This is a genomic window from Modestobacter sp. DSM 44400, assembly GCF_900107175.1.
GTDB lineage: Bacteria > Actinomycetota > Actinomycetes > Mycobacteriales > Geodermatophilaceae > Modestobacter.
This window is the reverse complement of the sequence record NZ_FNOZ01000021.1, coordinates 1-56,555: the sequence shown is the minus strand read 5'-3', so window position 1 is coordinate 56,555 and position 56,555 is coordinate 1. Positions and strand designations below refer to the sequence as shown.

Sequence of the window (56,555 nt, the reverse complement as noted above, 5' to 3'; positions counted from 1 at the left end):
GCGCGCAGTCCCGGAACCGGCAGTCCGCGGCGACGGCGGTGACGTCGGCGTACGCGGTGTCCAGGTCCTCCCCGCCGGTCAGCGCCAGCTCGCGCATGCCGGGGGTGTCCACCAGCAGGCCGCCGTCGGGCAGCAGGTGCAGTTGCCGGGCGGTCGTGGTGTGCCGGCCCCGGCCGTCGTCCCGGATCTCCGCGGTGTCGGCGACCGGCCGCCCGGCCAGGGCGTTGGCGAGGCTGGACTTGCCCACACCTGAGGGCCCCACCATCGCCGCGGTGCACCCCGGGGGCAGCAGCGCCGCCACCCGGTCCAGGCCGCTCCCGGTCAGCGCGCTGACCGCCAGCACGTCGACGCCGATGGCGTCCTCGGCCACCTGCGCGAGGGCGGCCGGTACGTCCGGGCAGAGGTCGACCTTGGTCAGGACGACGACGGGCGTGGCCCCGCTGGCCCAGGCGACGGCCAGGTAGCGCTCCACGCGACGCAACCGCGCCTCGCCGACGAGGGAGTCCACGACGAACACCACGTCGACGTTGGCCGCGACCACCTGCGCGGCCGACCCTCGACCGGCGACGGTGCGCACGAACGCCGTGCGGCGGGGCAGCACGGCGACCGCCAGCTCGCCGCGGAGGGCGACCCAGTCGCCGACCGCCGGCTCCCCCAGCCCGGTTCCGTCGTGCAACGTGCTGCCCGGCCGCACCCACCGTTCACCCGCCGCGGTCAGCACGGTGAGCCGTCCACGGTCCACCCGGGCGACGCGGGCCAGCTCGCAGCCGACGGGCACGTCCCCGACCTCCGCGGCACCCCGGCCGAGGAACGATAGTTCTGTCACACCCGTCATGTTGGCGTGCAGGTGAGGCGGTTGTCCTCTGATTTGTCAGCTCCTCGTCGGCGCGCGTTCACCCAGAGCACAGGGAAGCGAGTTCTACTTGTAGCCATGTACGAGACCGGCCTGAAGGCCGCGCCGTCATCCCGCCGGACGCAGGAACCGGTCGTCATCGGCCACCGCGGAGCGCCGAGCTACCGACCCGAACACACCGTCGCCAGCTACGAGCTGGCCATCGACCTGGGCGCCGACCGGATCGAGCCGGACGTCGTCGTCACCCGGGACGGCGTGCTGGTCGCCCGGCACGAGAACGAGCTGTCGCTGAGCACCGACGTCGCCTCGCAGCCGGAGTTCGCCGCCCGCCGGCGCACCCAGGAGGTCGACGGCCACGAGGTCACCGGCTGGTTCGCCGAGGACTTCACCCTCGCCGAGCTGCGCACCCTGGGTGCGGTGGAGCGGATGCCGGCGGTCCGACCGTTCAACACCGCCTACGACGGCCGCTACGGCATCCTCACCCTCGCCGAGGTGGTGGACATCGCCCGGCGTCGTTCCACGGCCGCCCGCCCGATCCGGGTACAGGCCGAGCTCAAACACCCCGGCTGGTTCGCCGCCCAGGGGCTGCCGATGACCGAGCTCCTCTCCACCGAGCTCCGCCGGCTGGGGGCCACGGACGCCGAGGGATCGGTGGTGGTGATGGCCTTCGAGCCGCTGGCCCTGCGGAGGCTGAGGGCGGACTTCGGGCCGCACGGGACGCGGCTGGTGCAGCTGATCCAGGAGGAGGGCGTGCAGGACGCCCTGGTGACCCCTCCGGGGCTGCGCGAGATCTCGACCTACGCCGACGGGATCGCGCCGCACAAGGGCCGTATCCTGCTCCACGGCGCGGACGGCGCCCTGGTCGGCGTCTCCGACCTCGTGGGCCAGGCGCACCGGGCCGGTCTCACCGTCGAGCCGTTCACGCTCCGGCCGGAGAACGTCTTCCTCCCCCGCCACCTGCGCCGCGGAGCCGACCCGAGCGGGCTGGGCGACGCGCAAGCGGAGGCCAGTCTGCTGTTCGCACTCGGTGTCGACAGCGTCATCACCGACGCGCCGGAGACCGCCGCCCGCGCCCGCGCCGAGCTGTCCGCCGGTGACCCCGCGATCCTGACGGATCGCATCGCGGCCAGGAGCCGTCCCGGCCTGAGCTGAGCCGTTGCATGGGATGCGGACGGGAGCCTTCAGCCCCGCGTCCACGTCCCACAGTCGTCCTCGGGACGACGTTTTCGGTCACGTCCCGAGTCCGGCGCCGTTCGGCCGCGGTGCGATCCGGAGGATCGCGATCCAACTCAGTCGATCAGGTCCCGCAGGACGACGTTCTCGTCCCGCCCGGGGCCGACGCCGATCACGCTGACCCGAGCACCGGCGAGCTCTTCCAGGCGGCGCACGTAGGCCTGCGCGTTGGCCGGGAGCTCCTCGAAGCGCCGGCAGGCGGTGATGTCCTCGAACCAGCCCGGCAACTCCTCGTAGACCGGCGTCGCGTGGTGGAAGTCCGTCTGGGTCATCGGCATCTCGTCGTGCCGCACGCCGTCGACGTCGTAGGCCACGCAGATGGGCACGGTCTCCAGGCCGGACAGCACGTCGAGCTTGGTGAGGAAGTAGTCGGTGATCCCGTTGACCCGGCTGGCGTAGCGGGCGACCACGGAGTCGAACCAGCCGCAGCGGCGGTCCCGGCCGGTGGTCACGCCGACCTCGCCGCCCTGCTTGCGCAGGTACTCGCCCCACTGGTCGTGCAGTTCGGTGGGGAACGGACCTGAGCCGACGCGGGTCGTATAGGCCTTGAGAATGCCGACCACCCGCTCGATCCGGGTGGGGCCGATACCGGCGCCGACGGCCGCGCCACCCGCGGTCGGGTTGGACGACGTCACGAACGGATAGGTGCCGTGGTCGACGTCGAGCAGGGTGCCCTGAGAGCCCTCCAGCAGCACCCACTCCCCGGCGTCCAGGGCGTTGCCCAGCAGCAGCCGGGTGTCGACGATCCTGTGCTTCAACTGGTCGGCGTACGCCGAGTACTCGGCGACCACCTCGTCGACGTCGATGGCCTTGCGGTTGTAGACCTTGACCAGGACCTGGTTCTTCTCCTCAAGCGTGCCCTCGAGCTTCTGGCGCAGGATCGAGAGGTCCAGCAGGTCCTGGGCGCGGATGCCGACCCGGGCGACCTTGTCGCCGTACGCCGGGCCGATGCCACGACCGGTCGTGCCGATCTTGCGCTTGCCCAGGAACCGCTCGGAGACCCGGTCCAGCGCCCGGTGGTGCGGCATGATCAGGTGCGCGTCGGAGGAGATCACCAGCCGCGAGGTGTCCACCCCGCGCTCCTCCAGCCCGGCCAGCTCGCCGATGAGCACCTCGGGGTCGACGACGACGCCGTTGCCGATCACCGGGGTGCAGCCGGGGGTGAGGATCCCCGACGGGATCAGGTGCAGGGCGTACCGCTCGCCGTCCGGGGTGATCACGGTGTGCCCGGCGTTGTTGCCACCCTGGTAACGGACGACGTAGGGCACGCGTCCGCCGAGCAGGTCCGTGGCCTTGCCCTTGCCCTCGTCGCCCCACTGGGCACCGATCAGCACGACTGCGGGCATCGGGGATTCTCCTCGTCGGCGTTCCTCGTCGTCTCGCACCGGCCAGGGTCGGTCCGGCCAGGTGGGAGGGTATCGGCATGCCCGCACAGCGGTTCGACCTGCGCGGGCTGGCGCCTGGTCAGGGTCCCTCCCGCCGCCACGTCGCCTCGGTGGTCGACGTGGCCGAGGATCTCGTCGTCCAGGGGCCGGTGCAGGCCCTGGCGGCCGTCCTCGCCCGGCTGTGGCGCACCGAACGGCTGCCCGCGGTCCCGGTCGGCTGGGAGCCTGCGGACGACGCTGCCTCCCGCGGGCTCGCCCGCGCCCTGGCGCTGGGGACGGGCCCGGAGCGGGAGCTGCCGTTGGTCCGCGACGACCACGGCGGAGTGCTGCTGTCGGCGGGCAGGTTGGAGGCCGGCGGCGGGCCGGCCGCTGGGGTCCGCCGGGCGCTGGGCCGGCGGTTCGGCGCGCAGGCACACCACGACGACGCCCGGGTCGCCGACGGCCTGATCACCCGGATCGACGTCCACCCGGACTGGACGGCGGCGGACTCGATCCGGGCCGCGGTTGTCACCCAGCCGCTTCGCCCGGTGCGCCGTAGCACCGGCCGGGCGCTGCAGGTCGCCTGCGACGCCGCCCGGGTGGTGCGCGACGGGGTTCCCCTGGACCGCGACGTCACCCGCTGGACGTGGTACGCCGACGACCGGGTCCGCTGGCGGCTTCGGCCCTGACCCGGGGCCGTCCCGGCCGCTGGGCGGTCGGGACGGCACGCGTCAGGTGAAGACGCTCACCCCGCCGGGCCCGACGAGCAGGCCGACGACGATCAGCACTATTCCCCAGAGCAGTTGTCCCCGGACGATCCCCAGGATCCCTGCGATGACGAGCACGACAGCGATGATCCACAGCAACGTGGCCATGACCCCGCCTCTCCTCTCGGGGCGACGCCCCGACGGCGTCGACCGAGGGCGAACGCTAACCCTGGACCGGGTACCCCGCACCTCGAAACGATCAACGACAGCGCAGGTCAGGCCGCCAGCGAGGGGACGCAGTCGCGCAGCAGTTCGGTGAGCCGTTCCTCCTCGGCCACCTCGCCGATCGCCCCGGCGACCTTGGCCAGCACCGTCACGCAGCGCAGGAACCCCTGGTTCGGGGTGTGTGACCACGGCACCGCGCCGAAGCCCTTCCAGCCGTTGCGGCGCAGGGCGTCCAGGCCGCGGTGGTAGCCGGTGCGGGCGTAGGCGTAGGCCTCGATCGTGCGGCCGCCCTGCAGCGCGGTCTCGGCGAGCGCGGCCCAGGCCGCACTGGACGTCGGGTGCGCCGCGGCGACCTCCGCCGGGTCGGTGCCCGCAGCCAGCGCCCCGTCGGCTCCCGGATCGCCCGGCAGCAGCGTGGCCGGCGGCTCGCCCAGCAGGTTGGAGTGGGAGTGGGTCACGCGGTTCTCCTCAAAGCTTCGATGGCACGGCGTAGCCGTTCCGTTCCGACACCGGAGCGGGTATGTCAGCCCGCCTGCGACTGACCGGCGGACAGCAGGTCCTCGCAGGCCCGCACGACCCGGTCGGCCATGCCGGTCTCGGCCAGCTTCATGTACGTGCGCGGGTCGTAGGTCTTCTTGACCCCGACCTCACCGTCGACCTTGAGCACGCCGTCGTAGTTGCTGAACATGTGCCCGGCGATCTGCCGGGTGAAGGCGTACTGGGTGTCGGTGTCGACGTTCATCTTCACCACGCCGTAGGACAGTGCCTGGCGGATGTCCTCCAGATCCGAGCCGGACCCGCCGTGGAAGACCAGGTTGAAGGGCTTGGCGCCCTCGCCCAGGCCGAACTCCTCGGCGACGACGGCCTGGCCGCGCTGCAGCACGTCGGGGCGCAGCTTCACGTTGCCCGGCTTGTAGACACCGTGCACGTTGCCGAAGGTGGCGGCGAGCAGGTACACGCCCTTCTCACCCAGGCCGATCGCCTGCGCGGTACGGATGAAGTCGCCGTCGGCGGTATACAGCTTCTCGTTGATCTCGTGGGCGACGCCGTCCTCCTCGCCGCCGACGACACCGATCTCGACCTCCAGGACGATCTTGGCGGCCGCGCACTTCTCGATGAGCTCCTGGGCGATCTCCAGGTTCTCGGTCAGCTCGACCGCCGAGCCGTCCCACATGTGCGACTGGAACAGCGGCGCCTGACCGGCGTCCACCCGGTCCTTCGAGATGGCGATCAGCGGCCGGACGTAGGTGTCCAGCTTGTCCTTGGGGCAGTGGTCGGTGTGCAGCGCGACCTGCACCGGGTAGCGCTCGGCGACCACGTGGGCGAACTCGGCCAGCGCCACGGCACCGGCGACCATGTCCTTGACCCGGGTCCCCGAGCCGAACTCCGCGCCACCGGTGGAGAACTGGATGATCCCGTCGCTGCCGGCGTCGGCGAAGCCGCGCAGGGCCGCGTTGATCGTCTCCGACGACGTGCAGTTGATGGCCGGGTAGGCGAAGCCGCCCTCCTTCGCCCGGCTGATCATGTCGGCGTAGACCTCGGGGGTCGCGATGGGCATGCGGTGCACTCCTGGCGTCGGGGACAGCTGCTGTGCTGGGGTCAGTATCGCGTCGTCCCCCGGGCGACGGAGTGCCAGGGGCGCACTTTCCGCGCTCTGGCACTCCGGTCAGCCTCGGTCCAGGCGCACGTCGAGCCCGAGCGCCCCGGCCAGGACGACGGCCTGCGCCCCGTCGATGACCGCGCCGGCGAGCCGGGTGTTCAGCGGGTCCACCGCCGACAGATCCGAGCCACGCAGGTCGGCGCCGCTGAGGTCGGCGCTGTGCAGGTGGGCCCCGGACAGGTCCAGGAACTGCCACGTCGCCTCCGCGCAGCGCGTGCCGGCGAGGTCGGCCTCCCGCATCCGCACGCCGGTGAACGACGTCCGCGAGAGATCGGCACCGGGGAGCCCGACGAAGGACCAGTCACCACCCCGCACGGTGAACAATCCGAAGGTGCAGCGGTCGAACATGCTGCCGGCCACCTTGCAGTCGACGAAGGTGGCGTCGAAGAACGAGCAGCCGGTGAACGTGCAGTTCAGGAACGCGGCGTCGGTGTGAGTGGAGAGATTGAAGCGACAGTCCCGGAAGGTGCACTCGTCGAAGACGGCGCCGGTGTCGACCACCTCGGTGAGGTCGACGTCGATGAACGCCACGCGGGCGTGGTGCTGGCCGGAGACGTCCTCGGCGTACCAGTCCTGCGAGCGGATCTCGGTCTCCGTCAGCGGCGGCGCCTCGCCGTGCTTGCGGTCGGCCATGCGGCGGCCCTCAGCCCTGTTCGGTACGGCTGACCGCCCGGGCGGCGACCGCCACCGGGTCGTAGACCGGAGAGAACGGCGGGGCGTAGGACAGGTCGGTCCCGGCCACGTCCTCGGCGGTCATGCTGGCCCAGATGGCCGTGGCCAGCACGTCGATCCGCTTGCCCGACCCCGGGCCGCCGACGATCTGCGCGCCGAGCAGCCGCCCGGAGCCGCGCTCGCTGATCAGCTTGACGGCGATCTCCTCGGCGCCGGGGAAGTAGCCGGCCCGCGTGGTCGCCTCGATGGTGTCGGTGCGGTAGCCGAACCCGGCCTGTTCCGCCTGGGTGGTGCACAATCCGGTGCGGGCGATCTCCAGGTTCCCGACCTTGGTCACCGCCGTCCCCAGCACGCCGGGGAAGCGGGCCGGCCGGCCGCCGATGACCGACCCCGCGACCCGGCCCTGCTTGTTGGCATGGGTGCCGAGCGCGACGTGGGCGGGCTCGCCGGTGATCCGGGAGAAGGTCTGCGCGCAGTCACCGGCGGCGAACACCTCCGGGTGGTCGCGGCAGCGCTGGCTGTGGTCGACCTCGATCGCCCCGGTCGTGCCCAGCGCCAGCCCTGCCTCGGCGGCCAGCGTCACCTCCGGGCCCATGCCCAGCCCGAGGACGACGAGGTCGGCGTCGTAGCTGCCGACGTCGGTGCGTACCCCGCAGGCCCGGCCGGCGCTGTCGACCAGCACCTCGCGGACCGCCTGGTCGGTGTGCACGGCCATGCCCATAGCGCGCAGCCCGGCGCAGACGCGCTTCCCCATGTCGGCGTCCAGCAGTTGCATCGGCAGCGGGTCGGCCAGCACCACGGTGACCTCCAGCCCTCGTCGCTGCAGCGCCTCGGCCATCTCCAGACCGATGTAGCCGCCGCCGAGCACCAGGCCCCTGCGTGCGCCCGCGTCGATCGCCGTCCGGACCGCCGCACCGTCATCCAGCCGGTGCACGCCGAACACGCCAGGCGCGTCCAGCCCCGGAACGGGCGGCCGGGCCGGCCGTCCGCCGGTGCCGACCACCAGGGCGTCGTAGGAGTACCGGGTGCCCGACCCGGTGACCACGGAGCCTGCGTCGAGATCGATCCCCGCCACCCGGGTACCGGTGTGCACGGTGATGTCCTGCGCGGCGAACTCCGCGGGAGTGCGGGCGATCAGCTCGGCGCGGCCGGCCACCTGCCCGCCGACCCAGTACGGGATGCCGCAGGCGGAGAAGGAGACGTCGCCGCCCTGCTCCAGGACGACGACCTCCAGCTCCGGAGCGGACCGGAGGCGGCGCGCCTGGGCGGCGGCGGACATGCCCGCAGCGTCACCACCGATGACGACCAGTCGTTCGCGGGGCCCGCTCATGTCGCGAGTCTCCCTGCCGCGTGGCCGTTCACGCCCCGGTGAGCGCCCCGAGCGCGCCGAGGTCGGCGCGGTGCGCGCGGCGGAACAGCTTCCCCGGGTTGAGCAGGCCGGCCGGGTCGAGTGCGTCCTTGATCGCCTGGTGGACCGACAGCGACACCGGGCCGATCTCCCGCTCCAGCCACTCCGCCTTCAGCGTGCCGACGCCGTGCTCGCCGGTGATGGTGCCGCCGAGGGAGAGCCCGAGCTCGAGGATGGCGTCGAAGGCGGCGAAGGCGCGGGTCCGCTGGTCGGGGTCGGTGCCGTCGAAGACGATGGTCGGGTGCATGTTGCCGTCGCCGGCGTGCCCGACGACGCCGATGACGAGGTCCGCCTGCGCGGAGATCGCGACGCAGCCGTCGATGAACGTGGCCACCTGGGACCGCGGGACGGCGACGTCGTCCAGGAGCAGACTGCTGGCGATGCGCTCGAGGGCTGGCAGGGCCATCCGCCGGGCGGTCATCAGCATGTCGCCCTCGGCCGGGTCGTCGGTGGAGTGGACGAAGTCGGCGCCGGCCTCCTCGCACAGTCGGGTCAGGGCGGCGATCTCCTCGACGGCCGACGCGCCACCACTGTCGGACTGGGCGAGCAGCAGCGCCGCCGCGTCCCGGTCGAGGTCGCTCTTCAGCATGTCGTCGACGGCACGGATGCAGGTGCGGTCCATCACCTCGAGCATGCTCGGCACCAACCCGCTGGTCACCACGCTCTCGACGACCTGTCCGGTCTGCGCAGTGGTCGGAAAGCTCGCCACGAGGGTGATCGGCGACGCGGGGGCGGGCCGGAGCGCCAGCGTCGCCTCGGTGATGACGCCCAGGGTGCCCTCGGACCCGACGAACAGCCGGGCCAGGTCGTACCCGGCGACGCCCTTGACCGTGCGCCGGCCGGTGCGCAGCACCCGCCCGTCGGCGAGCACAACCTCGAGGCCGAGCACGTAGTCGGTGGTGACGCCGTACTTGACGCAGCACAGGCCGCCGGAGTTCACGGCCAGGTTGCCGCCGATGGTGCACCAGTCGTAGCTGGCCGGGTCCGGGGGGTAGAACAGCCCGTGCCCCCGGACGGCGTCCCGCAGCGTCTTGTTCACCACGCCCGGCTGGACGACGGCGAGCCGGTCGGCGGGGTCGACCTCCAGGACGGCGTCCATCCGGGTCAGCACCAGGGTGATGCAGCCGTCGACGGCGTTGGCCGCGCCCACCAGGCCGGAGCCGGCGCCGCGCGGCACCACGGGCACCCCGTGCCGGGAGGCCACCTGCATCACCGCGACCACCTCCTCGGTGCTGCGCGGCAGCACCACGGCCGCCGGCAGGCCGGCCTCGGCCAGCATCGCCTGATCGCGGGCGTAGGCGAGGGTCACGTCGGGATCGGTGAGCACGTTGCCCGTGCCCAGGGCGTCCTGGAGCTCGCGGACCCACGTCGTCGTGGAGGTCGTCACACCACGACGGTACGTGGGCGGGACGACGTCCCGGGAGGCGTCGCGTCCGGCCGGGGCGCGGCCGCTCCCCGCAGCGCGCATTCCTGTGAGCGGCTTCCTCGACCCGACGCACCTGATCAACACCTTCGGGTTGATCGGCATCATGGTGATCATCTTCGCCGAGACCGGCCTGCTCGTCGGCTTCTTTCTCCCCGGGGACTCGCCCGCTGTTCACCGCCGGCCTGCTCGTGGCCGGTCGCCGGTGGCGCCGCTGTGGGTGGTGCTGCTGCTCCCGCTGGCCGCGGTCCTCGGCAACCTTGTGGGCTACTGGATCGGCCACCGCGCCGGCCCTGCGGTGTTCAACAGGCCGAACTCACGGCTGTTCAAGGCCGAGTACGTGGAGCGCTCGGCCGCCTTCTTCGGGCGCAACGGGGCGCGCGCCATCCTGCTCGCCCGGTTCGTGCCGATCGTGCGGACGTTCGCCGTCACGGCCGGCGCCTCGCGGATGGACTTCCGCCGGTACGCGCTCTACCCGGTGATCGGCGGCATCGCTTGGGCCGCCGGGTGACCGCGCTGGGCTACCGGCTCGGGCAGATCCAAGTGGTCCGCGACCACGTGGAGCTGTCATTCTGGGGGCATCGTGGCCGTCTCGCTGATCCCGGTGGCCCTGGAGTTCCTGCGCTCCGGGCACGCGGGGCGGGCCGCCTGAGCGCGCCGGAGGCGTTTTCGCCGCGCTCAGTCCAGGTCGAGGTCAGCCAGGTCGAAGGCCGCCCGGTACTCGAAGCCGGCGGCCTCGACCGCGGCGCGGCCACCCCGGTCGACGATGACTGCGATGGCCACCACCTCCGCGCCGGCCTCCTGCAGCGCCTCGGCCGCGGTCAGCGGGCTGCCGCCGGTGGTGGAGACGTCCTCGACCACGAGCACCGCCCGGCCGGCGACGTCCGGGCCCTCGATGCGCCGCTGCAGACCGTGCGCCTTGCCCTGCTTGCGCACCACGCAGGCATCCAGGAAGCCGGCGCCGTCCGCGGCGGCGTGCAGCATGGCGGTGGCGACCGGGTCGGCGCCGAGGGTGAGGCCGCCGACGACGTCGTAGCGCAGGTCGCCGGTGAGCTGGCGCATCACCCTGCCGACCAGCTGCGCACCCTCGTGGTGCAGCGTCAGCCGGCGCATGTCGATGTACCAGTCGGCCTCGCGGCCGGAGGACAGCGTGACCTTCCCGTGGACCACGGCGAGCTCGGTGATGAGCTCACGCAGCCGGTCGCGGTCGGGGTGCGCGGGAGAGGCCGTCATGGCCCCGACCCTACTGAGGACGACGGCCGCGCTCCCGGCGTGCGGGTCAGCCGGCAGCGGGCGGGGCGAGCACCTGGTCGATGAGGTAGACCGTGGCGTTCGCGGTCGGTACGTCGCCGCAGACCACCGTGGCCGGCCCAGCGCCGGCCAGCGTCTGGTCCGCCGCGACCGTCAGGTCGGTACTGGAGCCGGCGATCGTCACCGTGTCGCCGTTGAGCGTCGTGTGCTCGCCCACCAGCTGATCGGGCGCGAGCCGGCCGTTGATCACGTGGTGGGTGAGCACGGTGGTCAGGCGCGGGGTGTCGCCCAGCAGCGCACTCAGCGCGCCGGGCTCGATCGCCTGGAACGCCGTGTCGACCGGCGCGAGCACGGTGATGTCCTGCCGGGTGTTCAGCACGTCGACCAGGTTGGCCGCGAGCACGGCCTCGGTCAGCGCGGTGGTGAGCGGGTCCTGGCTGACCGCGGTGCCCACCGGGACGGTGGCCATCGCCGCCAGGCTGCCCGGCCCGTCGGCGGGCAGGCCGGCGCAGCCGGGACCGAACGGGGCGGCGGGGGCGGCCGCCGACGTCGACCCCGCGGCGCCGGCCGGCGACCCGGCGGACGCCGACGCCGAGGCCGACGAGGCGGCACCCGAGTTCCCGTCGTCGGACCCGCAGGCGCTGGTGGCGGCCACCAGCCCGGTCAGGACGGCGGCGACGATGGCGCGGGACAGCCGGGCGGTCGTCACGGTGGTCTCTCCTGGTGTTCGTCGGCGGCGGCGGCCGGGGAGAGGCGCCGCGATCTGGCTGACGAGCATCGCATCCCGGGGCCCCGGGGTCGGCCGCGCGCCGGTCGGGCGGTCCTGCCGCGCTCCGGGGAGGTGCCAGTCTGGGCACGCGACCGGGCGTGCGAGGACACGCCCGACCGGGGCACCGCCGAGCGCGGGGCTGACGACCGTTAGCGAGGAGGAGGAGCCGTGACCGACACATCTTCGCGGCAGGACCGGGCCGGGCCTGGAATGCCCGTGTCGGTGCGCGTGGCGACCGGGCTGCTCGGGGTGCTGGCCGCGCTGCTGCTGCTCAGTGCGGCGCTGACCTGGTTCGGCCGGGAGGGCGTCGTCGACCGCTTCGTCCTCGCGCAGCCGGAGCTCACCCGCGAGGAGGTCACCCGCTTCGTCGTCGGCGGCCTGCTACGGGACCTCGTCATCGGGGTCGTGGGCGCCACGGCCGCGCTGTGGCTGGCCCGCCGACGGGCCTGGGCGCGCTGGACCGGCGTGGCGGTCGCCGCCTTCCTGGGACTGCTGACCTTCATGTCGGCCATCGGGGCCGGCGGCACGTCGGCGTTGTCGTTGCTGCTGCTCGTGCTGTGCGTGGCGGCGGTCACCAGCCTGCTGGCGAAGACCACCGCCGCCTGGGCACCGATGCGCGGCCGCGGCTGACCGGCCGGGTGCTTTCGGACGCCGGCCGGGGACGGCCGCACAGCGACGCTCGGCGTCATGTCCGACCCGCGCATGCTCGTGCGGCCGCCCGTTGAATCTGCCGTTCCAGCGGGGCCGGAAGTGTCAGAGGTGCCGGCTACGTTCGGACACATGATCGAGGGCGAGGGTGGCAGCCGGTTCATCTCGGCCGATGACCTGTCCTTCGACTGGTACGTGCCGCCATCGGAGACCGAGCTCGTGGCCGACATCTGGTCCGCCGACGCGCGCATGTCCCGGCAGGTCGCCGCGCGGGCCGTGGCGATCGACGCGCTGGCCCGGCGGCGACGCGCCACGGGTGACCGGCCGGCGGGCAGCCGGGGCGGTGCCGGTCGTGACTCGGTGGCGCTGTGGCGGCACGGGCTGGCCGACGTGTCGGAGACCTTCGTGCCGGAGCTGGCGCTGATCCGCGGCTGCAGTGAGCGTGAGGCGGAGCGGATCGCGGTCTGGGCGCTGGTCCTGGTCCGACACCTGCCGGCGAGCCTGGAGGCGCTGCACGAGGGGCGGTTGACCGAAGGCACGGCCGCGGTGCTCATCGACCTGCTGGGCCCGGTCTCCCGGGAGGTCGCCGACGAGGTACAGCGCCGGGTCCTGCCCGACGTGCAGACGCGGACCGCGCCGCAGCTGCGGGCGAAGGTCCACCGTCTCCTGGCGCAGTTGGACGCCGAGGCGCTGGAGGAGCGACGCCGGGAGGCGGCCCGGCGGGCCGACGTCAGGCACCACACGACCGGCGACGGGATGAGCCAGCTGGTCATCGACCTGCCCACCCCACGGGCGGCCGCGTGCACCGACGCGTGTGACCAGTACGCCCAGATGCTGCGGGCCGACGGCGACCAGCGGCCGATCGGGGTGCTGCGGGCGGCGGCGGCAGCCGACCTGATCCTGCGGCCCTGGGAGGAGCGGCCACCCGTGACGGCGCACGCGCAGCTGTCTGGGCTGGGCGAGGGCTCGTCCAAGCCGGCCGCCGAGGTGTCCGGGCACGTGGTCACGGCGCAGCAGTGCCCTGAGCTGCTGGTCGAGCTGGATGCCGTGGGGCTGCGGGCACCCGAGGGTGGCAGCCTGCAGGTCGCGGTCAGTGATCCGGTGACCGGTCGGCTGGTGACGGTGGTGAACCAGCGCGAGCTGCGACGAGGTGCCTTCGGCCGCCGGACGCGCCGTCGCGGGCTGCCGGTCGACTCCCCGGATGACCTGAGCGGTGCGGTCGTGGGGCCGCCGGGACGGACGGCGGCGTACCGGCCCACCGCCGGGCAGCGCCGATTCGTGCAGGTGCGCGACCGGACGTGCCGCTGGCCGGGCTGCCGGAGGCGCGCGGAGTGGTGCGACCTCGACCATGCCGTGGCCCACGCCGATGGTGGGGCGACCGGGTGCGAGAACCTGTGCTGCCGGTGCCGGCGGCACCACCGGATCAAGACGTTCGGTCCCGGGTGGGCGTTCGGGCTCGATGCCGACGGGCGGTTGCGGTGCGCACGCCGAGCGGTGTGATGCGGGTGACCTGGCCGCCGGGCTGGTACTGGGACGGCGAGCCGATGCCGTCCGAGGTGGAGGAGCAGGCGCTGCCGGATCCGCTGCGCGCGGACGCGGAGTGCGTTCAGTCGTAAGGGTTGGTCAGGACCGTGTGTGCCTGCAGGACGGTGAAGGTGACCGGGGGTCCGTCGGTGGTCGTGGTGCCCGGAACGTCGACGATCGCGCCACCGTCGACGGAGTAGGTCGTGCGCCAGGTGGTGGTCAGGGGCCCGCCACACCGTCGGGGTCGACGGGACAGGCCCGGTCACCGGGCCCAGGTGCCGTAGGCCCTGGAAGGGTGAATCTTTGCGTCAGAGGCGTCGCAGGGTTTCGCGTTTGATCCGCAGCCGTGTCTGGGACACCGCGGAGGTGCGTAGGTGTTGTTGGCGCTGTCTCATGGCCTGCCCGAGGGTCTCCAGTTCGGTCTCGCCGAGGGCTTTGGCTTGGGGAAACATCTCCTGCTCTTCCTCGCTGGCGTGGTGCTCTACCGTTGCCGCCAGCATCTTGACCTCGGTGTGGAAGTCCTCGCTGGTGGGGTCGGTGCGAAACACGACGGCGAGTTGGTCATCGATCTGGCGGTGTTCGGCGTGGGCGATCGCGTACAGCGGGCTGACGTCGCGGATTGCCGGGTAGAACAGATCGTTCTCGATCTGGACATGGACGTCGAGCACGCTCAGCAACCTGTCCAAGAGCTCGCTGCGCTCCGCGGCATGCTCGGACCGGCTCTGCTCCAGCTGGTGCAGCAGTCCCCGGATCACGCCGTGGTCTTCGATGAGCAGCTCATCGGCCTTCATTGTCGCGCTCCCGCCGGGGAGGTGGGTTGACCGGGCGTGGACGAAGGTGCCGCTGGACGGAGTTCGATCTGGCCGGCGGCTGCCCGAATCTCGTAGCGGGTGAGCGGCGCGGTCGCGGGACCGGTCACCGCACAACCAGTCCGCGGATCGAAACGCGACCCGTGCCACGGGCATACCAACTGGCCGCGGTAGAGCCAACCCTGTGACATCGGGGCTCCCAGATGCGAACACAGCCCGCCGACTGCTGCGATATGACCGTCGTGTCGGGTGAGCACCACCGTAGCACCGGCGTAGTGGACCTCGTGGGGGGTGTCCTCCGCCAAATCCGCCTCGGGCAGCACTGCGATGAATCCGTGTGGCGACGGCGCTTGCTGGGAGTGATCGACACCGATTCGGTGCCGAAAGACCAGCTTGCCGCCGAGGTAGCCGCCGGCCAGGACGAGGCAGTAGCCCAGTGCACTGGCCCGGCGGGCGCGGGCGTGCTCGCCGTGGCCGCGAGCACGCCACGACAGCACGTTGAGCCCGAGGGCGGCCGAGTTCAGCAGCCCGTGCACAAGCCCGGATCGGCGGGCCTTGTCGTGGGTGTATTGCCAGTCCGTCAGCCCGGTCAGCGCCGCACCCATACCGCCCATGACGCCGACGCCGACGGCGAGCTGCGCGGCTTGCCGCCATCCCTCGGGTCGAGGGGACAGCACATCCAAGGCGTCCAGGATGAGGGCCGCGGTCCAGGCGCCCAGCGGCACATCAGTCAGTGTCGGGTGCAGGGGGTGCCCGAGCGGCGTGCCGTGCAGAACGTCCTGCAAGCCTCGACCCCTGGCACCGAGAGTGGTGAACGCCAGCGCGAGACCGTGCTCGAGCTTGTAACCCGGGGCATCCAGCCACCGCTGCCCCTCGATCGCATCCACCACCGCGTCGGCGATTGTTTTCACGTCCCTCATCTGTCCTCCTCGGGATGGCGAAACCTAACCCGGGGCTTTGCGCCACGTGATGAAGAGGCCCTCGAGCAATACGGAAGGTGCCTCAGAGCTGAGCCGCCCGGATGTTGTTTGTCGAGGGAAATATCCAAGCGGGCCAGGAGGCACCTTTCTGGTGAAGGAGAGTAGCGGGCTCTACCCCCCGTCTGGCAGTGGATGGGCACTTCCAGGCCTGACCGGTGGAGGACCGCTTCCGCCGTCCCTCCGGGGCCTCTCCGCTGCACCTGGCGGGGTTGGTGGCCACCTTCCTCGTCACCGGGTACGCGCCCTGGCCTGGATTTTTCACGGGGGTGACGGGCTTCCCCTCCGGAACCACAGGCTTGTCATTCTGATCGTGGTCTCCGGTGTGTGGCCAGGTTGGGTGCCCGACTGTCGCGTCGGGCGGTACTCCTTTCAGGGTCGTCGGGATGTCGTGATGGTGATCAACATCTGGCGGGCAGCGCCTTGACCGCCCGCCAGGCGTCAATCAGCTCCTGGACCCACGGCCAGTCGGCGCGTAGGTACAGCCAGCGTTTGCGTTGCCCGCGGGTGAGGCGGGCGGGCAGGTGGAACAGCCGGTAGCGCAGCAGCTTGGGGGCCGCGTCGGGCAGCTCACCTTCGGGGAGGGCGAGGTGGCGGAAGCAGGCCAGCAGGCCGCCGGCCAGGACCACGATCTGGGTCCAGGCCACGTTGATCGCCCACTGCCGGGACGGCCAGCGGAACAGCGGCGAGGTCCTTGGCCTGTTTGACGTCGTTCTCCACGTGCACGTGGGAGCGGTGACGGGCATCGAGCCAGGCGAGCTGCCCGCCGCGGGTGTTGATGGCGATCAGCTGGAAGCGACGGCCGAGCCGTTTCTCCCGGTCGGTGGCCAGCTTGCGGTAGCGGGGGTGCAGCGGCTCGTTGCGCACGAGGATCGGCAGCCCGGGAAGCTTCTGCTGCCAGGAGCCCAGGTCCGGCAGACCGGTCAGGTCAGCGACGAACGTGTCTTCGACGAGGTCGCCGCGCTGGTCGATCCCGGCCGTCCAGGCGTTCTTGGGCAGGGCCTCGATGGCGCCCATCTCGGTGTCGGTGCACGACCAGCCGACCGAGACCCCCCATTGCCGGCCCCGCCGGCCGCCGCCGGCGGCGATGTGTTCGAGCAGCTGGTGGGAGAAGCCGGCACCGTCGAGGCGGACCAGCACGCGGTGCCGGTAACGGCCGGGCAGCCGGCCACCCGCGCGAGCCGCATCCGTCGTCCTCCCATCGCCCCGGACTTCCGTGGACGAGCAGACAACGCACGTCAAACAGCCATCACCTCGCTCGTACGGGTCATCCTGTGGACAGCCCCAGCGGTCGTGGCCCTACGCTCCCGCCGTGACGACACCACCGGGTCCTCCGCCGGAATCCCAGCACCCCGGCGACGGGCAGCCACATCCCGAGCACGGCGCGCCCGGCGGGCAGCCCGGTTACCCACCCCAGGGCTACGGGTCGCAGGGCTACGGGTCGCAGGGCTACGGGACACCCCAGAGCTACGGGCAGCCCGCGCCCTACCCGGCGCCGGAGCACTACGGAACCCAGGGTGGGTACGGCCAACAGGCCCAGCCGGCTCGGTCCAACGGCTTCGGCATCACGGCCCTGGTGCTGGGCATTCTCTCGCTCCCGGCGGCCTTCTTCGGCGGCATTCCGGGCATCCTGCTGGGCGTGCTCGCGATTGTCTTCGCTGTGCTCGGGCTACGTCGTGTGCGGGCCCGCCGGGCGGACAACCGCGGGATGGCCATCGCCGGACTGGTGACCGGCATCCTCGGCGCACTGCTGGGCGTCGTCGTCCTGGTGCTCACCGTGCTCGTCTTCAACACCGTGGGCGACTGTGTCGACCAGCTGCAGGAGACCGGCGACCAGGTCCAATACCAGCAGTGCGTGCAGGACAACATCGAGGGCTGAGGCCCGCTCATCCCGCCGGGCGGACCGGGGTGCTCACCGGCACCTCGGCGTCCCGCGTCACCCACTCCCGGCTGTCCAGGTGCAGCAGCAGCCAGCCGAACGCCACCGCCCGCGCGGCCCAGAACAGATCGGGCGCACCCCGCCCGTCGCCAGACAGCCCGCCGTGGTCCAGACCAGCGCGAGCGCCTGGACCGCGACCAGACCCCACCAGGCCCCGCGGCGCTGGCGTTCGAAGCCCTGCACCAGCGCGCCCCAGCCGGCGGCGAGCCCGGCCAGAACGGCCGGCAGCACCAGCAACTCCACCGACCAGACGACGACCGCACTCAGCAGCAGCCCGGCGGCGCCGGCCACCAGCAGGGCCACTGCAGCAGCCCAGCCGGATCACCCAGTGGGCGGCCCGCACCCGTACCCGCTTCGTCCCGTCCATCGCGACCTCCGTCCCCGCGCGGCGCTGGTGGCCGCAGTCGAGGGCAGGACGCTAGGTGGGATGGGTCAACTCGCGGGGGCGCCGTCCACAGCCTGTGGACGGCGCCCCCGCCGGCGTCACGCGCGGGTCACACTCAGTCCGCTGTCGGCCTGCTCGCCGGCAACCCCGGGCCAGTCGACGACCACCGTGTCGCCGTCCCGGATGTCCCCGGCCAGCAGCGCCCGGGCCAGCTGGTCGCCGATCGCCGACTGCACGAGCCGGCGCAGCGGCCGGGCCCCGTAGACCGGGTCGAACCCGTTGAACGCCAGCCACTCCCGGGCGGCATCGGTGACCTGCAGCGTCAGCCGGCGTGCGGCCAGCCGCCGGGCGAGAACGCCGACCTGGATATCGACGATGCCGGCCAGCTCGTCGCTGCCCAGGGCATGGAACACCACGACGTCGTCGAGCCGGTTGAGGAACTCGGGCTTGAAGTGGCCGCGGACGACCTCCATCACGGCCTCGCGACGACGGTCTTCCGGCACCGACTGGTCGGCGATGAGCTGCGAGCCCAGGTTCGACGTCAGGATCAGCAGGGCGTTGCGGAAGTCGACCGTGCGGCCCTGCCCGTCGGTGAGCCGGCCGTCGTCGAGCACCTGCAACAGCACGTCGAACACGTCCGGGTGGGCCTTCTCCACCTCGTCGAGCAGTACCACCGTGTAGGGGCGGCGCCGCACGGCCTCGGTGAGCTGCCCGCCGGCCTCGTAGCCGACATAGCCGGGCGGGGCACCGACCAGGCGGGCCACCGAGTGCTTCTCGGAGTACTCGCTCATGTCGATCCGGACCATCGCCCGCTCGTCGTCGAACAGGAACTCCGCCAGCGCCTTGGCCAGCTCGGTCTTCCCGACGCCGGTCGGCCCGAGGAAGAGCCAGGAACCGGTCGGCCGGTCCGGGTCGGCCACACCGGACCGGGCCCGCCGGACGGCGTCGGCCACGGCGCGCACCGCGTCGGGCTGGCCGACGACCCGCCTGGCGAGCCCGTCCTCCATCCGCAGCAGCTTCACCGTCTCGCCCTCCAGCAGCCGGCCGGCCGGGATGCCGGTCCAGGCCTGCACGACCTCGGCGATGTCGTCGGGGCCGACCTCCTCCTTGAGCATCGACTCACCGGCCGCGACCGACGCCTCGGCCTCCGTGAGCTCCCGCTCCAGCGCGGGCATCCGGCCGTAACGGAGCTCGGCGACCCGGGCCAGGTTGCCGTCCCGCTCGGCGCGCTCGGCTTCCTGGCGGACGGACTCGAGCTCCTCCTTGGTGCGCTGGATGCGGTCGATGGCCGTCTTGTCCTGCTGCCAGCGGGCGGTCAGCTCGTCGAGCTCCTGCCGGCGGTCGGCCAGCTCGGTGCGCAGCGCAGCCAGTCGGGCGACCGACGCCGGGTCGTCCTCCTTGGCCAGCGCCATCTCCTCGATCTCCAGCCGGCGCACGACCCGTTCCACCTCGTCGACCTCGACCGGGCGGCTGTCGATCTCCATCCGCAGCCGGCTGGCGGCCTCGTCGACGAGGTCGATCGCCTTGTCGGGCAGGAACCGGGCGGTGACGTACCGGTCGGACAGGGTGGCCGCGGCGACGATCGCGGTGTCGGTGATCCGGACGCCGTGGTGGACCTCGTAGCGCTCCTTGAGCCCGCGCAGGATCCCGATGGTGTCCTCCACCGACGGCTCGCCCACCAGCACCTGCTGGAAGCGGCGCTCCAGCGCGGCGTCCTTCTCGATGTGCTCGCGGAACTCGTCCAGGGTGGTGGCGCCGACCATCCGCAGCTCGCCGCGGGCCAGCATCGGCTTGATCATGTTGCCGGCGTCCATCGCGGAGTCACCGGTCGCGCCGGCGCCGACGATGGTGTGCAGCTCGTCGATGAAGGTGACCACCTGACCCTCCGCGTCGGTGATCTCCTGCAGCACCGCCTTGAGCCGCTCCTCGAACTCCCCGCGGTACTTCGCCCCCGCGACCATGGCGCCCAGGTCCAGCGCCATCAGCCGCTTGCCCTTCAGGCTCTCCGGGACGTCGCCGGCCACGATCCGCTGCGCCAGGCCCTCGACGATGGCGGTCTTGCCGACGCCGGGTTCGCCGATGAGCACCGGGTTGTTCTTCGTCCGCCGGGACAGCACCTGGACGACCCGGCGGATCTCGGTGTCCCGGCCGATGACCGGATCCATCTTGCCCAGCCGGGCGCGCTCGGTGAGGTCGACGGCGTACTTCTCCAGCGCCTGGAAGGTGTTCTCCGGGTCCGGGCTGGTGACCTTCCGGTTGCCCCGCACGGTGCGGAAGGCGGCCAGCAGCGCGTCGCGGGTGGCACCGGCGCCGGTGAGCACCGAACCGGCCTCCCCCTCGGCCGTGGCCAGCCCCACGAGCAGGTGCTCCGTGGAGACGTACTCGTCGCCCAGCGCGCTGGCCTGCTCGCCGGCGGCGTTGATCGCCCGCAGCAGCTCACGGGACGGCGCCGGGGCGGGGACCGTGGCGCCGCTGACGCTCGGCAGCCGGCGGATCGCCGCGTCGGCCTTCGCCCGGACGTCGGCGGGGTCGGCACCGGTGGCCTGCAGCAGCGGCCCGGCGATGCCGTCGGACTGCTCGAGCAGGGCGACCAGCAGGTGCAGGGGCTCCAGGGCCGCCTGGCCGCGGTCCACGGCCAGCCGCTGGGCCGCTGCGATCGCCTCCTGGGCGCGGGTGGTGAGCTTGCTCTCCATGGTCGGGTGTCCGGTTCCTCTCCTACGACGGTGCCTGTCAGCCACACGAACGGCACAGGAGTTGAGTCTGTTCCACTCAACCCCAGGCGTCCACCTGTCCGCTCCGGGGCGTTATTGGGCACACGAACCGGATGGCGTCCTACTCTGTGCGGATGACGGACACCCCGTCGCCGAGCCTGGCTCTCGACGACCAGCTCTGCTTCGCGCTCTACGCAGCCTCCCGCGCGGTGACCGCGCGGTACCGACCCTTGCTCGACGGGCTGGGCATCACCTACCCGCAGTACCTGGTCCTGATGCTTCTGTGGGAAGAGGACGGGCAGACCGTCGGCCAGCTCGGCGCCCGCCTGGCGCTCGACTCCGGCACCCTGTCCCCGCTCCTCAAGCGGCTGACCGCCGCGGGCCTGGTCACCCGGCACCGCCGGGCGGACGACGAGCGGTCGGTGTCCATCCAGCTGACCGAGGTCGGCCGATCCCTCAAGCAGCCCGCCTGCGCCGTCAACGAGGACATGATCGGCGCGCTGGGCCTGGACAAGACGGAGTTCGGCGAGCTCAAGAGCCAGCTGCGACTGATCACCAAGCGGGTCGCCACCCCGCGCGACACCACCACGGCCCCCGAGCCCGCAGCCTGACGGCCCTGCGACCTCCGGTCGCGGGAACATTCCCAGAGCGAGACGGTTGTGCACGACACGATGTCTGGCACGCCGGCCTGCCGTGGGCCCGGCGGCCTGCCCCGAGGAGGTCCGATGCCCACCCGCACCGCTCGCACCGCATGGAACGGCTCACTGCAGGAAGGCTCCGGCCAGGTCGAGCTGTCCAGTTCGAAGGTCGGCACGTACGACGTGTCGTTCCCCAAGCGCGCCGCTGACGAGGCCGGGGGCACCACCAGCCCCGAGGAGCTCATCGCCGCCGCGCACTCCGCCTGCTTCGCCATGCAGCTCTCTGCCGTGCTCGGCGAGGCCGGCGGCACCGTGGAGAGCCTCGAGGTGAGCGCGGACGTCTCCCTCGGCCCGGACAAGGCCAACGGCGGCTTCATGCTCACCGGCATCAAGATCACCGTCCGCGGTGAGGTCGACGGCGTGGACGCCGACGGCTTCGCCAAGGCTGCCGATGCCGCCAAGGTGGGTTGCCCGGTCAGCAAGGCCCTCACGGGCGTGGACATCACGCTGGATGCTGCACTCGCCTGAGCCGGCCGGCCGGCGCACCCCGCCGGCCCCGTGCGACAGAGGCCCGCCCCCGGATCGATCGGGGGCGGGCCTCTGTCGTCAGGCCCCGTCCCGGGCGTCCCCGACCCGGCTCCTCGGCCCCGTCCAGGGCTTCCCTGAACTTGCGAGGGGATGCGGGACGGGGTCCTTCTGCTGAGCCTGCGAAGGGATGCGGGAGGGAATCCTTCCGCCAGGAGGAGGTCCTTTCTCAGGCGCGCGGGTCGGACCCCTGCCCGGCAAGCTGCTCGTCGACGTCGGCCGTCGTGTTCCGACCGCCGACCGCCGTCGAGCTCTCCGTCTGCACCCGCTGGTCGCCGGACTCGGTGCGCAGCGCCACCTCCCGGATGAACAGGATGACGACGATCGTGATGATCGACAGCAGTCCCGAGATCAGGAAGATCCGACCGGTCGCATCGCCGTAGGACACCGCGATGAGCCTGCGCAACGCCGCCGGGGCATCGGCCAGGTCGGCCAGCCCCACGTTCCCCGATCCCGAGGACGCGGTGGCCGCACCCGGGACGTCGGCAAGGCCCTGCTGGATCAGCGTGCCGACCCGACTGCTGAGCACCGCGCCCAGCACCGATACGCCGACCGCGCCCCCGAGGCTGCGGAAGAAGGCCACCGCCGAGCTCGCCGCGCCCAGGTCGCTGGCCGCCACGGTGTTCTGCACGGCCAGCACCAGGTTCTGGTTGGTCAGGCCGATGCCGACGCCGAGAACGGCGAGGAAGACGCCGAGCAGGACGATGTCGGTCCCGTGGTCGATGGTGGCCAGCAGCCCGAAGCCGGTGGCGACCAGCAGCGAGCCGACCACCAGGAAGGCTTTCCACCGGCCGTACTTGGAGATCAGGATCCCCGAGACCGTCGAGGCGAGCACCAGTCCACCGATCATCGGCAGGGTCAGCAGCCCGGCCACCGTCGGCGAGTACCCCCGGGAGATCTGTAGGTACTGGCCGAGGAAGACCGTCGTGCCGAACAGCGCCACGCCGATGACCATGCTGGCGATGATGGCCAGCGTCGTTGTGCGCTCCCGGAAGAGCCGCAGGGGGACCATCGGCTCACTGGCCCGCAGCTCGGTGACGATGAAGGCGATGATCGCGAGCACGCCGCCGCCGAGGAGCAGGGCGCTGTTCAGCGAGGCCCAGCCGAAGCTGTTGCCGGCCAGCGTGACCCAGATCAGGAGCGCCGAGACGCCGGCCGTCAGGAACGCCGCGCCCAGGTAGTCGATGGACACCTTCCTCTTGACCACCGGCAGGTGCAGCGTGCGCTGCAGCAGCACCAGCGCGACGGCGGCGAACGGAACGCCGACGTAGAAGCACCAGCGCCAGCCCAGCCAGGAGGTGTCCACCAGCAGCCCGCCGATGAGCGGGCCGGCAACCGTGCCGAGGGCGAAGACGCCACCGAGCAGCCCGGAGTAGCGGCCGCGCTCCCGCGGGCTGATCATCGCGGCCATCGCGATCTGCACCAGCGCGGTGAGGCCGCCCAGGCCGAGGCCCTGCAGGGCGCGCCAGCCGATCAACGTCGGCACCGACTGGGAGAGGCCGGCGAGCATCGAGCCGACGATGAACACGACGATCGCGATCTGGAGCAGCAGCTTCTTGCTGAACAGGTCAGCCAGCTTCCCCCAGATCGGCGTTGATGCAGTCGAGGCCAGCAGGGTGGCGGTGACGACCCAGGTGTACTGGCTCTGCGAGCCACGCAGGTCGGTGATGATCGTCGGCAGCGCGTTGGAGACTACGGTCGAGGACAGGATCGCCACGAACATCGCCAGCAACATGCCCGAGAGCGCCTCGAGGATCTGGCGGTGCGTCATCCCGCCCTGCTGCTCGACGGGCGCAACCGTGGGGGTGTCCCCGCCGGCGGGGAGCCGGTCGGTGGTGGTGGAGCTCATGCGGGGTTCTCCTGGGTGGTGCCGGGGTGGGACGGGCGGGGAGTGCCGACGAGGGATCAGTCGGCCACCGGGGCGGCGGGGTGTGGGGACGACGAGCGTCGTCCGGTGCGTTCGAGGTCGTCGGCCATGCGCTCGAGCAGGACGCTGAACTGCCGGGCCTCGTCCTCGCGCCAGTGCTCCAGGGCGCCGAAGGCCCACTGGCTGCGCAGCTCACGGACCCGGGCCAGGGCGGCCACCCCCTCGGCACTGACGCTGATCAGGCTGGCCCGTCCGTCGAGCGGGTCGGGCCTGCGGGCCACGTACCCCGACCTCTCCAGGGCCGACACCTGACGACTGGCCACGGAGACGTCGACCCAGAGCTTGTCGGCCAGCGCACTGCAGCGCTGCTCGCCGCCCTGCTCGAGCGACGCCAGCAGCGCCCAGCCGGAGGGCGGGAGGTCGCCGTAGAGGTCGGCGGCCGCGCGGTGCCCGAGCTGGCGGCCGGTGCGCACGAGCCGGCCCACACCGGCGGTGAGCCGTTCGGAGGTGTCCCGGGTGATGTGCACGTCGCCGTCCTGGGGAGGGGGCCGGCACACAGCGCCGGCTCGGTCACGTCCCATGATCAGTCATTTGGTTGCCGCACGCAACTGACGCGCCGGGCGACAGTCGTCACAATGCGGCGGGCGCCCGCCGAACCCGTGGGTCCAGCGGGCGCCGGAGTGCGCTGTGGTGCGATCAGCCCCGGGCCAGCGCCTCCAGCACCAGCTCCACCGGGTGCCAGGCGTTGCGCTCGGTGCCGTGGAAGATCTGCTGACGGCAGGAGACGCCGGTGGCGGCGATGACGGTCTCGGCCGCCGCCGCGCGAACCGCCGGGAACAGTCGGTCCTCCCCCACCTGCAGCGAGATGTCGTAGTGCTCGGACTCGAAGCCGAACGAGCCGGCCATGCCGCAGCAGCCGGCGTCGAGCTCCTCGACCACGACGCCCGGGATCCGCGACAGCAGCGCGACCGTGGCCGTCGTCCCGGCCTCGGCCTTCTGGTGGCAGTGGCCGTGGAAGAGGATGCGGCGCCCGGCCAGCCAGCTGTCCTCGCGCAGCCGGAGCCGACCCTCGTCGATCGCCTCGACCAGCAGCTCCTCAGGCAGCCGCACCCGCGCGGCGACGTCGCGCACGTTCGGGTCATCGGGCAGCAGGTCGACGTGCTCGGCCCGCAGTGTCAGGATGCAGGAGGGCTCGCAGCCGACGATCGGCGAGCCCGGCTCCGCCCCGTCGCACAGCGACGCGGCCAGCGAACGGGCCTTGTCGCGGGCGTCGTCCAGCATTCCCTTCGAGATGCTCGGCCGGCCGCAGCAGCCCTTGCTCTCCAACCGCACCGCGTGCCCGGCCTGCTCCAGCAACTGGACGACGGCCTGCCCGATGCCCGGCTCGGTGTAGCTGGTGAACGAGTCGGCCAACAGCGTGACCGTGCCCTGGGTCGGGACGGCCGGCGCCGTGTGACCCTTGAACCAGCGCGGCAGGGTGTTGCGCTGGAACACCGGCAGCTCGCGCTGGCGGGCAATGCCCAGCTTCGAGTCCATCAGCGCCCGCAGCGGCTTGATCCGGCCCGGCAGGTTGGACAGCGGCGCCGTCGCCGCGCCCAGCCGGTTCAGCGTGCGGATCGCACCGAAGACACGGGAGCGCAGCGGCACGCCGTGCCGGTCATGCTTGGCCGCCAGCGCCTCGCTCTTCATCGCCGAGACGTCGACGCCCAGCGGGCACTCGCTTTTGCAGGCCTTGCACATCAGGCACAGGTCGAGTACCTCGTGCAGCCGCTCGTCGGCCAGCGCCGCGTGCGGGTCGCCTTCGCTCAGCGCCTTGACCAGCGCCCCGGCCCGGCCGCGGGTGGAGTGCTCCTCCATCCGGGTGGCGATGTAGGACGGGCACATCGCGCCGGTGGTGGACTTGCGGCACAGCCCGATGTTCATGCAGCGGTCGGCCGCGCCGAACATGCCGCCGACGACGTCGAACTGCAGCCGGGTGCGCAGCGGGCCGGGCACCGCCGGGTCGGCGTCGCGCAGGTGGTCGGTCATGGCCGGGGAGTCGACGATCTTGCCCGGGTTGAGCCGCCCCTCAGGATCGAAGAGGCCCTTGACCTGGCGCATCGCCTCGTAGAGCTCGTCGCCGAAGAGCTCACGGTTGAACTCGCTGCGGGCCAGTCCGTCGCCGTGCTCGCTGGAGTTCACCCCGCCGTACTCGCGGACCAGGTCCTTGACCTCGACGGCGACCGAGCGCATGACCTCGACCTGACCGGGTTTGGTCAGGTCGACGAAGGGCCGGATGTGCAGGCAGCCCACCGAGCAGTGCCCGTAGAAACCCGCCTCCAGCCCGTGCCGGTCCAGCACGTCGCGGAACCGGGCGGTGTACTCGGCCAGGTGCTTCGGGTCGACGGCGGTGTCCTCCACGAAGGCCAGCGGCCGGCGCGCTCCCACCGACGCCGCCATGAGCAGCCCCAGCGCCGACTTGCGCACCTTGAGCAGCGCACCCTGCTCGGCCGACGTGATCGCGCGCAGCGTGTGGTAGCCGTGCCCGTGCTGCTCCCAGAGCGCGGTGAGCCGGTCCATGGACGCGACCAACTCGTCCTGGTCGTCGCCGGTGAAGGAGACGAACAGCAGCGCTTCGGGGTCACCCTGCAGGATCTCGCCGAGCGCCGCGTACTCGATCTTCTGCCGCGAGAGGTCGAGGATCGTCCGGTCCATCAGCTCGACCTGGGCCGGCTCGACCGACAGCGCGTCCTCGGTCGCGTTGATGGCGCCCTGGACGGTGGTGAAGTGGCCGACGGCGAAGACCTGCCTGGACGGCTTGGGCACCAGGCCCACCCGCGCCGCGGTGACGATGGCCAGAGTGCCCTCCGAGCCGACCAGGAACTTGGCCAGGTCGAAGGGGGCGCCCTCGGCGAGCCGGTCCAGCCGGTAGCCGCCGGCCCGCCGCCAGAAGGAGGGGAAGCCGGTGGCGATCGCGTCGCTGTTCGCGGCGACGAGCTTCGGCAGCTCGCGGTAGATGGCAGCCTCCAGCGTCGTGCCCTCCGCCCGGCGGGCCCGCTCGGCCTCGTCGACCACACCGAAGGTCGCGGTCGACCCGTCGGCCAGGACGACGTCGACCTCGTGCACGTGGTCGATGGTCATGCCGAAGCGCACCGACCCGCTGCCTGCGGAGTTGTTGCCGATCATCCCGCCGATGGTGGCGCGGTTGCTGGTCGAGGTGTCCGGACCGAACATCAGCCCGTGTACACCGGCCGCGCGGTTGAGGTCGTCCTGGACGACGCCCGGCTCGACCACCGCCGTGCGACCCTCGGGGTCCACCTCGCGGATGGCGTTCATGTGCCGGGACAGGTCCAGCACCAGCCCGGGGCTCACGGTCTGCCCGGCCAGGCTGGTGCCGGCCCCCCGGGCGAGCACCGGAACGCCGGCCCGGGCGGCCAGCCGCACCGCGGCCGAGACGTCGGCGGCGTGCCGCGGGTAGGCCACCCCGACCGGGACGATCGAGTACATGCTGGCGTCCTGGCTGAACACGTGCCGGGTGTAGTCGTCGAAGGCGACCTCGCCGTCCAGGGCACCGTGCAGGTCACGCTCGAAGTCCGCGGTCGCCGCGGGAGCCGTGCGCTCGGGAGTCGCTGTCACGGTGCCTCGACGGGTGCTGTGCTCATGCGGAACCTCGCGAGCTCGGTCATGGCTGCTGCAGGCGCTCGAGGGCGGCCTGGATCCCGTTCGGGTCGATGGACACGCCGGCGCGCACCAGGCCCATCTGCACCCCGGCGAGGGTGCCGGCCAGGGTGAGGTCGTTGAAGTGGCCCAGGTGCCCGATCCGGAACACCTTGTCGGCCAGCTTGCCCAGACCGGCACCCAGCGACATGTCGTACTCGCGCAGGATGACCGCACGCACCGCGTCCGCACCGCCGTCCGGCATGTAGATGGCGGTCAGCGAGCCGGAGTACTCCCGCTCGTCGAGGGCCAGCACCTCCAGGCCCCAGCCGCGGACGGCGGCCCGGGTCGCCTCGGCGTGCCTGGTGTGCCGGGCGTAGACGTTCGGCAGGCCCTCTTCGTCCAGCATCTCCAGCGCGACCTTCAGCCCGTAGAGCAGGTTCGTGGCCGGCGTGTAGGGGAAGAAGCCCCGCTCGTTGGCGGCGAGGATCGGCTGCCAGTCCCAGAACGAGCGGGGCAGGCCCGCGGTCTTGGACGCCTGCAGCGCCTTGTCGCTCACCGCGTTGAAGCTCAACCCGGGCGGGAGCATGAGGCCCTTCTGTGACCCGGCGACGGTGACGTCGACGCCCCACTCGTCGTGGCGGTAGTCGATGCTGCCCAGGGACGAGATCGTGTCGACCAGCAGCAACGCGGGGTGGTCAGCGGCGTCGATCGCCCGCCGGACGTCGGCGACCCGACTGGTCACGCCGGTGGAGGTCTCGTTGTGGACGACCATGACGGCCTTGATCTCGCGTGCGGTGTCGGCGGCGAGCCGCTCCCACGCGGCGTCGGGGTCGGCGCCGTGGCGCCAGTCGCCCGGGACGAACTCCACCTGCAGGCCCAGCCGGGTGGCCATGTCCTGCCAGAGGGTGGCGAAGTGGCCGGTCTCGAAGGCCAGCACCTTGTCGCCGGGCGACAGGGTGTTGGTCAGCGCCGCCTCCCAGGCCCCGGTGCCCGAGGCGGGGTAGATGACCACCGGCTGCGCGGTGCCGAACACGGGCTTGACGGCCTCGAGCACGTCCAGGCCGAGCGCGGCGAAGTCCGGGCCGCGGTGGTCGATCGTCGGGGCCGAGATGGCGCGCAACACCCGGTCGGGCACGTTGGTGGGCCCGGGGATCTGCAGGAAGTGGCGCCCGCCGGTGGTCGTCGTCGCTGACATGCCTTGGCCCTCTCGTCCGGAGGCTCCGGGTGAGCCCCCGAAGTCCACTGTGCGGAAGGCTACTACCGGCTAGTGGATGTAACGAAGACACAGCACATGCACATGTGACGCTTGACACCGTGGCTTGACCACGATCGAATTCCCTGCTGGCGAAAGCGGGTTCCCGCATCGCGGAAGCAGTAAGGCGGGAACTCCCCCGCGCCACGACCACTCCTGGGGACGCCGGTGTCCGTACAGCTCGTCACGATCCTCATCCTGTTGGCGGTCTTCCTGATCGCCACGGTGCTGCCCGTCCACATGGGCGCGCTGGCTCTCACCGCGACCTTCATCGCGGCGTACTTCATCTACGGATCGGAGGACTACTCCGACAGCGTCTTCGGGTTCTTCCCCGGGTCGCTGTTCGTCGTCCTCGTCGGTGTCACCTACCTGTTCGCCATCGCCAAGAACAACGGCACGGTCGACTGGCTGGTGCATGCCGCGGTCAAGGCGTCCGGCGGCCGGCTGGTGGCCATCCCGTGGGCGATGTTCACCGTCACCGCCGCGCTGACCGCCATCGGCGGCGTCGTCCCGGCCGTGGTGGCGATCATCGCCCCCGTCGGCATGTCCTTCGCCCGCCGGTACAACATCAACCCGGTGCTGATGGGGCTTTTCATCATCAACGGCGCCACCGCGGGCGGGTTCTCCCCGATCTCGATCTTCGGCGTCATCACCAACACCGTCGTCGCGGACAACGACCTGCCGGGCAGCCCGCTGTTCCTGTGGGGCGCCTCCATCGTGATCAACGTGCTGCTTTCGATCGTGGTCTTCTTCCTCTTCGGCGGCCGCAAGCTGCTCGGCGGCGGACGCGTCGACATGACCGGCGACCACGACGACGACTTCATGGCCGCCACCGTCGCCGGCGACGCCACCGAGGGCACCGGCGAGGACATCCCCGGTGGGTCCCGGGCTCAGGGATTCGCCCTTGGCAGCACCGGCACCGAGGGCGCAGCGCTCTCCGGCGGCCGGGTCACCCCGGCCGGACACGGCCAGCCCAGCCACCAGCACTCCACCGCCGAGGACCGCGCGGACCAGCAGGCGTTGCAGACCACCGCGCTGGCCACCGAGCAGCACGCTGCGCCGGTCACCACCCTCGACCGGGACCGCACCCTGACGCTGGTGGGACTCGCCGTCCTGGTCATCGGATCCCTGCCTCCCTTCGACCTGGACATCGGCCTGATGGCCATCACCGTCGGCGTCGTCCTCTCGCTCATCGCCCCCCGTGGGGCCAAGGGCGCCGTCGGGCAGATCGCCTGGCCGACCGTGCTGCTGATCTGCGGCATCGTCACCTTCGTCGGCCTGATGCAGGACCAGGACACCCCCGGCTGGCTGGGTGACAACGTGGCCAAGCTGGGCGTTCCGCTGATCGCCGCGCTGCTGATCTGCTACATCGGCGCGGTCGTCTCCGCCTTCGCCTCCACCACCGGCATCCTCGGTGCGCTCATCCCGCTGGCCGTACCGTTCCTGCTCGGCGCCAACGCGGTCGGGGCGATCGGTCTGATCACCGCGCTGGCGCTGTCGTCGTCGATCGTGGACTCGAGCCCGTTCTCCACCAGCGGCGCCCTGGTGGTTGCGAACGCCACCGAGAGGGAGCGGGACAGCGTGTTCCGGACCCTGATGATCTGGGGGTTCTCGATGGTGGCGATCATCCCGATCGTCACCTGGCTCGTGCTGGTCGCCCCCGGCTGGCTGTGAGCTCAGCAGTACCGATCTGATCCACTGCACCACCTGCGCCCCGGACGGCACACCCGTCGTCCGGGGCGCAGTCACGTACCGGCCACGATGGCCGTCCCAGGCACGCGCGGAAGAGGCAGATGTGAACGCGACCCCCGAACCCCAGCCACCCCTGACCGGCATCACCGTGCTCGAGGTCGGGGTGTTCATGGCGGCCCCGTTCGCCGCCATGCAATTGGCCGATCTAGGCGCTCGGGTGGTCAAGGTGGAGGACCCCCGCAGCGGTGACCCGGTCCGGGCCAGCGGGCCGTTCCTGGACGGCGAGAGCTCGCCCTACCTGCGGCTGAACCGGAACAAGGAGTCCGTCGCGCTGGACCTGAAGTCCACCGCCGGCAAGGCGGCCTTCCTCGCCCTGGTGGGCGAGGCCGACGTGGTGGTCGAGAACCTGCGCCCGGGTGCGATGGCCCGCCTCGGCCTGGACGCCGCGGCGGTCGCGGCGGTGAACCCCCGGGTCGTGTACGCCTCGGGGTCCGGCTGGGGTCAGGACGGCCCGCTGGCCCCGCTGCCCGGGCTGGACATCATGGCGCAGGCCCGCAGCGGGATCATGAGCATCACCGGCACCCCCGGCGGCGAGCCGGTGAAGGTCGGCGTGCCGGTGTGCGACCTGGTCTGCGGCCTCTACCTCGCCCTCGCGGTGACCGCGGCGCTCCGCGAGCGGGACCGCACCGGGGTCGGCCAGTCGATCGACGTCTCGCTGTTCGAGGCCGGCGTGAGCCTGGCGGTGTGGGAGGCCGGCAAGTACTTCGCCACCGGCGAGGTCGGCGGCCCGCTCGGGTCGGCCCACCAGAGCCAGGCGCCGTACCAGGCCTTCCAGACCGCGGACGGCTGGGTGACCATCGGTGCGAACACCCCGAACACCTGGGCCGGGCTGTGCCGCTCGCTGGACATGCCCACCGAGCTCGCCGACCCGGGCTACGGCGACGCCTCCCGGCGGCACGCCCGCCGCGGTGAGCTGCTCGACGTGATCGAGGCCCGCACGCGCACCCGCACCACCGAGAGCCTGCTCACGGCCCTCGGGGACGCCGGGGTGCCGTGCGCGCCGATCAACGACTACGGCCAGGTGTTCACCGACGCGCACCTGGCGGCCCGGGACTTCTTCTGGGACGCCCCGCACCCCGCCCTCGGCCCGGTGCGCCAGCTCGGCTCGCCCATGCGGATGTCGCGCACCCCCGCCGTCCGCGGCGTCGCCGGTCCGCCGCTGGGCGCCGACACCCACGCGGTGCTCACCCGGTACGGCGTGCCCGCCGACGTGGTGGCCGCCGCGACCACCCCCGCGACGGGAAAGCAGGCATGAGCGACCTGGAGGTCAGCCAGGACGGCGCGGTGCTGACCGTGCTGTTCAACCGGCCGGCGGCGCGCAACGCGATGACCTACGCCATGTACGACGGCCTGGAGGCCGCGTGCGAGCGGGCCGACGAGGACGAGTCCGTCCACGTGCTGGTGCTGCGCGGTGCCGGCGGCCGGGCCTTCGTCGCCGGCACCGACATCAGCCAGTTCCTCGAGTTCGGTAGCGGCGGGTCCACCAGCGGCGAGGACGGCGTCGCCTACGAGGCGCGCATCGAGCGGGTGGTCAACCGGCTGGAGGACGTCGGGGTGCCGACGATCGCCGCGGTGGAGGGCGCCTGCGTCGGCGGCGGCCTGATCATCGCCGCGGCGTGCGACCTGCGGGTGGCCACCGCTTCCGGCCGATTCGGCGTCCCGGTGGCCCGCACGCTGGGCAACTGCCTGTCCATGAACACCTACTCGCTGCTGGTGTCACACCTCGGCCCGGCCCGCACGCTGGACATGCTGCTGCGGGCCCGGCTGCTGTCGGCCACCGACGCCGCGGCGACCGGCTTCGTCGGCGAGGTGTGCGCGGACGGCGAGCTGGACGCTGTGCTGGGCGAGTTGGTCACGACCCTGCTCGGCCACGCCCCGCTGAGCATGCGGGCGGCCAAGCGGGCGGTGGCGCGGCTGCGCCGGGCGAACGTGCCCGCCGGCGACGACCTGGTGCACGAGGTGTTCAGCAGCGAGGACTTCCGGGCCGGGGTGGCCGCGTTCGTCAGCCGTGGTCAGGTCAGCTGGACCGGCCGCTGAGCGCGTGTGGGCCGTCCTCGCGCAGCTCGGCGGCCAGCGCGGCCGCCGTCTGTTGCAGCTCCGCGACGACCCGCGGCACGCTGTCCATCGCGACCCGGCCCTCGGGCCCGGACACCGAGATGGCGGTCCTCAGCGGTCCGCCGGGCACCGGCACGGCCACGCAGCGGACGCCGGTCTCCTGCTCGCCGTCGTCGAGGGCGTAACCCTGCTCGGCGATCTGCGGCAGCCGGGCCATCAGCTCGTCGGGGTCGGTGACGGTCAGCGGCGTGCGCCGGGGCATCCCGCCGCGCACCAGCAGGTCCCGGGCGGTGGCGGGCGGCAGCTGGGACAGCAGGGCCTTGCCGACGCCGGTGCAGTGCAGGTGGACCCGGCGGCCGACCTCGGTGAACATCCGCATCGAGTGCCGGGAGGGGACCTGGGCGACGTAGACCACCCGGTCGCCGTCGAGCATGGCCAGGTTGGCCGACTCCCCGGTGCTGTCGACCAGGGAGCTCAGGTGCGGGCGGGCCCAGGTGCCCAGCGTGCGCGAGGAGCTCTCGCCCAGGTGGATCAGCCGCGGGCCCAGCACGTAGCGGCGCGAGGGGAGCTGCCGCACGTACCCGCGGGCCACCAGGGTGCGCACCAGCCGGTGGATCGTCGACAGCGGCAGCCCGCTCTCGACCGCCAGCCGGGACAGCGCGACCTCCCCGCCGTCCTCGGCCATCAGCTCCAACAGCAGGAAGGCGCGCTCGAGCGACTGGACGCCGCCCTCCGTTCCACCGATCGTGCCGCCGGCCGCCTGCTCGACCTGAGCCATGACACTCCCCCTCGTCCCAGCACCCGCGCAGTTCGCGTCTCCCGGCACGCGTCACCGGGTGCCCCGGACCGCCGTGAGCCGGGTGCCCGCAGGCCCCGGGCCCACCTTGACCCGACTGGTGACCGAGGATACGTTTTCCGCATGCCAGTGGGAACCTCCCGTATGACGGAAGGTCACCTCGCGCAGTCCGCGGCGCGGCCAGTTCCGGTGTGCGCCCGTCCGGGCACGTACCCAGGCGATCCCAGCGGCATCCACCAGAACGACACTGACACGCAGGGAGAGCCATGAGCACGGTTGACGGTGTGGAGATCACCGGCCCGATGGGCGAGCGCTACGACGAGGTCCTCACGACTCGTGCGCTGGAGCTGATCGCCCTGCTCCACCGCGAGTTCAACGACCGGCGCCTGGAGCGGCTGCAGGCCCGTGCCGAGCGAGTGCAGGCGCTGGCCGACGGGGGCACGCTGGACTTCCTCCCCGAGACCGCGCACATCCGCTCCGACGACTCGTGGCGGGTGGCCGAGCCGGCTCCCGGCCTGGTCGACCGCCGTGTGGAGATGACCGGCCCCACCGACCGCAAGATGACCATCAACGCGCTCAATTCGGGCGCCAAGTGCTGGCTCGCCGACCAGGAGGACGCGAACTCCCCGCTGTGGGAGAACGTCGTCAACGGCCCGCTGAACCTGATGGACTCCATCGACCGCACGATCGACTTCACCAGCCCCCAGGGCAAGGCCTACACCCTCGAGCCCGACGAGGAGCTGCCCACGATCATCGTGCGGCCGCGCGGCTGGCACCTGCCGGAGAAGCACATCCTGGTCGACGGTCAGCAGACCTCGGGCAGCCTGGTGGACTTCGCGCTCTACCTGTCCACCTGCGGGCAGAAACAGATCGACCGCGGCCAGGGGCCCTACTTCTACCTGCCGAAGATGGAGAGCTACCTCGAGGCGCGGCTGTGGAACGACGCCTTCAACCTGGCGCAGGACACTCTCGGCATCCCGCGCGGCACCATCCGCGCCACCTGCCTGATCGAGACCTACCCGGCCGCGTTCGAGATGGAGGAGATCCTCTACGAGCTGCGCGAGCACTCCGCCGGGCTCAACGCCGGCCGCTGGGACTACATGTTCAGCGTCATCAAGATGTTCCGGACCCGGGGTGAGGATTTCACCCTGCCGGACCGCAACTCGGTCGGCATGACCGTACCGTTCATGCGGGCCTACACCGAACTGCTGGTGCGCACCTGCCACAAACGCGGCGCGCACGCAATCGGCGGCATGTCCGCCTTCATCCCGAGCAAGGACCCAAAGGCGAACGAATTCGCCTACAACAAGATCACCGAGGACAAGACCCGCGAGGCCAATGACGGCTTCGACGGCTCCTGGGTGGCCCACCCGGGCATGGTCCAGACCGCGATGGACGTCTTCGACAAGGTGCTGGGCGACAAGCCCAACCAGCTGGACAAGCTGCGCGAGGACGTTTCGGTGACCGCCGCCCAGCTGCTGGACGTGAAGTCCACCCCGGGTGAGGCCACCGAGGCCGGACTGCGGGCCAACATCAGCGTCGGCATCCAGTACGTCGAGTCGTGGCTGCGCGGTTCCGGCGCCGCCGGGATCAACGGCCTGATGGAGGACGCCGCCACCGCAGAGATCTCCCGCAGCCAGGTCTGGCAGTGGCTGCACAACGGCGTGACGCTCGCCGACGGCCAGCAGGTCACCCGCGAGCTGGTCGAGCAGGTGATCGAGGACGAGATGGGCAAGATCCGTGACGCCCGCGGGGATGCCTTCGCCGCCGGCCGGTGGGACGATGCGCGGGCCCTGTTCACCGAGATGGCGCTGGCGGACGAGTACCCCGACTTCCTCACCGTCCCGGCCTACGAGCGCATGCCCTGAACCCTGCTCCGCAGGGGAACTGGAACGGCGGCCCCTGACCCACTCCCCGGGGGCCAAAATGGCCATTTCGGCCCCCGGGAGCCAGCACGGTGACCAGCATGTCCGGCGACGAAGGCGGAGCCTCATGAGCGGCACACATGGCACGGAGACCACGGCGGGCCCGGTCCTCGGGAACGTCGCACCGGAGGCCACCTCGGCCACCGGGGAGCCGGGCGACAACGGCGCGGCCCTGGAGGCGGTGGGCCGGGTGGCCCGTGCAGTGATGCCGGTCACCGGTGTCATCGCCGACCCCACCCAGTTGCGCACCTACGAGTGCGACGGGCTGGCGCACTACCGCGTCACCCCGGCCCTGGTGGTGCTGCCGGAGACCACCCAGCAACTGGCCGCGGTCGTCCGCGCCTGCAGCGAGCACGGCGTGCCGTTCGTGGCCCGCGGCTCGGGCACCGGCCTGTCCGGCGGCGCCCTCCCCCGCGCGGACGGCGTGCTGGTCGTCACCTCCCGGATGCGCACCATCCGCGAGATCCGCCGCGAGGATCAGCGGGCCGTCGTGGACCCCGGCGTCATCAACCTCGACGTCACCCGCGCCGCCACCCCGCACGGCTACTACTACGCCCCCGACCCCAGCAGCCAGCAGATCTGCTCGATCGGCGGCAACCTGGCGGAGAACTCCGGCGGCGCGCACTGCCTCAAGTACGGCTTCACCAGCAATCACGTGCTCGGCACGGAGCTCGTCACGCCGCAGGGCGACGTCGTCCAGCTCGGCGGCCTGGCGCCCGACGCCCCCGGGTACGACCTGCTCGGCACCGTCGTCGGCTCCGAGGGAACCCTCGGCATCGCCACGACCGCCACCGTGCGCCTGGTCCGACTCCCGCAGGAGGTGCGCACCCTGCTGGTCGGGTTCCCCTCCACCGACGAGGCCGGCGCGGCCACCTCGGCGATCATCAGCGCCGGGGTCCTGCCGGCGGCCATCGAGATGATGGATGCCCTGGCCATCGAGGCCGCCGAGGCCGCCGTGCACTGCAACTACCCCGCCGGCGCCGGCGCGGTGCTGGTCGTCGAGCTCGACGGGGCCTCGGCCGAGGTGGAGCACGAGTACGCCCAGGTGGAGGCCTTCTGCCGGGAGCACGGCGCCTTCGAGCTGCGGCTGGCCACCGACCCCGCCGAACGGGCGCTGATCTGGAAGGGCCGCAAGTCCGCCTTCGCGGCGGTTGGACGGATCAGCCCCGACTACATCGTCCAGGACGGCGTCATCCCGCGGACGGCGCTGCCCGAGGTGCTGCGCGCGATCGCCGAGCTGTCGTCGTCCTCCGGCGTCCGGGTGGCCAACGTCTTCCACGCCGGCGACGGCAACCTGCACCCGCTCGTGCTCTTCGACGAGTCCAAGCCGGGTGCCGGCGAGGCCGCCGAGAAGGTCAGCGGCGCGATCCTGGACCTGTGCATCTCCCACGGCGGCGCGATCACCGGCGAGCACGGCGTGGGCGTGGACAAGGCGGCCTACATGCCGAAGATGTTCACCGACGACGACCTGGACACGATGCAACTGGTCCGCTGCGCTTTCGACCCGGACGGCATAGCCAACCCCGGCAAGGTCTTCCCCACCCCCCGGCTGTGCGGCGAGGTGCCCGGCAAGCGGAAGAAGGCCCATCCGCTCGTCGAGGCCGGCCTGGCCGACGCGTTCTGAACGGATCACCCCCATGACCACCACCTCCAGCACCCGCCTCGAGGCGGCCCGTGCCGCCCTCACCTCGGCCTGCGGCGACGTCACCGACGGCAGCCCGGCCGATGCCGTAGACGGCGTGCCCGTCGCCCTGGTCGCCCGGCCGGCCAGCACTCCTGAGGTCGCCGAGGTGCTGCGCGCCGCGGCGGCACACGGGCTGACCGTCGTCCCTCGCGGCCGTGGCACCAAGCTGTCCTGGGGCCAACCCCCGGAGCAGGCAGACCTGGTACTCGACGTGAGCCGGATGGGCGCCGTCCTCGACCACGCCGCCGGCGACCTGATCGTCGAAACCCAGGCCGGGGCGCTGCTGACCGACGTACAGCGAACGGTCGGGTCGGCCGGTCAACGGCTCTCCCTCGACGAGGCGGTGCCCGGCTCCTCGATCGGCGGCACGCTGGCCACGAACATGAGCGGGCCCCGCCGGGTGGCGGTCGGGACGGCACGCGACCTGCTGCTCGGGGTCACCGTGGTCCGTGCCGACGGCGTGGTCGCCAAGGCCGGCGGCCGGGTGGTCAAGAACGTGGCCGGCTACGACCTCGGCAAGCTGGTCATCGGCTCCTTCGGCACCCTGGTCGTGGTGACCGAGGCGGTGTTCCGGCTGCACCCGGTGCCGGCCGCCCGGCAGGTGGTCAGCGTGCTGTTCGCCGCCGCCGCGGACGCCGGCCGGCTGGCGCAACAGGTGGTGCACGCCCAGCTGGTGCCCGCCGCCGTGGAGGTCGACTGGCCCGCCGACGGCCCGGGCGCCGTCCACGTGCTGCTCGAGGGCACCGAAGCCGGCGTGGCGGCTCGCAGCGCAGCCCTTGTCGAGCTGGTCGGCGGCAGGTCCGCGGCCGGCGACCTGCCCGCCGGCTGGGGCAGGCTGCCCTGGGCCGACGCCCCGGGTACCGCACTCAAGGCCACCTTCGCACTCTCCGCGCTGCCCGCGGTCCTCTCGGCCGGTCGGGATGCGGCTGCCTCGGCCGGGGTGGGGCTGACGCTGCGGGGCTCCGCCGGCGCGGGCGTGGTGTACGGCGCCCTGCCGGCCGACGCAGACGTGACAGCGGTACGCGCCGTGGTGACCCGGTTGCGTCAGGCGTGCACGGCGGCCGGTGGCGCGCTGGTGGTGCTCGATGGTCCGGCCGAGGTCAAGTCCGGCGTCGACACCTGGGGCCCGGTCCCGGCCCTGGACCTCATGCGCCGCGTGAAGGAACGGTTCGATCCCGAGCGCCGCCTGGCGCCGGGCCGGTTCGTCGGAGGCATCTGAGATGGCTGAACAGCCCACCCGTGTCCAGCTCCCCCTGGGCGACCCGGCGGAAACCAGCGCCCTGGCGCACGGCCCCGTGCCGGTCGGCCCCTCCGACGTGCGCCCGGCCTTCGACGACGAGCACCCGCCCTCGGCGGCGCTTATCGGCGACTGCGTGCACTGCGGGTTCTGCCTGCCCACCTGCCCCACCTACACGCTGTGGGGGGAGGAGATGGATTCCCCGCGCGGCCGGATCGACCTGATGAAGGCCGGCCTGCAGGGCGCTCCGCTGAGCGACAGCATGGTCCAGCACTTCGACGCCTGCCTGGGCTGCATGGCGTGCGTGACCGCCTGCCCCTCCGGCGTCCAGTACGACAAGCTCATCGAGGCCACCCGGATACAGGTCGAGCGGCACCACGACCGCAGTCCCGGCGACAAGGCGATGCGGACGGCGATCTTCGCCCTCTTCCCCTACAAGCGGCGGCTGCGCGCGCTGCGTGGGCCGCTGCGGGCCTACCAGGTCAGCGGGCTCCCGAAGCTGGTGCGCCGCAGCGGCCTGCTCGACCGGTTGGCGCCCAAGCTGGCCGCGATGGAGGGCCTGGCCCCGGTCCTGGAGAAGCGGGAGAAGCTCCCGGAACGGGTGCCGGCCGTCGGCGAGCGCCGGGCCGTCGTCGGGATGCTGACCGGCTGCGTGCAGGGCGAGTTCTTCCCCGGAGTGAACGCCGCGACCGCCCGGGTGCTGGCCGCGGACGGTTGCGACGTCATCATCCCGCGCAAGCAGGGCTGCTGCGGAGCACTGTCGGTGCACAACGGCCGGCAGGAGGAGGCCGAGCGCTTCGCCCGGGCCACCATCGACGCCTTCGAGGCCGCCGGCGTGGACACCGTGGTGGTCAACGCGGCCGGTTGCGGGTCGAGCATGAAGGAGTACGCCGAGCTGCTGGCCGACGACCCTGCCTACGCCGAGCGGGCCAAGAGCTTCGCGGCGTCCGTGCGCGACGTCTCCGAACTGCTCGCCGATCTGGGTTCGGTCGCCCCCCGGCACCCGCTGGAGGTGACCATCGCCTATCACGACGCCTGCCACCTGGCCCACGCGCAGGGCGTGCGAGCGCAGCCCCGCTCGCTGCTCACCGAGATACCCGGTCTGCAGCTCAAGGAGATCGCCGAGGGCGAGATCTGCTGCGGTTCGGCCGGGATCTGGAACGTGCTCAACCCCGAGCCGGCCCGGGAGCTGGGCGACCGCAAGGCCCGCAACATCGCGGCCACCGGCGCCGACGTGCTCGTCACGGCCAACCCGGGGTGCCTGATGCAGGTCGCCTCGTCCCTGGAGCGACAGGGCACCCGGATCGGCCTGGCGCACACCATCGAGGTCCTGGACGCCTCGATCCGGGGGCTGTCGGTCAGCACGCTCGGCCCGCAGCACTGACCCGGCCGACGCGAGAAGAACGCAGGTCACCGGATGGTGACGGTCGCTTGCCAAGAGCCAGCAGGACCGTCACGCTCTGCCACCGCACCCCCTGCTCCACCCCACGATCCATCCCATGCCCCTGCTCACGACGAGGTGAGGAATGTTCGAACAGGTACTTGACCCCGTAGGGGGGTCGCTGGGTCTCAGCGCCCTCTGCGCCGCCATCCCGTTGGTCACGCTCTTCGTGCTGCTCGGCGTGCTGCGGATGAAGGCGTGGCAGGCCGGCCTGATCTCGCTGGTCGTCGCGATCCTCGTCGCGGTCATCTTCTTCGACATGCCGGTCGGCCAGTCCCTGCTCGGCGCGACCGAGGGGGCCGCGTTCGGCTTCTTCCCGATCATGTGGATCGTCATCAACGCGATCTGGGTCTACAACCTGACCGTCGAGACCGGGCACTTCGACGTGCTGCGCCGGTCCTTCGAGAAGGTCAGCCCCGACCTGCGCGTCCAGGCGATCATCATCGCCTTCTGCTTCGGCGCCCTGCTCGAGGCGCTGGCCGGCTTCGGCACACCGGTGGCCATCACCGTGGTCATGCTGATGACCCTCGGGTTCGCACCGCTGAAGGCCGCGGCCCTCGCCCTGATCGCGAACACCGCCCCGGTCGCCTTCGGCGCGCTGGCCTCGCCGATCGTCACCCTGGCCACCGTCACCTCCGGTGCGAGTGACGACAGCCGCCTGACCGTGGAGACCATCGGTGCCATGGTCGGCCGGCAGACGCCGATCCTGGCCGTGGTCGTGCCTCTCATCCTCGTCTTCGTCGCTGACGGGAAGCGGGGACTGCGGGAGGCGTGGTTGCCCGCCCTCACCGCGGGCCTCTCGTTCGCCGTCGCCCAGTTCATCGCCTCCAACTACATCTCCGTACCGCTGACCGACATCGTCGCGTCGCTGGTGGCCGCGGGGGCTGTCGTCCTCGTGACCCGGGTGTCCAAGCCCGCGCGGACCGGTGCACTCCAGGCCGGGGTGGGTGCCGGAGCCGCCGGAGCCGCCGTGGGTGCCACGGCCGGGACCGAGCTCGGCGACCGACCCGGCGGACAGCGCTCCATCGACGCCGACGCCCCCAGCGCCGGCGCTGGACGCACGACGGGCGGCGGCCGGGCCGCGGCCGTGGTGGACTCCCGCAACGACGTGATCAAGGCGTACGCGCCCTACCTCATCATCATCGTGATCTTCTCGATCGCGAACATCGCCGCGGTCAAGGCCTTCCTCGGCAAGGCGCCCTTCGCCTACAAGTTCGCCTGGCCGGGGCTGCACGTGTTCGCCCCCGGGGCCACCGAAGAGCTCTCGACGGGGACGTTCAACTTCAACTGGCTGGGCGCTGCCGGCACGCTGCTGATCATCTCCGGGATCATCACCGCCCTGGTGCTGAAAGTTCCTCCCGCGCGCGCCCTGGCCGCCTATGGCCGGACCTACGCCGAACTCAAGTGGGCCATCCTCACCGTCATGGCCGTGTTGGCCCTGGCGTACGTGATGAACCTGTCGGGGCAGACCGCCAGCCTCGGCGCCTACCTCGCCGGGGCCGGCGCGTTCTTCGCCTTCCTCGCCCCGGTGCTCGGGTGGATCGGCGTCGGCGTCACCGGCTCGGACACCTCGGCCAACGCCCTCTTCGGCGCGCTGCAGGTGCAGACCGCCGCCCGGGCCGGGTTGGACCCGCTGCTGCTGGCCGCGGCCAACTCCTCCGGAGGGGTGCTGGGCAAGATGATCAGCCCGCAGAACCTGGCGATCGCGGCTGCGGCCGTGGGCATGGCCGGCAAGGAGGGCGAGCTCTTCCGCAAGGTCTTCGGCTGGAGCCTGGTCCTGCTGCTGTTCATGTGCGTGATCGTGGTGCTGCAGTCGACGCCGGTGCTGGGCTGGATGATTCCCGGCTGACCTGTCGTCACATCGGCCGGTAGACGACAGCGGGCCGCTCCCCGGAACTCCGGGGGCGGCCCGCTGCCGTGCGTGCGGGGTTGCTCAGTCGCCGAGGGCCTCGCCCTCGCGGGCCTCGCCGAGCCGGTTCAGCCGGCCCAGCAGCTCGGCGAGGGTGGCCACGTCACGGGTCGCCCAGTCGGCCAGGTCGGCCTCCCAGCGGGCCCGCCGGACGTCGCGCAGCTCGCTGAGCCGGCGGTGCCCCTCGACCGAGGTGGACAGCACCTGCGCACGCCCGTCGCCGGGGTCCGCGGCACGGTCGATCAGCCCCAGGTCGACCAGGGAGGCCACCTGCCGGCTGACGGTGCTCTTGTCCAGGCCCAGCCGTGCGACGACGTCACTGGCTCGCAACGGCCCGGCGTCGTCGAGCAGCACGAGCAGTCCGTAGGCGGCGCCCTCCAGGCCGTGGTGCAGTTCGCCGGCCAGTCGGCCCGAGATCGCCCGGGACCGGCGCAGCAGCAACGCGACCTCACGCTCCAGGCGCACGTAGGCCTCGGCGCCGTCGACATCGGTGCCTCCGCCGACGTCGCTGCTGACGTCGCGGGCCCCGCGGGTGCTCGCCATGGTGGTCACATCGTGTTCCACGCGCCGGGGCCCCGTTGCGTTCCCGGCCGCCTCGTTCGGGTCACTCACGAGGATCGACCAGGGCGCCACACCACCAGCGCGGAACCGGGCGTCGGCCGCGGGACGAGGGCGCCCGCGTAGGCCGCGGAGACGGCGGACTCCGCGGCCACCCGGTGGTCCTCGGACACTTGGAGGTCCTCCAGGAGCTCGCGCACCCGGTCCTGCAGCGCCTCGACCTGGGACTCCAGCTCGATGATCCGCTTGATGCCGGCCAGGTTGACGCCGTTCTCCTGGCTCAGTCGCTGCACCTCACGCAGCAGGGCGACGTCCCGCGGGCTGTACCGCCGTCCGCCGCCAGGGGTGCGACCGGGCCGGACGAGCCCCAGTCGGTCGTACTGGCGCAGCGTCTGGGCGTGCATGCCGGCCAGCTCGGCGGCCACCGAGATGACGAAGACGGGCGCGTCCTCAGCGACCGGTCGCGGCATCCGCCGCGGGTCCGGGCTGCCCACCGGGGGGATGGTCATCGCGCACCTCCAGCCCCCAGCGCCGCGGTGATCTCCGGGCGGGGGTCGTCGGGCAGCTCGGTGGCCAGCTTCTCGATCGCCTCACGGGCGGCCGGCGTGAGCTTCTTGGGCACCGCGACCTCCACGGTCACCAGCAGGTCCCCGTGCGCGCTCCTGCCCTGCACGCCGCGGCCACGGACCCGGAAGGTTCGCCCGCTGGTGGTCCCGGCGGGGACCTTCAGCGACACCGGGGCGTCCAGGGTGGGCACGGTCAGCGTCGTCCCCAGCGCCGCTTCGGCGAAGCTGATCGGCACCGTCAGGGTCAGGTCGCTGCCGGACCGGCCGAACAGCTCCGAGACGCTGACGTGGACCACGACGAACAGGTCGCCGGCCGGCCCACCTCGCCGCCCGGGGGCGCCCTTGCCGGCCAGCCGGATGCGCTGGCCGTCCTTGACCCCGGCCGGGATGCGCACGGTGATGGTGCGGGTCTGGTTGGTGACCCCGGCGCCCTTGCACTCCGGGCATGGGTCGTCGACGACCGAGCCGGTGCCGCGACACTCGCGGCAGGGCTCGGAGAAGGCGAACGCCCCTTGGCTGCGGCTGGTGACCCCCGCGCCGTTGCACACCGGGCAGGTGTGCGGGCTGGTGCCGGGCCGGGCGCCGTTGCCGTGGCAGGTGGCGCAGGTGCCCGGGCTCTGCATGCGCAGAGGAACGGTCACCCCGAGGACGGCCTCGTCGAAGGAGAGCGTCGCCTCGGTCTCGACGTCCTGACCGCGGGCCGGCCCGGACGCCGCCTGACTCCGGCCGCGGGGGCCGGCTGCGGCGCCTCCCCCGCCACCGAAGAGGCCGCCGAACAGGTCACCCAGACCTCCGGCGCGGCCGCCGGCGGCACCCGGTGAACCGGCCGCCTGGCCGAACAGATCACCGAGGTCGAACGGCTGACCGGCGGCGCCCCCGGGAAAGCCGCCGGCTCCCCCGGCGCCGGGGCGGAAGCCACCGGAGCCGAACAGCCGGCGCGCCTCGTCGTACTCCGACCGCCGCTTGGGGTCGGAGAGGACGTCGTAGGCCTCCGACACCTCCTTGAAGCGGGTCTCGGCCGCGGCATTGTCCGGGTTCTTGTCCGGGTGCAGCTCGCGTGCCAGTTGCCGGTAGGCCTTCTTGATGGCCGCGGCGTCAGCGTCCTTGGCGACGCTCAGGGCCGCGTAGTAGTCCTTCTCGATGAAGTCCCGGGTGCTGCTCATCGCTGCTCCGCAGGGGTGTCAGATGCCTTCGGCACGGTCAATCGCTGCTCCGCAGGGGTATCAGACGTCTTCGACGCACTCCATGGCTGCTCCGCAGGGGAGCCGGACCTGGTGGGCTCGATCATCGGGCGCTCCCTTCCTGCGGGGGTCGACCTGGCGGGTGCCGGAGGCCGGAACGGACGGTGGGGAGGGTGCTCAGCCGGCGGTCGGGCCGGCCGTGGAGCCCTCGGGCTGCGCCGGGTCGTCGATGACCTCGCCGTCGATGACGTCACCGTCGATGACGTCGGCGGCGCCGGCCGGGGCGGGTGCCGGGGACTCGGGGTCGGTGACCCCGACCATCGCCGTCCGGAGCACGCGGTCACCCCGCCGGAAGCCCGGACGGAGCACCGTGCTGGCCGTCGGCACCGACACGTCCGGGGACGTGTCGTGCAGCACCGCCTCGTGCAGTGCGGGATCGAACGGGTCGCCGGCGGTGCCGAAGGTGGCCACGCCGAGACCGTCGAGCAGCCCCAACACGCGGTCGGCGACCACCTTGAAGGCGCCGGTGAGGTCGCCGTGGTCCCGGGCCCGCTCGATGTCGTCGACGATCGGGAACAGCTGCCCCGCGAAGCGCTCGGCGGCCTGGTCGACGACGAGCACCCGGTCACGCTCGACCCGGCGTCGGTAGTTGGCGTACTCGGCGGTGATCCGCTGGAGGTCCTCGAGGCGCTCCGCCAGCTGGCGGTCCACCTCGTCCATCGGCTCGGCGGCCGCGGCCGGCGCCTCGAACTCGGTGTCGCTGTTGTGCTCGCTCATCTGCTCTCCCTGTGCCGGTACGGGGTCGCCGGGCTCCACGCGTGCCCCGGCCCGGACCTGCCGGGCCGGGGCACGCGTGGAGAGCGGACCGTCAGCGCTTGTCGGTGTCCTCGTCGACGATCTCGGCGTCCACGACGTCGTCGTCGTTGGACGGGGCGCTCTGCGCGCCCGGGGCACCGGCGTCGGTGGCACCGGCGTCGGTGGCACCGCCGGGGACGTCACCGCCGGCGGCCTCCGACTGCTGGGCGTACAGCGCCCCACCGACCTCCTGGGAGACCCGGGCCACCTTCTCCTGCGCAGCCTTGATGGCGGCGATGTCGGAGCCACCGAGGGCGCCTCGCAGCTCGCTGAGAGCCTCACCGAGCTCGGTCTTCTTCTCCTCGGGGATCTTGTCGCCGTTCTCCGCGAGGAACTTCTCCGTCTGGTACTGCAGCGACTCGGCGAGGTTGCGCGTCTCGGCGTCGTCGCGGCGCTTCTTGTCCTCCTCGGCGTGCGCCTCGGCGTCGGCCATCATCCGCGCGATGTCGTCCTTGGGCAGGGCCGAGCCGCCGGTGATCGTCATCGACTGCTCCTTGCCCGTGCCCAGGTCCTTGGCGTGGACGTGCACGATGCCGTTGGCGTCGATGTCGAAGGCCACCTCGACCTGCGGGACGCCACGCGGTGCCGGCGGCAGCCCGGTCAGCTCGAACATGCCGAGCTTCTTGTTGTAGGCGGCCATCTCGCGCTCACCCTGGAAGACCTGGATCTGCACGCTGGGCTGGTTGTCGTCGGCCGTCGTGAAGATCTCCGAGCGCTTCGTCGGGATCGTGGTGTTGCGCTCGATGAGCTTGGTCATGATGCCGCCCTTGGTCTCGATGCCCAGGGAAAGCGGGGTGACGTCCAGCAGCAGGACGTCCTTGACCTCGCCGCGGAGCACGCCGGCCTGCAGCGCGGCACCCACGGCGACGACCTCGTCGGGGTTGACGCCCTTGTTGGGCTCCTTGCCGCCGGTCAGCTCGCGGACCAGGTCGCTGACGGCCGGCATCCGGGTGGAGCCACCGACGAGGACGACGTGGTCGATCTGGGCGACGGAGACGCCGGCATCCCGGATCGCCTGGTTGAACGGGGCCTTGGTGCGGTCCAGGAGGTCCTGGGTCAGCCGCTGGAACTCCGCCCGGGTCATCGTGACGTCCAGGTGCAGCGGGCCGTCGGCACCGGCGGTGATGTAGGGCAGGTTGATGTTCGTCGACTGTGCGCCGGAAAGCTCGATCTTGGCCTTCTCCGCGGCTTCCCGCAGACGCTGCATCGCGAGCTTGTCCTTCGACAGGTCGATGCCGTTGGAGACGTTGAAGGTCTGCACCAGGTGCTTGACGACCCGCTCATCCCAGTCGTCGCCACCGAGCTTGTTGTCACCGGCGGTGGACTTGACCTCGATGACGCCGTCACCGATCTCCAGGAGGCTGACGTCGAACGTGCCGCCCCCCAGGTCGAAGACGAGGATCGTCTGCTCGGTGTCGCCCTTGTCCAGGCCGTAGGCCAGCGCGGCAGCGGTCGGCTCGTTGACGATGCGCAGCACGTTCAGGCCGGCGATCTCCCCGGCCTCCTTGGTGGCCTGGCGCTGGGCGTCCTCGAAGTAGGCGGGGACGGTGATGACGGCCTCGGTGACCGGCTCACCCAGGTAGGTCTCGGCGTCGCGCTTGAGCTTCTGCAGTACCCGCGCGCTGATCTCCTGCGGGGTGTACGCCTTGCCGTCGATCTCGCCGGTCTTCCAGCTGGTGCCCATCTCGCGCTTGACGCTGCGGATGGTGCGGTCGACGTTGGTGACCGCCTGGTTCTTGGCCGACTGGCCGACCAGGACCTCGCCGTTCCTCGCGAACGCGACGACGGACGGCGTCGTGCGAGCGCCCTCGGCGTTGGCGATGACGGTGGGCTCGCCGCCCTCGAGGACAGCGACGACGGAGTTGGTGGTGCCGAGGTCGATACCGACTGCTCGTGCCATGAAGGTGGCCTCTCTCTTCCGTTCTGGAGGTGGTGCCTGTCCGGAGGGAGCCGAGGGACCACGAGTGCCTTGCGCCGGGTCCGCTCAACTTTCCTGCCCACCGTAACGGCAGACCCGGGCGAAGTGTTCCCCGGGGGTTGCGTCGCCCTACCGAACTCGCCCCCGCGCCGCCGACCCACCCTCCAGCGCGAGCTCGGCGACCTCCACGCGAGGACCGCCGACGACGGAGGGCTGCGGTCGGAGTCGTCGTCCGCAGGCGCGCCGCACACGCCCTCTCGAGGGCTGGGCATGCGGAGAATCCGGCGTGCACCCCACCCTTCGCGCCCGCGCCCACCAGCAGCTCGGCGTCTTCACCGCGGCCGAGGCACGTGCCGCCGGATACCGGCCCGACGAGATGCGCAACGCCTGCTCCTCCGGACGCTGGGTGCGGATCCGCCGTGGCGTCTACGAGACCACCACCGACCTGGCCGAGGTCGTCGAACGCCGGGGTGGGAGGCATGCCATCGATTGCTTCGCGACGCTCGCCTTCCTCGGCCGCCCGCAGACTGCGGTGAGCCACAGCTCCGCGGCCCGGCTGTGGGGCTGGCCGCTGCGGCGCGACCTGGACAGCGCCGTGCGGCTGACCGATCCCGACCAGTGGCGGCGGGGCGCCGGCTACCTGGTGAACCGGGCTCCGCTGCCCTCCGTCCACCGGACCACCCGGAACCGGCTACCGATCACGTCCGCGGCGCGCACGCTTGTCGACTGCGCGCGCGAGTGGGACCTGGAGGACGCGGTCGTCGCCATGGACGCCGCCCTGTTGCGCGGCCAGACCACGGACGGCGAGCCCGGCCAGGCCGGCGCGGCCGCGCGACGGTAGCGCACCCCCGCCCAGGTGCTGTGGGAGGAGAAGCGGCGCGAGGGCGAGCTGCGAGCCCTGGGCATCCGGTTCCCGCAGTTGGCCGACGCCGACCTCGGATCGCGCTGGAGGGTGCAGGAGGACCGGCTGCATGCCCTGCTGGCTGTGCCCGGGCCGGCGGTCCGGGCGTTCACCATCGTTCCGCGGGAGCGGGGACTGGTCCGGGCCGGATGACGCAGGGCTCCGCCACCGGGCTCGCGCCGGCGCTGCGACGCTCACCCCCGAACGCGAGCTCGGTGACCTCAGCGCGAGGCGAGTCGCGGTCCGGCTCCCCCGGGGCGGCTCGGCGCAGGTCCGCGGGTTACCAGCAGGTAGCCTCTGCCCGCCCGGTTATCGTCCGTCCGGGATGGGCGAAGACGCCCGCGCACGCCCGCACGAGAGGGAGCCCATGGGCCCGTTGCAGATCGTCCTCGGCACGCTGGCCGTGCTCCTGCTGGTGGTGTCGGTGGTCTACGCCACCAAGGCAGTCCGGGCCATGCTGCGGATCTTCAAGACCGGCCAGCCTGACCCGACGCGCGCCAGCCCGGTCGGGCCCCGCCTGAAGACGCTGGCCGTCGAGTCGCTCGGCCACACCCGCATGCTGAAGTGGTCCGCCATCGGCGCCGCCCACTGGTTCGTCTTCCTGGGCTTCTACGGGCTCTTCCTCACCTTGGTCGAGGCGTTCGGCGAGGTCTTCAACCCGGAGTGGCACCTGCCGCTCATCGGGGAGTGGAGCCTGTGGAACCTCTTCGTCGACGTCATCGGCACCGGCACGATCCTCGGCATCCTGTACCTGATCGTCCGGCGGCAGCTCGACCATCCGCGCCGGCAGGGCCGGCAGAGCCGCTTCGCCGGGTCCAACGAGGGCCGCGGCTACTTCGTCGAGGCCGTCGTCCTGGTAATCGGCATCGCCATCCTCGCCATCCGCGCCGCCAAGATCGCCGCGGGCTACGACGACGCCCCGTCCTGGGCGCACCCGGTCTCCGGCGCGCTCTCGCACCTGCTCCCGGCCAGCCCGAACCTGATCAGCTCGATCGCCTTCGTCAAGATCGTCGTCTCGCTGGTCTGGCTGATCACGATCTCCCGGATCCTGAACTTCGGCGTCGCCTGGCACCGGTTCAGCGCCTTCTTCAACATCTACTTCAAGCGTGAGGACGACGGGAAGGTCGCCCTCGGCCCACTGCAGCCGATGACCTCGGGCGGCAAGCCGATCGACTTCGAGGACCCCGGCGAGGACGACATCTTCGGCCGCGGCAAGATCGAGGACTTCACCTGGAAGGGGATGCTGGACTTCACCACCTGCACCGAGTGCGGGCGGTGCCAGAGCCAGTGCCCCGCCTGGAACACCGGCAAGCCGCTGTCACCGAAGATGGTGATCATGGACCTGCGGGACCACCTGTACGCCAAGGCCCCGTATCTGACCGGCGCGCAAAAGGCCTCCGACGAGGCTCCCAACTTCGCCGACTACGCGATGCTTGAGCCCAGCGACGAGCAGGTCTGGGCGTCCGGCTACGCCCGCATCGAGGGCACGAACGACGCCCAGGCGCACCGCCCGCTGGTCGGCACCCTCGAAGAGGGCGGGGTCATCGACCCCGACGTGCTGTGGAGCTGCACCAACTGCGGCGCCTGCGTCGAGCAGTGCCCGGTGGACATCGAGCACGTCGACCACATCATGGACATGCGCCGCTACCAGGTGCTGATCGAGTCCAACTTCCCCTCCGAGGCCGGCGTGATGATGCGCAACCTGGAGAACCGCGGGAACCCGTGGGGCGTGGGCGGCAACGTCCGCGAGGAGTGGATGAAGGACCTGGACTTCGAGGTCCGCCACGTCGAGGGCGCGATCGACGACGACGTCGAGTACCTGTTCTGGGTCGGCTGCGCCGGCGCCATCGACGACCGCGCCAAGAAGGTCACCAAGGCCGTCGCCGAGCTGCTGCACACCGCCGGCGTGGAGTTCGCCGTCCTCGGCAAGGGGGAGACCTGCTCGGGTGACCCGGCCCGCCGGGTGGGCAACGAGTTCCTCTTCCAGCAGCTGGCCGGGGAGAACGTGGAAACGCTCAACACCGTGTTCGAGGGCCGCGGCGAGGGACGGCGCAAGATCGTCGCCACCTGCCCGCACTGCTTCAACTCCCTCGGCCGGGAGTACCCGCAGCTGGGCGGGGACTACGAGGTCGTCCACCACACGCAGCTGCTGGGCAAGCTGGTCGAGGACGGCCGGCTGACCCCGGTCACGCCGATCGACCGCAAGGTCACCTACCACGACCCGTGCTTCCTGGGCCGGCACAACAAGGTCTACACCCCGCCGCGGGAGATCCTCGACTCCGTCCAGGGCCTCACCACCCAGGAGATGCACCGCTGCAAGGACCGCGGCTTCTGCTGCGGCGCCGGCGGTGCGCGGATGTGGATGGAGGAGAAGATCGGCAAGCGGATCAACGTCGAGCGCACCGAAGAGGCGCTCGAGCTCGATCCCGACGTCATCTCCACCGCGTGCCCGTTCTGCATCACGATGCTGTCGGACGCGCTGACCTCCAAGAAGCAGAACGGCGAGGCCAAGGAGCACGTCGAGGTCCTCGACGTCAGCCAGATCCTGCTGCGCTCGCTGGCGCCGGTCGGCGCCCCGGGCACCGAGTCCGGTCCCGGCGTCGGCACCGAGCCCGACGACCCGGCCGGCACCGGTTCGGCCGCCACCCAGCACGACTGATGAAGGACTGCCTGCCCCCCTGCAGGGGTCCGCAGGGACACTGGACGACATGAGCTTCATCTTCGGCGGCGTCCGGGGGCGCGAGGACCCGGAGCTCAAGGCCGGCAACCGGCGCACCCAGCTGCACTACGCCCGCGACATCAACGACGAGCGGGTGCTGGCCGACGACCGGCCGCCCATCCGCCGCGGCCGGCACTGGACGTGGCTGGCCCTCGCCGCGGTCGCCCTGGCGGTGCTGGCCTTCGCGGGCAGCCGCGGCACGGAGGACGTGCCGCTCACGGCCGACTGCGACACCCCCGCGATCGGGGTGGCCACCAGTGCGGTCACGGCCGGGCAGGCGCTGCGCTTCCGCCTCACCGGGCCCGACGGTGTTCCCTACGTCGTGACCCTGGACGGCGTGCCGGTCCGTGGCGACGCCGGCAGCACCGTCGCCTACACCGAGTCGCCGGCCGGCCCGCAGCTGGAGCTGCAACAGTGCCTGAGCCCCACCCTGCTGCTCGCCGCACCGGCTGGCGACGGCCCGCACCAGCTGGCCATGCTCGCCGTCGCCGACGACGGCACGACCAGCCCGGTCGCCGAGGTGACGGTCACCGTCAGCGGCACCCGCTAGCCACCGGTTGTGCTCCTCCACCTTCGGGTCACCGTGCCCCCCGACCGCACCCGCGCGGTCCGCGACCTGCTGGACGGCGACGCCGGGGTCGCCCACCTGGCCGTCGTCCCCGGCGGCTCGATCCGCCCGGCCGGCGACCTGTTCCTCGTCGACGTCGCCCGCGAGTCCGCCGACCAGCTCATCGACGGGCTGCGGGAACTGCACGTCGACCGGGACGGTGGCATCGCGATGGAGGCGGTCGACGCGGCGGTATCCCGCCCCGCCGAGGAGGCGGAGCGCCGCGCACCGGGCGACGGCTCGGACGCCGTCGTCTGGGAGCAGGTGGTGCGGACGACGGCCGCGGACGCCGCCCTGTCGGTGTCCTACCTGGCCTTCCTCACCATCGCGACGCTGCTGGCCGCCGTGGCCATCGTCAACGACTCGGCGCCGCTGGTGATCGGGGCGATGGTGCTCGGCCCGGAGTTCGGCCCGCTCGCCGCGCTGGCCGTGGCCGTCGTCCACCGGCGGGGACGGGTGGGCCGTCAGGCGGTGGTCTCGCTGCTGGTCGGCTTCGCGGTGGCCATCGCCCTCGCCACGCTCGTCGCCCTGCTCGGCCGGGGCCTGGGGTGGATCGGCCCCGAGCTCCTGGGCAAGGACCGGCCGGCCACTGCCTTCATCACCCAGCCCGACCGCTGGTCGTTGCTGGTCGCCGTGCTGGCCGGCATCGCCGGCGTCCTCTCGCTCACCTCAGCCCGGTCAGGGGCGCTGGTCGGCGTGTTCATCTCCGTGACCACGGTGCCGGCGGCCGGCGAGATGGCCCTCTCGCTCGCGCTGGGCGGGGGGACCGACTTCCGTGAGGCGACCACTCAGCTGGGCATCAACCTGGCCGGCATCCTCGTGGCGGCGCTGGCCACGCTGGCGCTGCAGCGTGCCGTCTGGCGCCGGGTGCCGCGGGCCACCCCGCGGGTCCAGCGGGTCGGGCACGCCCGCAGCTGACGCACCGACGGCCCGGTGGCCGGGCGCCGCCGGCCTTGGAGGACCATTGGGGGTCGTGACCCGCACCGCCCCTGCCCCGCCGTCCGCGAAGCCCCGGCAGGGACTGCTCCTGGTCGGCACGGCCATCTTGCTGACTGGGGTGAACCTCCGGACGGCGGTTAACTCGGTCGGGCCGGTGCTGCAGGAGATCGAGCACGGCCTCGGCGTCTCCTCCGCGGCCGCCGGGGTGATCACCACCCTGCCGGTGCTCTGCTTCGCCGCGCTGGGGTTCGCCGGGCCCCCGCTGGCCGCCCGTTTCCGGGACGGTCACGTGCTGGCCGCCGCGTTGCTGGCGATGGCGCTCGGCCTGGTCGGTCGCGCGGCAGCGGGCTCCTTCTGGCTCTTCGTCCTCGGCACGGTGGCGGCCATGGCGGGCGGAGCGTTGGGGAACGTGCTGCTGCCCGGGCTGGTCAAGCGGTACTTCCCGGGCCGGACCGGGCTGCTCGTCAGCGCCTATGGCACGGCGATGGCGATCGGCGGGACATTGGCCTCCGGCGCGACGGCGGCCATCGCCGCGCGCATCGGTGACGGTGGGTGGCGGTGGGCGCTCGGCGTGTGGGCGGTCCTCGCCCTGGTCGCCGTCCTGCCGTGGCTGGCCGTCCCGGCCCGTCCCGGAGCCTCGGCCGGCCGGCACACCGCCGTCCGGATGCGCGCGCTGGTGCACAGCCGGCTGACCTGGTCGATGACGCTGATGTTCGGCCTGCAGGCGATGCAGGCGTACGTGATCATCGGCTGGACGGCGCAGTACCTGCGCGATCAGGGGATGTCCGCAGCCGCCGCGGGACTGCTGGTCGGGCTCAACGCGGTCATCGCCATCCCGGTGAACGCCGCCGTGCCGCCGCTGACCGTCCGGTCGCGCCTGCAGCGCCCTCTGCTGGTGGGCTTCATCTGCTGCTACCTGGCCGGCTGGACAGGGCTGGCGGTCGCCCCGCTGACCGCGACGTGGTTGTGGGTCACCCTGCTGGGCCTGGGCCTGGGCACGTTCTCCATGGTGCTGACGCTGATGGGGCTGCGCGCCCGGACGCCGGAGTCCACGGCTGCGCTGTCGACGGTGACCCAGGGGGGCGGGTACCTGCTCGCCGCGGTCGGGCCACTGCTGGTCGGCGTCCTCCGCGGCGCGACCGGTGGCTACACCGGGATGTTCGTCCTCGTCTACGTCGGTGTCGTGTTGCTGTTGATCACCGGTTGGATCGTCTGCCGCGAGCGGTACGTGGACGACGAGCTGCCCGGCCTGGCGGCTACGGCTGCCTCGGCGGACCCGGAGCGCGGTGCGGACGTCGAGGTGGCCGGCGCCGAGCCCCCGGTTACGGTGCCCCATGGCCGGCGGGGGCCGGACGCCTGAAGAAGGACCGCCTCCCCGAGCCTTTCGCAGGCTCGGTAGAAGGACTCCGTCCCGCATCCCTTCGGCAAGCTCAGGGAAGCCCTGGGCGGGCCATAGGGGCCCGCTCAGCCGGGGAGCTGCAGGGCCCTGCGCAGTTGCGCCGACCGGTCCCGGGCGACCGCTGGGGACTGGGTGAGCAGGGCGATGGCGACGACGTACTCGTCGTCCCCGGCCCAGCCGTGCCCCTCGGCGACGAGCCGCTCGATGTGGGCGCGGACCTTGGGCTCATTGCTGTACCGGCCGAACTCGAGGCCCATGGCCAGGAAGTTGGCCACCCGGTAACCGAGGTCGGCGGCGGTCTCGAGCATCTCGGCCGGGTCGGAGTAGCTGGGCAGGGCGACGAGCAGGTGCTCGAAGCCCACCGTGAGCAGGCGCAGGGCCAGGTCGTTGCCATGCACTCCGCCCCACAGTTCGGGCATCAGGATGTCGCCGTCGGGAGCGGGGATGTAGGGCGGGTTGGCGATGACCGTGGAGATCCGGCGACCGGCGGCGGAGCCGGCCCACTCGAAGAAGTCACCGAGCTCGACGGTGTACCGGTCGGCCACGCCCAGCTCGTCGATCGTCGCCCGGGCCCGCTCGACCGAGGTCGCGCTGATGTCGGTGCCGTGGACGCGCAGGCCCGGCATGGTGCGCACGACCTGGCCGACGGCCCGGGCGTCGCCGCTGCCGAGCTCGCCGACGCCCTCGGCCCGCCAGGGGACGACGGCGGCGTACTGGCTCAGCAGCAGCTGCACGGAGAACGCGTAGTGCGCGGACTCCTCCGCGCAGTCGAAGGCGCCGACCGTGTCGAGCTCGGGAGCGGGCCGCGACGGCGCGGCGACTGACGTTCCCCGGTAATCCATGGCACCGCCCTACCCCGCGGGGTGCCCCGTCATCCGGCGCTGCGCGCGCGGACCGCTCAGGTCGGCGGGGCCGCCCGGGTGTCGGCGCGGGTGAAGTTCCGGAAGGACCGGGACGGCGTCGGACCTCGTTGGTCCTGGTAGCGCGACCCGTAGACCGCCGAGCCGTAGGGGTGCTCGGCCGGCGAGCTGAGCTGGAACAGGCACAGCTGGCCGATCTTCATCCCCGGCCACAGCGTGATCGGCAGGTTCGCCACATTGGACAGCTCGAGGGTGATGTGTCCGGAGAAACCGGGGTCGACGAAGCCGGCCGTGGAGTGGGTCAGCAGCCCGAGGCGGCCCAAACTCGATTTGCCTTCGAGCCTTGCCGCCAGGTCGTCGGGGACGCGCACGACCTCGAGTGTCGAGCCGAGCACGAACTCCCCCGGGTGGAGCACGAACGGCTCCTCCGCGGCCGGCTCGACCAGCGTGGTCAGGTCGTCCTGCTGCAGCGCCGGGTCGATGTGGGTGTAGCGCGCGTTGTTGAAGACCCGGAAGAAGCGGTCCAGCCGCACGTCGATGCTGGAGGGCTGCACCATCGCGGCGTCGAAGGGGTCGATGCCCAGCCGGCCGGAGTCCAGCGCGGCGCGGATGTCACGGTCGGACAGCAGCATGGCGCGGAGTCTAGGGAGGAGCCTGCGCGACCCTGGGCCTGCCCGTCCGGAGGAGCTCGCCGAGTGGGTCCGGACCACGGAAGAGGGCCTTGCTAGGCTGTCCGGCGAGGGCCGAGGGGCCCGTCGCGGGTGTAGTTCAATGGTAGAACATCAGCTTCCCAAGCTGACAGTGCGAGTTCGATTCTCGTCACCCGCTCCACGCAAAACCGCAGGTCAGCGCGGCAATCAGGCCGCCAGTGAGGGCCGTTTCGCACCCCCTGGATGACCGCATTTCCCCCCTCATGACCCCAGTTTTCCGCCCGTTAGGTCATGACTAGGTCACGCCGGCGGCGGCGCAACTGCAGGCGGACGCTCAGCATGGGCGACCGGGCCGGCCACGCTGGCGATGTCGACTGGCGCCGGCACCCCCGAGCGCCGGGCCTGGCGGTGAGCCATACGGTTTTCAAGTTCGATCCCCACGTACTACTGATTAGGGCGGAAGTGCGTTCGCGCTGTTCAGGCGCGCTACCGAGTCACCGCGCTCTACCGTCGATCGCCGCTGCGTGCCCGCCGTACGGGCACGCAGCGGGCACGACCAGAACCTCCCGGACCGCCGCTTCACCACCAGGTCCGGGCGTCGATCACCAGCGAGCAGCCCGACGAGTCGAACGGCGCCACCAGGAAGCCCAGCTGCTCCAGGCACTCGGCGACTGCGGCGTTCATCGTCCGTTGAACTGCGGTGACCATGCCGGTACCGCGCACCTGGTCGTGACTCATCCGGTCGTGCTGGTGCCAGCTGATCAGGACGCCGGCGCACCCGGCCTCCGGGGTGAGGCAGACCCCGCCCGCCACACCCTCGCCGGCGCAGTGATGTAGCGGGAGGCCGGCCTCGACGAGCGCCGTGGCCACCTCGACGACGAGCGTGGCCGTCGGGTCGTCATCGGTGAGCCCCTCGTCCCAGTCCTCGGGCAGCCGGTCGATTTGATCGCCCAGCTCGGTCAGCCAAGCCCGGTCCTCGGGTGTCTGCCGTCGCGTCACCCCACCGTCCGGGCGCCGCACGCCGTGCACCGCGTGCGCCGACGCGCCCGCCGTGCCGGCGAGACCGGCCCAGTCCGCCTCCACCCGGTCGGCGAAGGGGCCGGCGATCGCCCGGTTGTCGCCCTCGGTCACCAGCCACCAGGCCGGCGCCGACGGACCGTCGACGCGCTGACCGGCCGGGTGCGCCTGCGGCAGGGTGGCGACGTTGCCGGACGCCCCCTGCCGCTCGCGGGCGTGCCCGGCGACCGCCTCGCCGGGAGCTGACTGGTCGGGAGTGGCCGGCCCACCCAGCGGCCGCGACTGGTCGCCGGCCGCCGGAGCCGCCGTGCTCTCGGCGGTGATGGCGAGCGCGCCGTCCGGGTCCGGCACGAACAACCGCTGCCGTTGGCCCTGCGCGCGGTTGCGCTCGAACTCGTACCGGGCGGTGGAGCTCGTTCCCAGGGCGATCACCAGCCCGGCGAGAATGAGGAAGCCGAGCGCCGAGACGGTCGGCCAGAGAAGCATCACGCGTGGCCCATGAACACGGGCGAGAGCAACTCGGACGCCACCGGTCCAGCGTCCGGGGCGGGGTGGGTGCGCAGTGACGCGGGCAGGTGCACGCGGTCTCTCCTTCGGTGTCCGTCGCGGCGGGGAAGTACCGCGGACAGCCCGAAAGCTAGGGCCGTCGCAGGTGCGGCCGAGGCCCTCAGGACGGGCCGTGGACCCCCCGTCACCTAATCGTTGTGCAAGCCTTCCGTGGGGCCGGCGACGACTCCCCGGAATGCCCGCTTGTCGACAGAACGACTGCCCGGACCTGGGCTTTCGCCCTCGGAGCCGCCCGATGACCGCACCACGCGGCCGATGACCTCCCTCGTCCCTGCGAGATCGGCGTGGCACGTAAAGCCGCTCTCATAACGCCGCCCGGTCGGCATGTCTGAGTCGCCGCATCGCCGGGCGCCCAGAAGAATCGGACCCACGACCCGCAGTTTGAAGGCTCGGACGACACGCCGTTCTGACCAGCTTGTCCAGGACCAGCTACAGAGGTTGTCCCGGGTCTCGTGGAAGTTGAGGTGGCGGTCCCCCGCC

51 protein-coding genes and 1 tRNA gene (1 of these 52 running past the window's edge) are annotated in these 56,555 nt (G+C 72.1%); 23 read left to right on the top strand and 29 right to left on the bottom strand.

Annotated elements, in window-relative coordinates:
* Positions 1-826, bottom strand: the 5' portion of a protein-coding gene (gene rsgA / locus BLW04_RS14175) for a ribosome small subunit-dependent GTPase A (RefSeq protein ID WP_371327790.1). The gene continues 206 nt to the left of window position 1, outside the view; only the first 826 of its 1,032 coding nucleotides appear in the window; it begins with the start codon at positions 824-826; its stop codon lies beyond the left edge, outside the window.
* Between the two features lie 105 nt (positions 827-931).
* Between rsgA and BLW04_RS14170 the strand changes: the two genes are divergently transcribed.
* Positions 932-2,005 (top strand): glycerophosphodiester phosphodiesterase family protein, encoded by a 1,074-nt coding sequence (locus tag BLW04_RS14170; protein ID WP_091542285.1) that lies wholly within the window; start codon positions 932-934, stop codon positions 2,003-2,005.
* Between the two features lie 137 nt (positions 2,006-2,142).
* On the opposite strand, the gene BLW04_RS14165 is transcribed toward BLW04_RS14170, so the two are convergent.
* Positions 2,143-3,432, bottom strand: coding sequence for an adenylosuccinate synthase (locus BLW04_RS14165; RefSeq protein WP_091542282.1), 1,290 nt, complete (start codon positions 3,430-3,432; stop codon positions 2,143-2,145).
* A gap of 77 nt (positions 3,433-3,509) precedes the next feature.
* Here BLW04_RS14165 and BLW04_RS14160 point away from each other — a divergent pair, with 77 nt between their 5' ends.
* Positions 3,510-4,139 (top strand): hypothetical protein, encoded by a 630-nt coding sequence (locus BLW04_RS14160; RefSeq protein WP_091542277.1) that lies wholly within the window; start codon positions 3,510-3,512, stop codon positions 4,137-4,139.
* 42 nt (positions 4,140-4,181) lie between these two features.
* Here BLW04_RS14160 and BLW04_RS26765 read toward each other — a convergent pair whose 3' ends face one another.
* The 6 genes from BLW04_RS26765 to BLW04_RS14135 form a co-directional block, all read right to left on the bottom strand.
* Positions 4,182-4,325: a GPGG-motif small membrane protein gene (locus tag BLW04_RS26765; RefSeq protein WP_175484055.1), complete on the bottom strand. Its 144-nt coding sequence runs from the start codon at positions 4,323-4,325 to the stop codon at positions 4,182-4,184.
* 107 nt (positions 4,326-4,432) lie between these two features.
* Positions 4,433-4,840 carry a DUF3151 domain-containing protein gene (locus tag BLW04_RS14155; RefSeq protein WP_091542272.1) on the bottom strand — a complete coding sequence of 136 codons (408 nt, stop codon included), beginning with the start codon at positions 4,838-4,840 and terminating at the stop codon, positions 4,433-4,435.
* 65 nt (positions 4,841-4,905) lie between these two features.
* A complete protein-coding gene (fbaA, locus tag BLW04_RS14150) occupies positions 4,906-5,940 on the bottom strand; it encodes a class II fructose-bisphosphate aldolase (protein WP_091542269.1) in 1,035 nt (344 codons plus the stop codon).
* Between the two features lie 108 nt (positions 5,941-6,048).
* Complete coding sequence (locus BLW04_RS14145) at positions 6,049-6,675, bottom strand: pentapeptide repeat-containing protein (protein WP_091542265.1); 627 nt, start codon at positions 6,673-6,675, stop codon at positions 6,049-6,051.
* Between the two features lie 10 nt (positions 6,676-6,685).
* A complete protein-coding gene (locus BLW04_RS14140; protein WP_091542262.1) occupies positions 6,686-8,044 on the bottom strand; it encodes an FAD-dependent oxidoreductase in 1,359 nt (452 codons plus the stop codon).
* 28 nt (positions 8,045-8,072) lie between these two features.
* Complete coding sequence (locus BLW04_RS14135; protein WP_254781546.1) at positions 8,073-9,509, bottom strand: FAD-binding oxidoreductase; 1,437 nt, start codon at positions 9,507-9,509, stop codon at positions 8,073-8,075.
* An 85-nt stretch (positions 9,510-9,594) separates the two neighbouring features.
* On the opposite strand from BLW04_RS14135, the gene BLW04_RS14130 reads away from it, so the two are divergent.
* Positions 9,595-10,056: a DedA family protein gene (locus BLW04_RS14130; protein ID WP_217631039.1), complete on the top strand. Its 462-nt coding sequence runs from the start codon at positions 9,595-9,597 to the stop codon at positions 10,054-10,056.
* Between the two features lie 167 nt (positions 10,057-10,223).
* On the opposite strand, the gene pyrE is transcribed toward BLW04_RS14130, so the two are convergent.
* Together pyrE and BLW04_RS14120 are read right to left on the bottom strand one after the other, a co-directional pair.
* Positions 10,224-10,778, bottom strand: coding sequence for an orotate phosphoribosyltransferase (gene pyrE / locus BLW04_RS14125; RefSeq protein ID WP_091542256.1), 555 nt, complete (start codon positions 10,776-10,778; stop codon positions 10,224-10,226).
* A gap of 46 nt (positions 10,779-10,824) precedes the next feature.
* Positions 10,825-11,505 (bottom strand): fasciclin domain-containing protein, encoded by a 681-nt coding sequence (locus BLW04_RS14120; RefSeq protein WP_254781545.1) that lies wholly within the window; start codon positions 11,503-11,505, stop codon positions 10,825-10,827.
* A 228-nt stretch (positions 11,506-11,733) separates the two neighbouring features.
* On the opposite strand from BLW04_RS14120, the gene BLW04_RS14115 reads away from it, so the two are divergent.
* Positions 11,734-12,195 (top strand): hypothetical protein, encoded by a 462-nt coding sequence (locus BLW04_RS14115; RefSeq protein WP_139306847.1) that lies wholly within the window; start codon positions 11,734-11,736, stop codon positions 12,193-12,195.
* 150 nt (positions 12,196-12,345) lie between these two features.
* Positions 12,346-13,713, top strand: coding sequence for an HNH endonuclease signature motif containing protein (locus tag BLW04_RS14110; protein WP_175484054.1), 1,368 nt, complete (start codon positions 12,346-12,348; stop codon positions 13,711-13,713).
* Between the two features lie 332 nt (positions 13,714-14,045).
* Here BLW04_RS14110 and BLW04_RS14105 read toward each other — a convergent pair whose 3' ends face one another.
* From BLW04_RS14105 to BLW04_RS26760, 4 genes are all read right to left on the bottom strand, one after another.
* Positions 14,046-14,528: a hemerythrin domain-containing protein gene (locus BLW04_RS14105; protein WP_091542243.1), complete on the bottom strand. Its 483-nt coding sequence runs from the start codon at positions 14,526-14,528 to the stop codon at positions 14,046-14,048.
* Positions 14,525-15,466: a Rieske (2Fe-2S) protein gene (locus tag BLW04_RS14100; protein ID WP_091542239.1), complete on the bottom strand. Its 942-nt coding sequence runs from the start codon at positions 15,464-15,466 to the stop codon at positions 14,525-14,527. Before BLW04_RS14100 ends, BLW04_RS14105 begins: the two co-directional genes overlap by 4 nt.
* A gap of 458 nt (positions 15,467-15,924) precedes the next feature.
* Positions 15,925-16,152 (bottom strand): transposase, encoded by a 228-nt coding sequence (locus BLW04_RS14095; RefSeq protein WP_254781543.1) that lies wholly within the window; start codon positions 16,150-16,152, stop codon positions 15,925-15,927.
* The gene (locus BLW04_RS26760) at positions 16,094-16,663 is read right to left on the bottom strand and encodes a hypothetical protein (protein ID WP_175484052.1); all 570 of its coding nucleotides are present in this window, start codon (positions 16,661-16,663) and stop codon (positions 16,094-16,096) included. Before BLW04_RS26760 ends, BLW04_RS14095 begins: the two co-directional genes overlap by 59 nt.
* Positions 16,664-16,835: 172 nt before the next feature.
* On the opposite strand from BLW04_RS26760, the gene BLW04_RS14090 reads away from it, so the two are divergent.
* Positions 16,836-17,402 carry a DUF4190 domain-containing protein gene (locus BLW04_RS14090; protein ID WP_091542233.1) on the top strand — a complete coding sequence of 189 codons (567 nt, stop codon included), beginning with the start codon at positions 16,836-16,838 and terminating at the stop codon, positions 17,400-17,402.
* Between the two features lie 57 nt (positions 17,403-17,459).
* On the opposite strand, the gene BLW04_RS14085 is transcribed toward BLW04_RS14090, so the two are convergent.
* On the bottom strand, positions 17,460-17,765 hold the full coding sequence (locus tag BLW04_RS14085; RefSeq protein WP_091542230.1) for a hypothetical protein: 306 nt from the start codon (positions 17,763-17,765) through the stop codon (positions 17,460-17,462).
* 180 nt (positions 17,766-17,945) lie between these two features.
* A complete protein-coding gene (clpB, locus tag BLW04_RS14080; RefSeq protein WP_091542226.1) occupies positions 17,946-20,540 on the bottom strand; it encodes an ATP-dependent chaperone ClpB in 2,595 nt (864 codons plus the stop codon).
* A gap of 152 nt (positions 20,541-20,692) precedes the next feature.
* Here clpB and BLW04_RS14075 point away from each other — a divergent pair, with 152 nt between their 5' ends.
* Both BLW04_RS14075 and BLW04_RS14070 read left to right on the top strand, forming a co-directional pair.
* Entirely contained in the window at positions 20,693-21,169 is a 477-nt protein-coding gene (locus BLW04_RS14075; RefSeq protein WP_091542372.1) for a MarR family winged helix-turn-helix transcriptional regulator, read from the top strand.
* A 114-nt stretch (positions 21,170-21,283) separates the two neighbouring features.
* Positions 21,284-21,724, top strand: coding sequence for an OsmC family protein (locus tag BLW04_RS14070; protein ID WP_091542223.1), 441 nt, complete (start codon positions 21,284-21,286; stop codon positions 21,722-21,724).
* 226 nt (positions 21,725-21,950) lie between these two features.
* Here the strand turns inward: BLW04_RS14070 and BLW04_RS14065 are convergent, their stop codons facing one another.
* From BLW04_RS14065 to BLW04_RS14050, 4 genes are all read right to left on the bottom strand, one after another.
* Positions 21,951-23,630 carry an MDR family MFS transporter gene (locus BLW04_RS14065; RefSeq protein WP_091542219.1) on the bottom strand — a complete coding sequence of 560 codons (1,680 nt, stop codon included), beginning with the start codon at positions 23,628-23,630 and terminating at the stop codon, positions 21,951-21,953.
* 56 nt (positions 23,631-23,686) lie between these two features.
* Positions 23,687-24,175: a MarR family winged helix-turn-helix transcriptional regulator gene (locus tag BLW04_RS14060; protein ID WP_091542216.1), complete on the bottom strand. Its 489-nt coding sequence runs from the start codon at positions 24,173-24,175 to the stop codon at positions 23,687-23,689.
* 169 nt (positions 24,176-24,344) lie between these two features.
* Positions 24,345-27,263 carry an FAD-binding and (Fe-S)-binding domain-containing protein gene (locus tag BLW04_RS14055; protein WP_091542211.1) on the bottom strand — a complete coding sequence of 973 codons (2,919 nt, stop codon included), beginning with the start codon at positions 27,261-27,263 and terminating at the stop codon, positions 24,345-24,347.
* Positions 27,264-27,309: 46 nt separating this feature from the next.
* Positions 27,310-28,482: a pyridoxal-phosphate-dependent aminotransferase family protein gene (locus BLW04_RS14050; RefSeq protein WP_091542208.1), complete on the bottom strand. Its 1,173-nt coding sequence runs from the start codon at positions 28,480-28,482 to the stop codon at positions 27,310-27,312.
* Between the two features lie 225 nt (positions 28,483-28,707).
* On the opposite strand from BLW04_RS14050, the gene BLW04_RS14045 reads away from it, so the two are divergent.
* The 3 genes from BLW04_RS14045 to BLW04_RS14035 all read left to right on the top strand — a co-directional run bounded on the left by BLW04_RS14045 (position 28,708) and on the right by BLW04_RS14035 (position 32,328).
* On the top strand, positions 28,708-30,213 hold the full coding sequence (locus tag BLW04_RS14045) for an SLC13 family permease (protein WP_091542204.1): 1,506 nt from the start codon (positions 28,708-28,710) through the stop codon (positions 30,211-30,213).
* A gap of 121 nt (positions 30,214-30,334) precedes the next feature.
* Positions 30,335-31,546: a CaiB/BaiF CoA transferase family protein gene (locus BLW04_RS14040; protein WP_254781541.1), complete on the top strand. Its 1,212-nt coding sequence runs from the start codon at positions 30,335-30,337 to the stop codon at positions 31,544-31,546.
* Positions 31,543-32,328 (top strand): enoyl-CoA hydratase/isomerase family protein, encoded by a 786-nt coding sequence (locus BLW04_RS14035; RefSeq protein ID WP_091542202.1) that lies wholly within the window; start codon positions 31,543-31,545, stop codon positions 32,326-32,328. The genes BLW04_RS14040 and BLW04_RS14035 overlap by 4 nt, the downstream gene beginning before the upstream one ends.
* Here the strand turns inward: BLW04_RS14035 and BLW04_RS14030 are convergent.
* On the bottom strand, positions 32,309-33,124 hold the full coding sequence (locus BLW04_RS14030; protein ID WP_091542198.1) for an IclR family transcriptional regulator: 816 nt from the start codon (positions 33,122-33,124) through the stop codon (positions 32,309-32,311). The two genes, BLW04_RS14035 and BLW04_RS14030, sit on opposite strands and share 20 nt — an antisense overlap.
* 284 nt (positions 33,125-33,408) lie before the next feature.
* Between BLW04_RS14030 and aceB the strand changes: the two genes are divergently transcribed.
* The 5 genes from aceB (at position 33,409) to BLW04_RS14005 (ending at position 41,278) form a co-directional block, all read left to right on the top strand.
* Positions 33,409-35,010, top strand: coding sequence for a malate synthase A (aceB, locus tag BLW04_RS14025; protein WP_091542194.1), 1,602 nt, complete (start codon positions 33,409-33,411; stop codon positions 35,008-35,010).
* Between the two features lie 124 nt (positions 35,011-35,134).
* Positions 35,135-36,691, top strand: coding sequence for an FAD-linked oxidase C-terminal domain-containing protein (locus tag BLW04_RS14020; RefSeq protein ID WP_091542190.1), 1,557 nt, complete (start codon positions 35,135-35,137; stop codon positions 36,689-36,691).
* 13 nt (positions 36,692-36,704) lie between these two features.
* A complete protein-coding gene (locus tag BLW04_RS14015; RefSeq protein WP_091542186.1) occupies positions 36,705-37,970 on the top strand; it encodes an FAD-binding oxidoreductase in 1,266 nt (421 codons plus the stop codon).
* Position 37,971: 1 nt separating this feature from the next.
* Positions 37,972-39,372, top strand: a complete 1,401-nt coding sequence (locus tag BLW04_RS14010; protein ID WP_091542184.1) for a heterodisulfide reductase-related iron-sulfur binding cluster — start codon at positions 37,972-37,974, stop codon at positions 39,370-39,372.
* 142 nt (positions 39,373-39,514) lie between these two features.
* Entirely contained in the window at positions 39,515-41,278 is a 1,764-nt protein-coding gene (locus BLW04_RS14005) for an L-lactate permease (protein WP_091542181.1), read from the top strand.
* Between the two features lie 84 nt (positions 41,279-41,362).
* Here BLW04_RS14005 and BLW04_RS14000 read toward each other — a convergent pair whose 3' ends face one another.
* From BLW04_RS14000 to dnaK, 5 genes are all read right to left on the bottom strand, one after another.
* On the bottom strand, positions 41,363-41,881 hold the full coding sequence (locus BLW04_RS14000) for a MarR family winged helix-turn-helix transcriptional regulator (RefSeq protein ID WP_091542367.1): 519 nt from the start codon (positions 41,879-41,881) through the stop codon (positions 41,363-41,365).
* A gap of 65 nt (positions 41,882-41,946) precedes the next feature.
* Positions 41,947-42,405, bottom strand: a complete 459-nt coding sequence (locus BLW04_RS13995) for a heat shock protein transcriptional repressor HspR (protein ID WP_305777659.1) — start codon at positions 42,403-42,405, stop codon at positions 41,947-41,949.
* Entirely contained in the window at positions 42,402-43,625 is a 1,224-nt protein-coding gene (gene dnaJ / locus BLW04_RS13990) for a molecular chaperone DnaJ (protein ID WP_091542177.1), read from the bottom strand. Before dnaJ ends, BLW04_RS13995 begins: the two co-directional genes overlap by 4 nt.
* A 195-nt stretch (positions 43,626-43,820) precedes the next feature.
* Positions 43,821-44,420 (bottom strand): nucleotide exchange factor GrpE, encoded by a 600-nt coding sequence (gene grpE, locus BLW04_RS13985; protein WP_254781539.1) that lies wholly within the window; start codon positions 44,418-44,420, stop codon positions 43,821-43,823.
* Between the two features lie 91 nt (positions 44,421-44,511).
* A complete protein-coding gene (gene dnaK / locus BLW04_RS13980; protein WP_091542168.1) occupies positions 44,512-46,398 on the bottom strand; it encodes a molecular chaperone DnaK in 1,887 nt (628 codons plus the stop codon).
* A 304-nt stretch (positions 46,399-46,702) separates the two neighbouring features.
* Here dnaK and BLW04_RS13975 point away from each other — a divergent pair, with 304 nt between their 5' ends.
* From BLW04_RS13975 to BLW04_RS13955, 6 genes are all read left to right on the top strand, one after another.
* Positions 46,703-47,257 (top strand): type IV toxin-antitoxin system AbiEi family antitoxin domain-containing protein, encoded by a 555-nt coding sequence (locus tag BLW04_RS13975; protein WP_254781537.1) that lies wholly within the window; start codon positions 46,703-46,705, stop codon positions 47,255-47,257.
* Positions 47,258-47,272: 15 nt separating this feature from the next.
* Positions 47,273-47,470, top strand: coding sequence for a hypothetical protein (locus BLW04_RS28435; protein ID WP_254781535.1), 198 nt, complete (start codon positions 47,273-47,275; stop codon positions 47,468-47,470).
* 214 nt (positions 47,471-47,684) lie between these two features.
* A complete protein-coding gene (locus tag BLW04_RS13970; RefSeq protein WP_091542166.1) occupies positions 47,685-49,976 on the top strand; it encodes a (Fe-S)-binding protein in 2,292 nt (763 codons plus the stop codon).
* A 49-nt stretch (positions 49,977-50,025) separates the two neighbouring features.
* A complete protein-coding gene (locus BLW04_RS13965; RefSeq protein ID WP_091542162.1) occupies positions 50,026-50,586 on the top strand; it encodes a hypothetical protein in 561 nt (186 codons plus the stop codon).
* A gap of 9 nt (positions 50,587-50,595) precedes the next feature.
* Entirely contained in the window at positions 50,596-51,561 is a 966-nt protein-coding gene (locus BLW04_RS13960; protein WP_091542159.1) for a DUF389 domain-containing protein, read from the top strand.
* Positions 51,562-51,616: 55 nt separating this feature from the next.
* On the top strand, positions 51,617-52,942 hold the full coding sequence (locus BLW04_RS13955; RefSeq protein WP_091542156.1) for an MFS transporter: 1,326 nt from the start codon (positions 51,617-51,619) through the stop codon (positions 52,940-52,942).
* Between the two features lie 104 nt (positions 52,943-53,046).
* On the opposite strand, the gene BLW04_RS13950 is transcribed toward BLW04_RS13955, so the two are convergent.
* Both BLW04_RS13950 and dcd read right to left on the bottom strand, forming a co-directional pair.
* The gene (locus BLW04_RS13950; protein WP_091542153.1) at positions 53,047-53,823 is read right to left on the bottom strand and encodes a class I SAM-dependent methyltransferase; all 777 of its coding nucleotides are present in this window, start codon (positions 53,821-53,823) and stop codon (positions 53,047-53,049) included.
* 56 nt (positions 53,824-53,879) lie between these two features.
* Positions 53,880-54,473: a dCTP deaminase gene (gene dcd, locus BLW04_RS13945; RefSeq protein WP_091542149.1), complete on the bottom strand. Its 594-nt coding sequence runs from the start codon at positions 54,471-54,473 to the stop codon at positions 53,880-53,882.
* A 125-nt stretch (positions 54,474-54,598) separates the two neighbouring features.
* Between dcd and BLW04_RS13940 the strand changes: the two genes are divergently transcribed.
* Positions 54,599-54,672: transfer RNA gene (locus tag BLW04_RS13940), tRNA-Gly, on the top strand.
* Between the two features lie 398 nt (positions 54,673-55,070).
* Here the strand turns inward: BLW04_RS13940 and BLW04_RS13935 are convergent.
* On the bottom strand, positions 55,071-55,994 hold the full coding sequence (locus tag BLW04_RS13935) for a hypothetical protein (protein WP_091542360.1): 924 nt from the start codon (positions 55,992-55,994) through the stop codon (positions 55,071-55,073).
* Positions 55,995-56,555 lie beyond the last annotated feature (561 nt).

Excerpts from the sequence above, each read along its gene's own strand:
- BLW04_RS14140 (WP_091542262.1), bottom strand. The coding sequence starts at position 8,044 with ATGAGCGGGCCCCGCGAACGACTGGTCGTCATCGGTGGTGACGCTGCG.
- BLW04_RS14035 (WP_091542202.1), top strand. The coding sequence starts at position 31,543 with ATGAGCGACCTGGAGGTCAGCCAGGACGGCGCGGTGCTGACCGTGCTG.
- BLW04_RS14070 (WP_091542223.1), top strand. The coding sequence starts at position 21,284 with ATGCCCACCCGCACCGCTCGCACCGCATGGAACGGCTCACTGCAGGAA.
- BLW04_RS14170 (WP_091542285.1), top strand. The coding sequence starts at position 932 with ATGTACGAGACCGGCCTGAAGGCCGCGCCGTCATCCCGCCGGACGCAG.
- BLW04_RS13935 (WP_091542360.1), bottom strand. The coding sequence starts at position 55,994 with ATGCTTCTCTGGCCGACCGTCTCGGCGCTCGGCTTCCTCATTCTCGCC.
- BLW04_RS14160 (WP_091542277.1), top strand. The coding sequence starts at position 3,510 with ATGCCCGCACAGCGGTTCGACCTGCGCGGGCTGGCGCCTGGTCAGGGT.
- BLW04_RS14100 (WP_091542239.1), bottom strand. The coding sequence starts at position 15,466 with ATGAGGGACGTGAAAACAATCGCCGACGCGGTGGTGGATGCGATCGAG.
- pyrE (WP_091542256.1), bottom strand. The coding sequence starts at position 10,778 with ATGACGGCCTCTCCCGCGCACCCCGACCGCGACCGGCTGCGTGAGCTC.
- BLW04_RS14005 (WP_091542181.1), top strand. The coding sequence starts at position 39,515 with ATGTTCGAACAGGTACTTGACCCCGTAGGGGGGTCGCTGGGTCTCAGC.
- BLW04_RS14165 (WP_091542282.1), bottom strand. The coding sequence starts at position 3,432 with ATGCCCGCAGTCGTGCTGATCGGTGCCCAGTGGGGCGACGAGGGCAAG.
- grpE (WP_254781539.1), bottom strand. The coding sequence starts at position 44,420 with ATGAGCGAGCACAACAGCGACACCGAGTTCGAGGCGCCGGCCGCGGCC.
- BLW04_RS14015 (WP_091542186.1), top strand. The coding sequence starts at position 36,705 with ATGACCACCACCTCCAGCACCCGCCTCGAGGCGGCCCGTGCCGCCCTC.
- BLW04_RS14010 (WP_091542184.1), top strand. The coding sequence starts at position 37,972 with ATGGCTGAACAGCCCACCCGTGTCCAGCTCCCCCTGGGCGACCCGGCG.
- BLW04_RS14000 (WP_091542367.1), bottom strand. The coding sequence starts at position 41,881 with ATGGCGAGCACCCGCGGGGCCCGCGACGTCAGCAGCGACGTCGGCGGA.
- BLW04_RS14110 (WP_175484054.1), top strand. The coding sequence starts at position 12,346 with ATGATCGAGGGCGAGGGTGGCAGCCGGTTCATCTCGGCCGATGACCTG.
- BLW04_RS14075 (WP_091542372.1), top strand. The coding sequence starts at position 20,693 with ATGACGGACACCCCGTCGCCGAGCCTGGCTCTCGACGACCAGCTCTGC.
- BLW04_RS13995 (WP_305777659.1), bottom strand. The coding sequence starts at position 42,405 with ATGACCATCCCCCCGGTGGGCAGCCCGGACCCGCGGCGGATGCCGCGA.
- BLW04_RS14020 (WP_091542190.1), top strand. The coding sequence starts at position 35,135 with ATGAGCGGCACACATGGCACGGAGACCACGGCGGGCCCGGTCCTCGGG.
- dnaJ (WP_091542177.1), bottom strand. The coding sequence starts at position 43,625 with ATGAGCAGCACCCGGGACTTCATCGAGAAGGACTACTACGCGGCCCTG.
- dnaK (WP_091542168.1), bottom strand. The coding sequence starts at position 46,398 with ATGGCACGAGCAGTCGGTATCGACCTCGGCACCACCAACTCCGTCGTC.
- aceB (WP_091542194.1), top strand. The coding sequence starts at position 33,409 with ATGAGCACGGTTGACGGTGTGGAGATCACCGGCCCGATGGGCGAGCGC.
- fbaA (WP_091542269.1), bottom strand. The coding sequence starts at position 5,940 with ATGCCCATCGCGACCCCCGAGGTCTACGCCGACATGATCAGCCGGGCG.
- BLW04_RS14145 (WP_091542265.1), bottom strand. The coding sequence starts at position 6,675 with ATGGCCGACCGCAAGCACGGCGAGGCGCCGCCGCTGACGGAGACCGAG.
- BLW04_RS14065 (WP_091542219.1), bottom strand. The coding sequence starts at position 23,630 with ATGAGCTCCACCACCACCGACCGGCTCCCCGCCGGCGGGGACACCCCC.
- BLW04_RS13950 (WP_091542153.1), bottom strand. The coding sequence starts at position 53,823 with ATGGATTACCGGGGAACGTCAGTCGCCGCGCCGTCGCGGCCCGCTCCC.
- BLW04_RS26765 (WP_175484055.1), bottom strand. The coding sequence starts at position 4,325 with ATGGCCACGTTGCTGTGGATCATCGCTGTCGTGCTCGTCATCGCAGGG.
- BLW04_RS14050 (WP_091542208.1), bottom strand. The coding sequence starts at position 28,482 with ATGTCAGCGACGACGACCACCGGCGGGCGCCACTTCCTGCAGATCCCC.
- BLW04_RS14105 (WP_091542243.1), bottom strand. The coding sequence starts at position 14,528 with ATGAAGGCCGATGAGCTGCTCATCGAAGACCACGGCGTGATCCGGGGA.
- dcd (WP_091542149.1), bottom strand. The coding sequence starts at position 54,473 with ATGCTGCTGTCCGACCGTGACATCCGCGCCGCGCTGGACTCCGGCCGG.
- clpB (WP_091542226.1), bottom strand. The coding sequence starts at position 20,540 with ATGGAGAGCAAGCTCACCACCCGCGCCCAGGAGGCGATCGCAGCGGCC.
- BLW04_RS14030 (WP_091542198.1), bottom strand. The coding sequence starts at position 33,124 with ATGGCTCAGGTCGAGCAGGCGGCCGGCGGCACGATCGGTGGAACGGAG.
- BLW04_RS13965 (WP_091542162.1), top strand. The coding sequence starts at position 50,026 with ATGAGCTTCATCTTCGGCGGCGTCCGGGGGCGCGAGGACCCGGAGCTC.
- BLW04_RS13970 (WP_091542166.1), top strand. The coding sequence starts at position 47,685 with ATGGGCCCGTTGCAGATCGTCCTCGGCACGCTGGCCGTGCTCCTGCTG.